The organism is Janthinobacterium sp. PSRC1-1 (assembly GCF_049897525.1).
GTDB classification, from domain to species: Bacteria; Pseudomonadota; Gammaproteobacteria; order Burkholderiales; family Burkholderiaceae_D; genus Janthinobacterium; species Janthinobacterium tructae.
This window is the reverse complement of sequence record NZ_JAFCWK010000009.1, coordinates 1-56,976: the sequence shown is the minus strand read 5'-3', so window position 1 is coordinate 56,976 and position 56,976 is coordinate 1. Positions and strand designations below refer to the sequence as shown.

Below are 56,976 nucleotides of genomic sequence, written 5' to 3'. Positions count from 1 at the left end.
GCTTGTACTTTTGCTCTTCATCCATCAGCGAGAACAGCGAGAACAAGGTCATCTGCGCCTGCACGGGCGTGGACAGGCCAGCCGTGTGATTCAGCGCCACCGTGCGGCTGTCGGCCACCAGGCGGTCGATGAATTTCAGCTGGCGCGGCTCCGTGGTGATCGAGTGATAGCGCGCATCGAGCTGCTTCTTGATGGTTTCCGGCAACTTGGCAATCTTGTCGTCGAGCACATTGTTTTCATGCGTGGCCACCACGCCCATGCGCCAGCCCGTCGCGCCGAAGTATTTCGAGAACGAATACACGAGGATGGTGTTGAACGGGCAAATGGCGAACAGCGAGACGAAATTATCGGCAAAGGTGCCATACACGTCATCGGTGAGGATGATCAGGTCCGGGCGCTTCTTGATGATCTTGGCGATATATTCCAGGGTCTCGTCATCGATCTTGACGGACGGCGGATTGCTGGGGTTGACGAGGAAGAAGGCTTTGACTTTCGGATCGAGCAGCTTGTCCAGCTCCTTCTTGGTGAATTGCCAATTGTTCGATTGCGGCGCATCGATGTGCACGGTGTTCAGCTTGTAGTCGTTCAGCTGGGGAATCTCGATGTACGGCGTGAAGATCGGCATGCCCAGCGCGATGGTGTCGCCTTCCTGGATGATGTGGTTCGATTTCAGGCTGGAGAACAGATACGTCATGGCCGCCGTGCCGCCTTCGACGGCGTACATATCGAAGTTGCCGATAAACGGATGGTCACCGATCATTTCGCGGTGGATATACTGGCCGACGATTTTCTCGGACAGGCGCAGCATGCGGTCCGGCACGGGATAGTTGCAACCCAGAATCGCTTCGCACATTTCATAAATGAAATCGCCCGCGCTCAGGCCCAGCTGGTCGCGCACATACGACACGGCCGCCTCGATGAAATGCGCGCCCGGATTGCCTTCGTGTTTGCGCACGAAAATTTCAAAGCGCGCCTCGATGCCCTCGCGCGTGGGAAAGCCGCCCACGTCATCCATGTACACATAGGAACGCTCCGCTTCCGTCATGGCGAACTGGCCGAACTGGAAGAAGCCGTGGCGTGGGGTGGTCGCCAGGAAATTCGGGTTGCCGCGGCCCGCATTGAGCATCAAACGGTTGCTTTGCTTGGCCGTCTGGATCAGCGCATCCTTCAATTCGAAGGGGCTCAACAGGGCGAGTTTGCTTGGGTTACTGAAATCCATTTTTGCTACTCCTTATCAGACTGATAATTTTTGGGGTTCTTGCACAGGTTCTTGCGCATACATGCAGACTCAGACGAAAGCCACAATCAGCGGCCCCAGCAAGGTCAGGAAAACGTTGGCCAAGGCATAGGTGATGGCAAACGGTACGGTGGGAATCGAGTTTTGCGCCGCGTTCAGCACTTCGCCGAACGCGGGATTGGCGCTGCGCGAGCCGGACAAGGCGCCCGCGAAGATGGCCACGTTGTCATAACGCAAGATGTAACGGCCGATCAGCATGGTCAAGATCATCGGCAGGATCGTCACCACCACGCCCACGCCAAACAGAGTCAGGCCGTGTTCGCGCACGGTTTGCACGGCTTGCAGGCCGGACGTGAGGCCGACGACGGCGACAAAACCGGCCAGGCCCAGGTCCTTCAGGATCTGCACGGCGCCGCTGGGCATGTAGCCAAAGGTCTGGCGCTTGGCGCGGAACCAGCCGAATACCAGGCCCGACAGCAGCACGCCGCCGCCACTGCCCAGTGTCAGCGGAATCGAGCCGATGCGCGCCACCAGCAAGCCCACCAGCAGGCCGACGACGAGGCCGGCGCCCATGTAGACGAAGTCCGTCTTGGCGCTCGGCACGATCATGTAGCCCACTTCAGCCGCCACGCGCTTGACGTCCTGCTCGGCGCCATAGATGGTCACCACGTCACCCGTCTGTACGATGGTTTCCGGTTGCATGGGCAAGATCTTGCCCATGCGGCTCAGTTGCACGACAAAGATGCCGTGACGCACGCCGGGCGCCGTCGCGCTGCGAATTTCGCCCACCGTCTTGTTGTGGTAAGCCTTGTTGGTCAGCACCATGTCGCGGCGCTGCATCACCAGTTCCATGCCTTCGACGGCCAGCAATTCCTTGCCCAGCTGGGAAGAGACGCTGAGCATGGCTTCGCGCCGGCCCACCAGCAGTACGATATCGTCGGCCGCCAGCACCAGATCCGGGCTGACGTCGATGATTTGGCCATTGCGTTTCACGCGCTCGATGGTGATGGCCGTGCTCGGATGGGCGCTTTCGATCTCCGCCACCGAGCGTCCGGCGCCGGGGCCCACGTCGTAGATGCGGCCGATCAAGTCGGGCGCGGCCGGCGTCTGGCCCGGTCCCAGCACCTGCACGCCCGCCTGCAGCGCCGTTTCCGCCTTGATCGCATCTTCGCGGATGGTGCGACCCATGAGTTTCGGCAAGATATTGACGCAGACGATGATGGCCCCAAACGAGCCGAACACGTACGTCACGGCATAGCCGACGGCCACGTTGCCCTGCAAGCGCGCCACCTCGTCGGCCGCCAGGCCCAGCTTGGTGATCGCGTCGCCGGCCGTGCCGATGATGGCCGACTGCGTCAAGCCGCCCGCCGCCACGCCGGCCGCCAGGCCCTTGTCCAGGCCAAAGACCTTGGCCATGATGACCACCGTCAGCAGCGCCGTCACGGCCAGCACCACGGCCAGGATGATTTCGCGCACCGACTGGCGTCCCAGGGAATTGAAGAACTGCGGTCCGCTTTCATAGCCGACCGCGTAAATGAACAGGGCGAACAGCACCGACTTGACGCCGGGATCGATGGCCACGCCTACCTGGCTGACGAGGACCGCCACCAGCAGTGAACCGGCGACCCCGCCCAGCTGGAACGAGCCGAACTTGATCTTGCCGATGTAGTAACCCACTGCCAGGGAGAGAAACAAGGCAATTTCGGGCGACTTCTTGAATAACTCATGCAACCATTCCATACGGACCGCCTTTCGTGTTGAAGGAATTCTTTACTGCCTGTGCCCTTGCGGGCGGCTTATGCGTGGACGGAGCCGGCCAGGGCCACGATGAGCGGCCCCAGCAGAGGCAGCACCACGTTCGAGATGGCATACGTGATCGTGTAGCCGAGCAAGGGCGTCGAGTTGCCGGCCGCGTTCTGCACGGCCGACAGGGCCGGCGTGCTGCACTGCTGGCCGGCGATGGCGCCCAGCAGAACGGGCGCTTCCAGCTTGAGGAAAAAGTGCCCGACGCACAGGGAAATCGACGCGGGGATGACGGCGATGAGCACGCCCATCAGCGGCAGCGACAGCCCGTACTGGCGGACCAGGTCGATCGCCTGCGGTCCCGAGGCCAGCCCCACGCAGGCGATGAAGGTGGCCAGGCCGATATCCTTCATCATGTCGAGCGCGCTCGAGGGGATGCCCTGCATGCCCGGCTTGCGCGCCTGGTACCAGCCGAACACGAGACCCGTCAGCAAGGCGCCGCCGCCCGTGCCCAGCGAAAACGGGATGCCGCCCAGCTTGGCGGTAAAGCCGCCGATATACACACCGAGCACGATGCCGATGCTGGCGTAGACGATATTGCTGCGGTCCCCGGTGGGCACGCGCTTGCCGATGGCGGCCAGCGCCGTGGTCAGCTCGCGCCCTTCCGCCGTGCCATACAGGCGCAGCACGTCGTCGCGCTGCAAGGCCAGGTCCGGCAGGGGCGGCATGCTGTGCTCGCCACGCACGACGGCCGCCACATGCACGCCGGAGGGCAAGGCCAGCTGGCGCAGGGGCTGGCCCACCAGCGCGGCTTGCTGCAGCACCACTTCGACGGCCGAGACGGCCATGTTCAAGCCTGTCGTGTCGGCAAATTCTTCGCCCAGGACGGCTTCGGCAGCCACCAGCGCGGGACGGTGGCCGATCACCAGCACTTCATCGTTGGCGCGCAGGCGCAATGCCGGTTCCAGGTCCAGCACCTTGCCGTGCCGGCGCACGCGCGTGATGCTGGCGCGGCCCGCGAAAATATGCTGCAAGGCATCGAGGCGGCGTCCCGCGCCACGACTGATGCGGTAGGCGCGGCCCACCATTTCCGGCGTGGCCTGCACCCCGTCGCCATCGGTCTGCGCGCCGCCCATCTTTTCCCACAGCTTGTCCGCTTCCTCGCGCAGGTTGACGCGCAACAACAGCGGGAAAATCTGGCTGGTGACGATGACGATGGCGATCAGGCCGAAGATATACGTGATGGAATACGCGGTGACCACGTTGGCTTGCAGCTCGGCGATGCGCGCCGCCGGCAGCGCCAGTTTGGAGATGGCGTCCGTGGCCGTGCCGACGACGGCCGATTCCGTCGCCGCGCCCGCCATCATGCCGGCCGCCGTGCCTTGGTCGAGGCCCAGGAAACGCGTGGCCAGCAGCACCAGCGCCAGCACCACCACCACTTCGATCAGGCAGAGTATTCCCAAGCGCAAGCCCTTGGCATTCAGGTTGGCAAAGAACTGGGGACCGCCCGCATAGCCAAGGGCAAAGATGAACAGCATGAAGAAGACATTCTTGACGCTGGCGTCCAGGGTGATGCCCAGCTGGCCGATCAGCAGCGCGGCGATCAGGGTACCGCACACGCCGCCCAACTGGATGGGACCGAAGCGTATCTGCCCTAGCGCATAGCCCAGGGCCAGGGCCAGGAACAAGGCCAATTCTGGCACCTGGTGCAATACCGACGTGATCGAATCGAGCATGAGCAAACCTTCGAAAAGTGACGGTTGGTTACCCGTTCTCGGGCTGGCAGGCGCTGGCGGATGAACGGGCGTACAGGGGCCCACGCAGCACCGGCCCTGAAGGCCCGTACCGGGGAAATGTTGTTACGAGGAATCATGTTCGGTGAAAATTTTACAAGTGTCAACAGGTGTTCTGTTGAACTCGCTTTGCGTTTCATCAAACATCGTGCGCACGATTGAGGCGGCTATTTGACATAGCTCAACAATACTAATAGTAATGTTTTTGGACGATACCAGAGTGCCTTGCGCGCCAGCGGCGTCTCCTGTGGCAAGCCTGGATGAAGCAGCGCCAGCGCATAGGTCCCTTCCGTGCAGCGTCCGCATCGGCGATATTGCAATAACAATAATATTGCGCTGCAGGGTACGCTTGTCGACGCCAACAGGGCGACGGTGTATCCAACAACAGCAGTTTCAAGCTGCCCACGCGCCGCTGGAATTAATCCAGATCAATAAAACCGCAAATAGAAAATAAATCTTGCGTGCGGCTCTGGACGGCATGCGCACCGCTCGCCTACGCTGTTTTTTTATCTGAAAAACAAGAGGAACCCATGCAGACAGCACGCTTGAATATTATCGGGATGGATCACGAAGGCTGCGCCGACAGGCTGACGGGCGCGCTCGAGGCCGTCACGGGTGTGGCCACCGTGTGCGTCTCGCTGGCGCGCCACGGCGCCACGGTGCAATTTGACGAACGGCTGGCCACGCAGGAGCGCCTGCTGGCCGCCGTCAACGATGCCGGCTTCATGGGCGAGGCCTCCGACGAGGAACAACTGCCATCCTGCAGCGGCGTCTGCGGCCACTGCCGCCATTGAACGCCGGCTGCGGCAATTCTTCGCTCCCCCTGCTCCGCTCAGCCTTCCCGCGCACCCCGGTCGCGCAGATGCGCCAGCACGCGGCGCGGTCCCAGCGCCTGCAAATCGAACGGCGGCAGCTCGATGGCGTCGAGCGTATTCTTGAACAGCAGGCCCAGTTCCGTATCGCCTTCCAGGCTCAAACGACGGCTGAAGAACAGCGTGTCAGGATCTTCCTGGCGTCGCGCCAGCAGCATCAGGTCATGCACGCTGGCAGCGATGCACAGGTCCGGCACGTCCACATAGCGCTCGGCCACGAACACCGTGCCCTGCCACTCGAAATCAAAGGCGATGCCCGCGTCGACCAGGCGCAGGCGCAGGCTGCGCCCCTCCAGGCTAAGCCGCACATCGTCGGGCAATTGCGGCGCCAGCAGGCGGTTCAGGCCTTGCACGAACAGCCAGGAGGCGGGATACGGCGGCAGCTTGGACAATAATTCGGCCAGCGGTTCGGGCAGCCGGTACGACATGGCGGGCTTGCTCATGGCGGGCTTGGCCGGGATGGGCAATCTTTCCAGTTGATCTTGCATGGTGCTTCCTTTCGATGCGTTCAATGAGCGGCGTGCTGTTCCATGCCGGGCTGGCCGTGCCAGTAGCCGTCGCAGGCGCCGGCCGGCTGGCAGGCCGCCAGCTGGGCCTGGGCGCCCACGCCGCTGACCTGGCCGCGGCGGGCGCGGTCGAAAATGGCGATGACTTGTTCCGTATGCAGGGCCTGCGGGCTGATGCGCGCCACCGCCACGCCCATGTCGCGCATGGCGTCGAGTTCGCGCACCAGGTTGTAGACCAGCGCCGACTGCGTCTGCGTGCCGTTCAGTACGAGGAAGGGCACCTCGTCGCGCGTGCGCAGCAGCAGGCCGTCCGGCTCTTCCAGGCAGCTGTAGCCGCAGTCGTCCTTCGGCAGGTTGCGGTTGCGCGCCGTGAAGCAGCGCGCGGAAAACGCCAGCGGCATGCGGCCGTAGGCGAACACTTCCGTCTCCAGCCCTTCCGGTTTCTGGCGCTGCATCTCGGCCAGCGCCGTCTGCCCCATTTCCAGCGGCATCACCCAGCGCCGCGCGCCCAGGCGCGCCAGCAGTTGCAGGCTGGGGCCATTGAACAGGTTCAGATGGGGACCGGCGACGAAGGACGTGCCCTTTTCCATGCAATGCACGGCGCCCATGTCGTTGGCTTCGACCGTATAGCGGCCATTGCCCGTGATGCGGCGCAGGGTCGCCAGTTCGGCGCCCGCCTCGATCAGCGCCTGCGTCGACAGCACCACCTCTTTGCCGGCAGCGGCCAGCAGGTCGGCGATATCGAGCCAGTCGGCCAGGCGCACTTCATGCCGGCGCGAGCACACGGTTTCGCCCAGATACACGATCTCGACGGCGCTGCCGGCGATCTGCTGGTAAAACTCGAAGACGGTGGCGCGCGGCCAGTAGTACAGCAAAGGGCCCAACGATAGTTTTAGCATGTTCTTCCTTTATTTCCAGGAGCGGTGGTAGGCACCGAGTGTGTGCTGCTGGCCTTCGGCCAGCTTGTCCATGGCCGCCATCCAGCCCGGCTTGACGGCGTAGCGCGGATTGCCTTCGCGGCAGGCGTCGATCGCTTCGCGCCACACGCGCGTCACCTGCGCCACGTAGGCGGGACTGCGCTGGCGCCCCTCGATTTTCACGGCGCGCACGCCCATGGCGATCAGTTGCGGCAGCAGCGCCAGCGTGTTCAGGCTGGCCGGTTCCTCGATCGCGTAATACTCTTCGTCATTGACTTCGAAACGGCCCTTGCACAGGGTGGGATAGCTGGCGTTTTCACCGGGCGCGTAGCGGTCGATCAGCACGCCGTTCAGGCGCGACTCCAGACCGTTCGGCGTTTCCAGCCAGCGCACGGATTTCGCCGGCGAGCATACGCCGTGGGTGTTCGGCGCCTCGCCCGTCGCATACGACGACAGCGCGCAGCGCCCTTCGACCATCACGCACAGGCTGCCGAAGCCGAACACTTCGATCTCGACTTCCGTCTTGCTGATCAATTGTTCCACCTGCGCCATCGACAGCACGCGCGGCAGCACGGCGCGGGCGATGCCGAAGTGTTCATGGTAAAAATTGATGGCTTCGTAGTTGGTGGCCGAGCCCTGCACGGACAGGTGCAGGCGCAGCTGCGGATGGTGCTGGGCCGCGTAGGCCATCAGGCCCGGATCGGCAACGATCATGGCGTCGATGCCCGCTTGCGCCGCGCGGTCGATGGCGCTGCGCCACACGGCCCAGTTGTGCGGCTGCGGATAGGTGTTCAGCGCCAGCAGCACCTTGCGTCCATATTGATGGGCGTAGCGCACGCCCTCGGCGATGGCCTTCTCGTCGAAATTGAGGCCGGCGAAATTGCGCGCATTGGTGGCGTCGCGAAAGCCCAGGTACACGGTGTCGGCGCCATTGTCGACGGCCGCTTTCAGGGCGGGCAGGCTGCCGGCGGGGCAGACCAGTTCCAGCGGTCCGGCCACGCGGGTGGCGGTGGTTGCTTCAAGCATCATGATGTTCACAGTCCTGTATCGGCTCAGGGTGCAGACTATAGCCCCGCCCATGCCGCCCAGTCCTTGACGCAGGTGAAGGAATGCATGCATGGCTGGCGCACCTTCAACTTGCTTGACCTGGCTGTAAAATGCCCCACTTTTCTTCCTCTTCGATTGCCAACCATGACCCGCAAACCGCTGCTGATTTTCCTTCTGACCCTGTTCCTCACCGCGCTGCAAGTGCAGTGGGCCGGGCCGGCCGATGGCTATGACGCGGGCACCATCTCCGTGCTGTCGCCCGAGGTGCTGGGCGCCTATCCGGGCGTGCTGCTGCTGTTCCTGCTGGCCGTGTTCGCGCGCCGCCAACTGCCGCTGCGGCGTCAGGCCGCCATCTGCACGGGCCTGCTGGCCATCTACTGGCTGCTGGCGAATTACGTCACGTTCGATGCGCGCGTGGCCAGCTGGAGCACCTATACGCCGCTGGAAATCTGGGCTCACGTGCTGCCCGCTTCCGTCGCCAGCATCGCCGCCTGCGGCGCCGCGTTCTTTTGCGCGAGCTGGCTGATCCTGCGCGAAACGCGCTGGAACAAAACCGGCTGAGGTGGTTTTTTCACCTGGATCAAGGATACGCGAATCGCTTGCACGCCACCTTTGACGGCACTACATTTAGTAGATAACCTTCATAAAAACACCGCATGTTGTGTTTATTGGAGGTTTCATGACGACGAATGCAGTTTCCCCCACGCGCGGCCAGGTCGATGTCGCCGCGTCCATCAATGAATACCTGGAGCGGCGCGACTGGCGCGTCAACGCCAACGCCAACCAGGGTTACTCGCTGGGTGGCCTGATCCTCAATGTGTCGGGCAAGGTCATCGCCAACTACTGGCTGGACCAGGTGTATCCGCCGGAAGTGGGCGCGGCGCACCGCGAAGCGGCGCTGCACATCCACGACCTCGACATGCTGGCCGGCTATTGCGCCGGCTGGTCGCTGCGCACCCTGCTGCATGAAGGCTTGAATGGCGTGCCGGGCAAGATCGAATCGGGCCCGCCGAAACACATGTCGAGCGCCATCGGCCAGATCGTCAATTTTCTCGGCACCCTGCAAAACGAATGGGCCGGCGCGCAGGCGTTCAGCTCCTTCGACACTTACATGGCGCCCTACATCCGCAAGGACGGCCTGCGCTACGAAGACGTGCGCCAGTACATGCAGGAGCTGATCTTCAACCTCAACGTGCCATCGCGCTGGGGCACGCAGACGCCGTTTACCAACCTGACCTTCGACTGGGTCTGCCCGGACGACCTGCGCGAGCAGATTCCCGTCATCGCCGGCCAGGAGATGGACTTCAGCTATGGCGAGTTGCAGGCCGAGATGGACATGATCAACCGCGCCTACATCGAGATCATGATGGCGGGCGACGCCAAGGGCCGCGTCTTCACCTTCCCCATCCCCACCTATAACATCACCGAGGATTTCGACTGGCATAGCGAGAATGCGGAACGCCTGTTCGAGATGACGGCCCGCTACGGCCTGCCCTACTTCCAGAATTTCATCAATTCGGAACTCAAGCCGAACATGATCCGCTCCATGTGCTGCCGCTTGCAGCTGGACTTGCGCGAACTGCTCAAACGCGGCAATGGCCTGTTCGGTTCCGCCGAGCAGACGGGTTCCCTGGGCGTGGTGACGATCAACTGCGCGCGCCTGGGCCACCTGTGGCGCGGCGACGAAGCGGCACTGATGGCCGACCTGGACCGCCTGCTGGAGCTGGGCAAGACCAGCCTGGAAATCAAGCGCCGCACCATCGAGGAACTGATGCAGCAAGGCCTGTTCCCCTACACGAAGCGCTACCTGGGCACCCTGCGCAACCACTTTTCCACGCTGGGCGTCAACGGCATCAACGAGATGATCCGCAATTTCAGCGGCGACGCCTGGGACATCACGTCCGCCGAGGGCCATGCGCTGGCGATACGCCTGCTCGACCACGTGCGCGCCCGCATGGTGGCATTCCAGGAAGAGACGGGCCACATGTACAACCTGGAAGCGACGCCGGCCGAGGGCACGACCTACCGCTTCGCCCGCGAAGACCGCAAACGCTATCCCGCCATCCTGCAGGCGGGAACAAGCGACAATCCGTATTACACGAACTCGTCGCAACTGCCCGTGGGCCATACGGACGACCCGTTCGAAGCGCTGGAATTGCAGGACGCGCTGCAGCGCAAGTACACGGGCGGCACCGTGCTGCACCTGTACATGACCGAAGCGCTGTCGGATGCGAATGCCTGCCGCGAACTGGTCAAACGCGCCCTGAGCCGCTTTTCGCTGCCCTACATCACGGTCACGCCCACGTTTTCCATCTGCCCGCGCCACGGCTACCTGGCCGGCAAACATGAATTTTGTCCCACCTGCGACGCCGAACTGATCGCCCGCAAGCAAGCCCACCCTGTTCCATCACTTGAGGAAACACCATGAACGCACGTCCCGACTTCACTCCCGCCATCACCCTGCTCGACAGCGAACGCCAGCGCTGCGAAATCTGGACGCGCGTGATGGGCTACCACCGCCCCGTCGCCTCGTTCAACATCGGCAAGCAGGGCGAATTCCACGAGCGCCAGTACTTTACGGAAGCGAGCGCCCGGGTTGGCCAGCCCGCCTGCCGTGGCTGAGTTGAAAGTGGGCGGCCTGACGCCCTTTTCCGCCACCGACTACCCGGGCAAGCTGGCGGCCGTGGTGTTCGTGCAGGGCTGCCCCTGGCGTTGCGGCTATTGCCACAATCCGCACCTGCAGGCGCGCACGCCGCAGGGCACCATGCCGTGGCAGGACGTCCTGACCTGGCTGCGCCGCCGCGTGGGCCTGGTCGACGCCGTCGTCTTCAGCGGCGGCGAGGCGTGCATGGACCCGGCGCTGGCGCGCGCCATGCAGGACGTCAGGGAACTGGGGTTCGGCGTCGGCCTGCACACGGCTTGCATCTATCCGCAGCGCCTGCAGGAAGTGCTGCCCCTGGTCGATTGGGTGGGCTTCGACATCAAGGCGCCGTTTGCCGACTATCGTCATGTGACCCGCGTGGCCGGCAGCGGCGACCCGGCGCGCGCCTGCCTGGACGCCATCCTCGCCAGCGGCGTGGCCTACGAATGCCGCACCACCACCCACCCGGACTTGCTGCCGGACGAACAGCTGCTGGCCCTGGCCACCACGCTGGCCGCCAAAGGCGTCGACAACTACGTGCTGCAGCAGTTCCGCGCCGAAGGCTGCGCGGATGCGGCGCTGGCCGGCCGCCCCCTGCACGGCTATCCGGCGGCGGGCACGCTGGCGCAAATCGGCGCCATGTTTCCCCGTTTTACATTCCGTAATCATGGCAATTGATCCTGCAGTCACATAATTGCTGAAAGATCCACAAAATTCCCCGTTCTGCAACGCTGAAATGTCTGGGGTACTGTAATGTATCGACTGTGCCACGCACCATGCGCAGCCCGTCAGATTCCTCACTCCGCATTACAGATAAGCGTCATCCATGAACGATTTCACCGCAGTCAGCCCAGGCACCCCTTCCACCCACGCCGACATCCTGTACGGCCCGCCGCGACCGGATCTGCTGCGCGAGGAAGTGCTGGCCGACCTGCTGGAAGCGACGGCGCGCCGCTGCCCGCAGCAGATCGCGCTGATCGATGGCGAACGCCGCATCAGCTACGCCGAACTCGATGCCCAGGCGGGCCTGGCGGCGTCGCGCCTGGTGGCGGCCGGCGTCAAGCCAGGCGACATCGTGGGCCTGTGGCTGCCGCGCGGCGCCGCTCTGCTGCTGATGCAGGCGGCGATTGCCAAGGCGGGCGCCGCCTGGCTGCCCGTCGATGAAGACACGCCAGTGGAACGCCTGCAGGTGTGCCTCGATGACGCCAACGGCTTTGGCGTCGTCAGCTGCGCGCAGTTCGCGCCGCGCCTGGCTGATGCCGGCATCGTGCGCCCCGTGTGGACGGCGGAAAGCCTGCTGGCCCCCGCCGCACCGGGCGAACTGCTGCCCGCGCGCAGCGCCGTGCTGCCCGCACACCCTGCGTATGTGATCTACACCTCCGGCTCGACGGGCAAACCCAAGGGCATCCTGATCAATCAACGCAGCATCTGCCACTTCCTGCGCAGCGAAAACGCCGTGCTGGAAGTGACGCAAGCCGATACCGTCTACCAGGGCTTTTCCGTCGCCTTCGACATGTCGTTCGAGGAAATCTGGATCGCCTACCTGGTGGGCGCCACCCTGTGGCTGGGACCGAAGGACATCTCGGGCGACCCGGAAGCCTTGCCGCGCGCGCTGGCAGCCAACCACGTCACCGTGCTGCATGCCGTGCCGACCCTGCTGGCCCTGTTCGCCGAGGACGTGCCGAGCCTGCGCCTGATCAACCTGGGCGGCGAGATGTGCCCCGAGTCCCTGGTCGAGCGCTGGTCGCGCCCGGGCCGCGCCATGTTCAACACCTATGGCCCCACGGAGGCGACCGTCTCGTGCAGCCTGGCGCGCCTGCGGCCCGGCGAAGCCGTCACCATCGGCACGCCGCTGCCCAACTATGGCTTGCTGGTGCTGCAGGTGGCCGAGCCGGGAGAAAACCGTCCGCTGGTTCTGCTGCCACGCGGCGAGACGGGGGAGCTGTGCATCATCGGCCCCGGCCTGGCCGAGGGCTACCTGGGCCGGCCCGACCTGACCGTGGAAAAATTCCTGCCCAATCCCTGGAGCACGGGGCCAGACGACGCACGCCTGTACCGCACGGGCGACCTGGCCCGCATCGATCCTGATGGCCAGGTGCTGTGCCTGGGCCGCGCCGACGACCAGGTGAAAATTCGCGGCTTTCGCGTGGAACTGGGCGAGATCGAAGCCGTGCTGGCGCAGCAGGCGGGCGTGGGCACGGTGGCCGTGTTGCTGCGCAAGGATGATGGCATCGACCAGCTGGTGGCCTACATCGTCGGCAGCGACGATGCCCCCGACGAGGCCCTGGCGGCGAAAACCCTGCGCGCGGCCCTGAACCTGCATTTGCCGCCCTACATGGTGCCGGGCCGCTTTGAACTGCTGCCGCTGATGCCGCGCCTGACGTCCGGCAAGATCGACCGGAAGGCGCTGAAGGCCATGCCGCTCTCGACGCCGCCGGCCGGCGAGGCGGGCGAATCGGACGTGCCGGAAACGCCGGCCGAAGCGGCCCTGTTCGCGGCGCTGGCGACACTGTTCCCGGGCCAGCCGATACGGCGCCAGTTGGACTTCTTCAGCGACCTCGGTGGCCACTCCTTCCTGGCCGCGCGCCTGGCGTCCACCCTGCGCGCCGACCCGGCCTATGCCCACATGACGGTACGCGACATTTATCACAATCGCCAGATCGGCAAGATCGCCGCCGTGCTGAACGAGGCGCCCGCGCTGTCCACGCCGGAAGCGGATTGGACGCCGCCATCGGCCATGAAGCGCTGGCTGTGCGGCGCGGCCCAGGCGGCGGCCGTGCCGGGCCTCGTCACCTTGCGCATGGCGCAGTGGATGGCGCCGTTTTTCACCTACCACTTCTTCACGGGCGACACGGGAGACACCGTGCCGCGCGCCATCGCCGCCTCGATAGTCGTGTTCTTGCTCGCCACCCTGGCCGAATTTGCCATCGCGATCGCCGGCAAGTGGCTGATCGCCGGGCGTATGAAGCCGGGCAGCTATCCGCTGTGGGGCGTCACGTACTACCGCTGGTGGCTGGCCGACCGCCTGGTCGAATCGGCGCCCGCGTATCTGCTCAGCGGCTCGTCGCTGAACAGCTGGTGGCTGCGCGCGCTGGGCGCGAAGGTGGGCAAGGAAGTGGTCATCGGCTCGATGACCCTGCGCGCGCCCGACCTGCTGTCCATCGGCGACAACGTCAGCGTCGGCAATGCCGTCAACTTTGAAAACGCCCGCGTGGAACGGGGCCGTCTGCTGCTGGGCCGGATCAGCGTCGGCGACGATGCCTGCATCAGCTCTTACGCGATTTTGGAAGGCAATACCAGCGTAGGCGCCTTCGGCCACCTGGAGGGACAATCGGCGCTGGCCGATGGCGTGAGCGTGCCGGCGGGCAGGGTCTGGACCGGTTCGCCCGCGCGCGACATCGGCCCCTACGACCGGGCCAGCCAGCCGCCGCGCCCCGCCGTCTCGCGCCTGCGCCTGACGGGCGAAACCCTGTTCTTCTGCTTCGGCATGGTCCTCATCGCCGTGCTGTTCTTCATGCCCGTCTTCCCCAGCTTCGTGCTGATCGACTGGTTCGACGAACGCGAAATGATGCCGTGGCTGCAGGGCCGCGACGTGACGACCCAGCTGGCCCGCTACTTCCTGCTGGCCTTCCCCGCCAGCGCCGTGCTGATCGTGCTGACCGCCCTGCTGTCGGCCGCCATCCGCTGGGGCGCGCTGCCCCGCCTGAAGCCGGGCAGCTCGCCCGTGCACAGCAATATCTATTGCGCCAAGTGGCTGGTCAGCCATATCCAGGAATCGAGCCTGAACGTGCTGCATGGCATTTACGCCACCGTCTACGCGCCGTACTGGTACCGCCTGCTGGGCGCCAAGGTGGGCAAAGGCGCCGAGATTTCCACGGCGCTGGGCGTGGTGCCCGACATGCTGACCCTGGGCGACGACACCTTCATCGCCGACGCCGTCATGCTGGGCGACGAGCAGATCGACGGCGGCTGGATGACCATGCGCCCCACCGTCATCTCGCACCGCAGCTTTGTCGGCAACGGCAGCTATATCCCGGACGGCACCGTGCTGCCAGAACACGTGCTGATCGGCGTGCACACGCATGCGCCGCGCAATGCGCAGATGCACAGCGGCGATACCTGGCTCGGTTCTCCCCCGATGCACCTGCCCGCGCGCGAACAGGTCAGCGGTTTTGCCGAGCACCTGACCTTCAAGCCATCCATCCTGCGCCGCCTGGGCCGCAGCCTGATCGAAGCCTTCCGCATCGTCGCGCCGCATGCGGTGGTGATCGCCGTCGGCTACACCCTGGTGCTGGACGTGATGCCGATCGCGGGCGCCGGGCGCTGGGGCGAAGTGGTGGGCGACCTGGCGATTGCCGGCATCGCCTACGGCATCGGCAACTTTTTGGTGGTGGTGCTGTTCAAGTGGCTGCTGCTGGGACGCTACCGCAAGCACGCGGCGCCCATGTGGACGCCGTTCGTGTGGATCTCCGAAGGCGTGACCAATCTGTATGAAGGGATCGCCGTGCCCAACTTCATGCGCTACCTGCGCGGCACGCCGTGGCTGCCGCTGGCCTTCCGCCTGTTCGGCTGCAAGATCGGCCGCGGCGTCTACATGGACACGACGGACATCACGGAATTCGACTGCGTGCATATCGGCGACTACAGCGAACTCAATGCGCTGACCTGCCCGCAGACGCATTTGTTCGAAGACCGCGTGATGAAGATCGACCACGTGGACATCGGCCGGCGCGTCTACATGGGCCCGCGCAGCTCCGTGCTGTACAGCGCCAAGGTGGGCGACAATGCGCGCCTGGGACCGTTGACCCTGGTGATGAAGGGTGAACATATCCCCGCCGGCAGCAACTGGGCCGGCTGCCCGGCGGCGCCTTTGCGTAGCTGATGGATTTTACCGTGCTGTGGGCGGGCGACGGCGTGCTGGTGATCGGCATCGTGCCGCCGCCGTCCCGTATGGCAGCGCGCACGCGCCTGCGCCAGGCCGTGCGCGAGGCGGCGGCGCAGTGGCTGAAGGTGGATATCGAATCGATTGCGGTGGAGTCGACGCCGGGCGATCCTCCCCGTTTGCTGCTGGCCGGCCGCGCGGCAGGTTTGTCATTGACCCACGATGAGGGCATCTCGCTGGCCGCCATCCATCTGCACGGCGCCGTCGGCATCGACGTGATGCGCGTACAGGACGTTCCCGACTGGGCGAATGTGGCGCGCGATTACCTGGGGCCGCAGGTGGCCGAGAAACTGGCCGCCTGCCCCGATGCACAGCGTCCGCTGCGGCTGGCGCAGGCGTGGACGGCGCGCGAGGCGGCGCTCAAGTACTCCGGCCTGCAACTGGCAGAGTGGAACGGGGCCGCGCCGACCTGCCGCTTGCAGGCTTTACCCTTGCCTGCCCCCTACGTGGCCAGCCTCGCCTATTAATCTTCCTTGTCATTTCCCGCCGCGCCGATCTGGACGAAAATCAGTTTTGCGATAATACTGACGAGCAGGCCCAGCACCCCGATCAATTCCAGCATGGTCTTTCCTTTGCAGTGACAGCAGAGCAATCCACTGTAGCCTGAACGCCGGGGCAAGGCCAATATCAAATCAGGTACTCTCCGATCTCGAAAAGGCATACGATTGATTTCCATCAGACAGTTCCGCTATTTTGTCGAAGTCGTCGATGCGGGCAGCTACTCGCGCGCGGCGGAAAAGCTGTATATCGCGCAGTCAGCCCTGAGCCGGCAGATCAAGGAGCTGGAAACCGAAGTACAGGCCTTGCTGCTGACGCGCGACGCGCGCCATATCGAACTGACGCCTGCCGGACAGGTCTTTTATGAACGGGCCAGGCGCATCCTCGACGACATCGATGAAACCGTGCGCCAGACGCGCCACGTGGGACAAGGCGCGCAAGGCATCATCCGCCTGCTGCATTCGAGCTCCGTCACCCTCACGCCCGCCATCGGCGCCGTGCTGAACCGCCTGCTGGCGCAGTTTCCCGGTGTTACGCTGGACGTGTCGAAAGGCTCGTCGGAAAACCAGGCGGCGGACATCGAGGAAGGCCGCGCCGACCTGGGCCTGGTGCGCCTGCCCACCCTGCGCAAGCATGCCAATATCGTCGTGCGCGAACTGTTTGCGGAAAAGCTGGTGGTGGCCGTGTCGTCGGCCTCGCCGCTGGCCGCGCTGCAGCGCACGACGATAGCCGCCCTGCGCGACGAAGCGTTCGTCTCGATTCCGCACAAGGACCGGGGCGGCCTCAGTTACCTGGTGGCGGGCCTGTGCCTGGCGCAGGGCTTCTTTCCGAAGGCGGCGCGCGCCCTGTCGCGCAAGACCTCGCAGCTGAACCTGATCGAGGCCAACATGGGCATCGCCATCGTCCCCGACAGCATGCGCCTGGTGGCGCCGCCCGGCGTGCGTTTCATTGCGCTGCCGGACGAGGAGTCGCATTGCGTCGTGGGCCTGATCTCGCCGCGCGCGGCGGGCGGCATGGTGGCCGCGTTTACAGAAGCGTTCGTGCGCGAGATGAACGCATTGGCAACGACGGATTAACCTTCCGCATACAGCGCCGCATCCACGTCGCGCACGGCCGCCATCAGCAGGGCCAGCTTCATGACATCGAGCTTGCCATCGGTGCGCACGCGCGAGCACAGGTCGATGCCGTAGGGCCGCACCTGGCGCAGCGCCTCCGTCACATTGTTGGCATCGAGGCCGCCAGCGAGGAAGACGGGGCGGGGACTGGCGCGCACGAAGCGCGCACTGACGGACCAGTCATGCGTGCGGCCCGTGCCGCCCAGTTCCGGGACCGGCGCGCCAGGGCGGCCGGAGTCAAGCAAAAAGGCATGCACATGGGGCGCGTAGGCGGGAATCAGCGCCAAAGCCTCGGGCCCTTCCACATGGATCACCTGCACGCGCCGCACATGCGGCAGCAGGCGCGCCAGTTCCTCGACTTCACGCGGGTCGATATGCCCGACAATCTGCACGGTGGACGGCTGCGTGGCGCGCACGTGTTCGGCGATGGCTTGCGCCGTCGTCTCGGACGTCAGCAGAAACGTGGCCACGGGTGGCGGCGTCCAGGCGGCGATCTGCGCGATGCACGCGTCGGGAATCGGACCGGGGCCGGACGGCATGGCGGCCACCAGGCCCAGCGCGTCGGCGCCGGCGGCAATGGCCAGTTGCGCTTCGTCGATGGAAGCGATGCAGCAGATCTTGATGCGGGTTCTCATGGCCTTGCGTGTTCAAATGAAATGATCAACATTACAACACAGGGCCGCGCGCGCGCCAAGACACGCGGTCAAGGCCGCGCACGATTGTGTGCCAGAATGGGGACATTTCTCACTTACCGACGATTCCATGGCCGACTACAAAAACCCCAGCTACGTGGCCCGCTCGATGCACCCGCGTTTCGATGAACTGACCTCGCCCGGCGAAGCCGTACCGTATTCGGGCATCTACCGCTGCGACGGCTGCGCGCACGAGATCGTGTCGACGGAAGGCCACATCATGCCGCCGCAAAACCACCACCAGCACAGCAGCGAGCAAGGTGCCATCCGCTGGCGCCTGATCGTCAGTCCGCGCTGATTGACAGGCGCCAGGCGGCGGACGATACTGGATTCATCCGGCATCGCCATTGGAATGTCACTGGAACACCAGCATGCGCATCGTCGATTTTGAAGTCCGCAAGGAGTGTCCGCCGCAGCTGTGCGACTGCGAACGCGAGCGCCTGCTCGACGATCCGCAGGCGGACCTGTCCATCCTGCGCCTGAACCTGACGGAAGAAAAGCGTTTGCTGGCGCACATCGAGGGCATCGCCACCTATGCACAGCTGCAAAAGCTGCAACTGCTGCTGAAGAGCAACCTGGGCGTGCAATTGCAGATCGCACCGGGCGGCGGCGAAGTGCGCACCGTGCGCGGCTTCCAGATCCGCCTGCTGGAACAACCGGGCCTGTGCCGCAAGACGCGCGCCGCCATCCCGGCCGCCGTGCGGCGCTGCCTGGCCGCGCATCCCGAGATCGCGTTTGCGATATTGAATGAAAACGATTTGCTCGGTGGGGTGTGAGCCGGGTAGCCGGGTAGGTCGGATTAGCGGAGCGTAATCCGACACCATTGTTGGCCTCGCAATGTCGGATTACGCGGTTCCCGCTAATCCGACCTACGCCGCTGACCCCGGTTTTACGCTGCGTGTATCTCGATCACTTTCCTGCCCTTGGCCTCACGCGCGCGCAACTGCCCGCAGCCGCCCTCCACGTCCTGCCCGGCCGAATCGCGCAATTTAGTCAGCACGCCGCGCGCGTGCAGGGCGGCGGCGATGGCGCGCGCCTTTTCCCAGCTGGGACGCTTGAACGGCAAGTCGTCGATGGTGTTATACGGGATCATGTTCAGCACCGCGTACTTGCCCTGCAAGAGCGCCACGATGCCATCCATCTCGTCCTCGCCATCGTTGACGCCTTCCATCAGGGTCCATTGGTACTGCACCGGGTAGCCGGTCAGGCGCGCATACGACTCGCCGAACGCCACCAGCTCGCGCGGAGAGAGCCTGGGCGCGCGCGGCAGCAGCTGTTCGCGCAGCGCCGGCTTGGTCGTGTGCAGGGACAGCGCCAGCGCCGGCTTGACCCTTCCTTGCGGCAGGCGCTCGAACGCGCGCGGGTCACCCACCGTGGAAAACACCAGGTTCTTGTGGCCGATATTGCCCTCGGTGCCCAGCAGCTCGATCGCTTCCATCACATTGTTCAGGTTATGCGCCGGTTCGCCCATGCCCATGAAGACGACTTTTTTCACGGGGCGCATGGTGCGCGCCAGTACCACCTGCGCCACGATCTCGCCGCTGGTCACTTGCCGGATCAAGCCGTCGCGGCCCGTCATGCAGAACTGGCAGCCGACGGCGCAACCGACCTGGCTCGACACGCACAGGCCGTCGCGCGGCAGCAGCACGCTTTCCACCGTCTGGCCGTCATGCAGTCCCACCAGCAGGCGCGCGGAACCGTCCGCGCCCGGATGGGTGCTGAGCAGTTTCAGCATGCCCTGCAATTCGAGGTCCAGCGCGGGCAAGGCCGCGCGCACGGGCAGCGGCAAGAAATCCTCGGCGCGGCGCCGGCCTTGGTCGTGCGGCTGCCCCTGGATCCAGTCGCGCAGCACGCGCTGTTCGTGCAGGGGCTTGGCACCCAAGGCGCGCAGGCGCTGGCGGAGATGATCGATTTGCATGGATTCTGAATAAAAAAACGGCGCGCTGGAATAAAGCCAGCGCGCCGTGTTACAGGTAAAAGCGTTACACCTTCTTGACGAACTCGGTTTTGAGGCTCATGGAACCGAAACCGTCGATCTTGCAGTCGATATCATGGTCGCTGTCGACCAGGCGGATGTTCTTGACCTTGGTGCCCATCTTGACGACACCGCCGCCGCCCTTCAATTTCAAGTCCTTGATGACGCTGACCGTGTCGCCGTCCTGCAGGATATTGCCGGCCGAATCGCGGTACACCTTGGCGCCCTCTTCCGCCGCTTCGCCAGCCGTGGCCGACCATTCATGCGCGCATTCAGGGCAGATCAACTGGCTGCCGTCTTCATACGTGAATTCGGATTTGCATTGCGGGCATGGTGGTAATGTGCTCATTTTTTTCTCTGTCTGGTGAACAGCGCGTGCTGTAAAAGCCGACATTATACTGCCTACGCCCCGCATCAGCTTGCTTTTTTCACCATCATTATCAAGGGCGGCGCACAATCTCGATGGTGCTGTGGACAATCTCCTCGTGGATGCCGATGCGCGCGCGCAGCTCGGCGCCTGTCAGCGCGGGGTCGCGGCTGACCACGGACAAGGCGCACGAATACAGCTGCTTGCCGACTCGCCACACGTGCAGGTCGACGATGCGCGGCGTGTCGCCGGCGCTTTCCACCTCCACGGCTTCGCGGATTTCATCCACCACGGGGTGGTCCATCTCGCGGTCCAGCAAGACCTTGCCCGTCTCGTGCATCAGCTTTTTCGCCCACAGCGCCACCAGCACGGCGCCGACGATGCCCATCACGGGGTCGAGCCAGCGCCAGCCATAAGCCCACGCGCCGCCCAGCGCAACGATGGCCAGCACGGACGTGGCGGCGTCGGCCAGCACGTGCAGGTACGCGGCCTTCATGTTCAGGTCTTCGCCATGGCCGTGGTGAGCATGATGGTCGTGATGCTCGTGGCCATGGTGGTGATCATGGTCGTGGTGGCCGCCGAGGATCAGCGCGCACACCAGGTTGACAGCCAAGCCGAAGGCTGCCACCGCCATCGCCTGCGGATAGTGGATGGGCTGCGGCGAGAACAGGCGCTCGAGCGAGGCCACCACCATCAGCACGGCCACGCCCAGCAGCAGGATGGCGCTGGTGTAGCCGGCCAGCACTTCGATCTTCCACGTGCCGAAGGCGAAGCGGGGGTCGCGCGCATAGCGGCGCGCGGCCGCATACGCAAACGCGGCCAGGCCGATGGCCAGCGCGTGCGAACTCATATGCCAGCCGTCGGCCAGCAGGGCCATGGAGTTGTACCACCAGCCGGCGACGATTTCCAGCACCATGGTGGCCAGGGTGATCCACATGACGATGCGCGCGCGGCGTTCCGCCTTGTCGCTGGAGCCGCCAAAGACGTGTTCGTGCTGCCAGGCGGAGAGGTCTTCATCGCGGGTTTGCATGTGCATGACGATCTCCTTATTTCAGATAGGTGCGCAGGATGCCCGCGATGTCGTCGGCGCCCCTGGCCCGCTCCTCGGCCGAAATGTCGGGACTGGCCACGTGCTCGCGCAAGTGTTCTTCGATCACTTCGGCCATCAGGCCATTGACGGCGCCGCGCACGGCGGCGATCAGCTGCAGCACTTCGCCGCAGTCGCGGCCCTCTTCCAGTCCCCGCTCCAGGCCTTCCACCTGGCCGCGGATGCGCTTCACGCGATTGAGCAGCCTGGTCTTGTTGTGCGCCGTGTGTCCCATGCTTCCACCTCGATAAATACTATAGGGGGGTATGCTATCAGAGAGAGCCGGGCGGCGCGATCTTTTGCAGCTTGCTGGCCAGCGAGGCATCGGACAATTCACCCAGGTGGGTGTCGATCAATCTCCCCTGCGCGTCGAAGAACAGCGTGGTGGGCAGAGCCGAGGAACCGGCCGCCTTGCCCAGCGCCGCCGCGCTGTCGAGCACCACATTGCGCAGGGTGACGCCGCTGCTGTCCAGGAAAGCGCTGGCCGCCGCCGCATCCTCGCGCTGGTTCGCATACACGAAGACGATATCAGCGCGCGCCTGCTGCGCGGCGGCCAGCACGGGCATTTCGCGCCGGCATGGCGGGCACCAGCTGGCCCACAGGTTGACCACCATCGGCTTGCCGCCGGCCAGCGCCGCCAGGGTCGTTGGCGCGCCGGCTAGCGCCTGCAGGGCCACGGCCGGCAAGGCCGCCGGCTTGTCATACGCCAGCCCCATCCCTGCGCTCAACACACCCCAGGCCAGCGCGCCCGACGCGACGCTGATGGCCAGGGGCCGGCGCATGGCCGCCATGGCGGGACGCCGGCAGCGCCACGCGGCGATGGCCAGCGCGGCGGCGATGCCGGCCGGCGCCAAAAACCCTCCGTCGCGGATATTCAAAATGGACCAGGGCGCCGCCAGATACTGTTCATGCCAGCGCAAGACGAACGCCACGCGCGCCGCCAGCAGGCCGGCGATCAGCAGGTCGGAAACGAGGGGGCCGGCGTCGGGCAGTTGGCGGTAGCGCCGCAGCCACCATGCCACGCCGTAGGCGACGCACAGGGAAAGGAACAGCAGGACCAGGCCCGTGGGCAAAGCCAGGGGGCCGATTTGCAGGGACAGCATGGGCGCTCTCTATCACGTCGAAGGGACGGCCATTGTGCCCCAAGCGGATTAAGCGTGCGTTAATCCGGCGTCAAGAAGCGCCCAGCGCTTCCTTGCGCACAAAATGCATGGCTTGCGGCTGGTCCACCAGCACGCACTGCTTGCCCGTGCGCCTGCAGTGGTCATGCACGCGCCAGTAGGCATCGTGGCTGACGCATCCCGTCTGGCAAATCACCAGGTCGGCCGCCACCAGACCCGCTTCCAGCGCCGCCACGTCGTCGGCGCCGTCGTCGCCACCCGCGTGGTGCAGGAAGCGCCCGCCAGCCTGCTCGACGGCCTGCTGCGCCATCAGCGCGCCGTCCGCCGCCTGACCCGCATCCTGGGTCAGATAGCTGCCCACATACAGCACGGCTTTTTCACGCACGTCGGCCTGCAAGCCTGGCGCGGGCAGCCACTGCAGGCGCAGCAACTCGCGCATCAAGTCCTGCACGCGCTCGCCGAGCCACTCGACCTTGCGCGCCAGCCGGGCGCGCGTCGGCAAGCCCGGCACGCTGGCCGCCAGATCGGCCAGGTCGTCGCGCGCCAGCGCCAGCTGCGTATCGCGGAGCACGACCTGCGCCCGCGCGCGCATCAATTCCGACTCCAGCTGCGCGATGCGCGCCGCCTGCGCGGCCAGCTGCGCACTGCAACGCGCCTGCGCCCGCCCATATTCGCCCATCAGCACGCGATGCTCATGCGCGATCGCGTCCTCGTTGCCATGCCTACTACCCATCATGCCCTCCTTCACCACCCGTGGCGCCCTGGCGCCAGCCCATGCTACCCCCATTGCTCGCATTATAAATGAGAATCATTATTATTTGCGCATGCACATGCGCGCAGCAGGGGTATGCGGTGGCCGCCAGCGTCACGCAGTCGGCGGGCAAGACAGCAGGCGCCGCCAGACGTCATCCTGCACTGCGCGCACATGCCGCAAGCCGTCGGGGCCACGATAGATGTCCAGCGTATTCAACGCGCCAGCTGCCCTGCGTCAAACCACTCAAGATATTCGCGGCGGCGTTGACGCCGGCACCTGCGCGCCTGCGTGCAACTGGCGCCAGAACGGCGCAGCGGGCCAGCGCTGCTCCCAGCCGTAATACTGCTGGCGCTGCGCCAGGTACTGCGCATGGCGCAGCGCCACCGTGTGCGCCACCGCGCCCAGGGTCGCATGGCCGGCGATGGCGCCAGCGGCCGCCATGCCATTGGCGAGCGCCTTGACGATGCCTTGCGAGGTGACGGGATCGAAGGCCGAAGCGGCGTCGCCGATGGCCAGCCAGCCGTCGCCATGCAGATGGTCGAGGCAGTAGGACGGCGCGGGGAAACTCTGCACGCCGCCGGCCAGCGGCACCGCGCCGCGGGCCAGCGTGGCCGTATTGGGCGCGGCCGCCAGCCATGCCAGCCAGTGGTCCGACTGCTGCAAGCGCCGCGCCTTGACGGTGGCAGCATCGCTGTAGAACGCCAGCAGCAAGGTGGCGTCGGGCAGATGGGCGCCATACCACCAGCCATGTTCGACCGCTTCCAGGTGCGTCAGGCCGGAGCGGGTGCCCTCTGGCGCGGCGAAGCGCATGGCCAGGCATACCAGCGGCAGCGTTTCGACCTTGCGGCTGCCGCGCTGGCGCGCGAAGACGGCGCGCGTGCCGCTGGCGTCGACCACCAGATCGGCATGAATGCGGACCGGGTGCGGATGCGCAGGATCGCCCAGCCTCAATTCCAGGGCAAAGCCGCCGCCTTGCGCCGGGGCCGACGCGGCCAGGCTGGCGCGCTCCAGCACTTCCGTCCCGCGCAAGCGCGCCTGGCGCGCCAGGAAGCGATTGAAGCGGGAACGCTCCAGATGCCAGCCGTGGCCCAGCGGATGCATCAGCGCGTCGTTGTAGCCGCGCTTGTCGCTGCCCCACCAGGAACAGCTGCCATGGCAAGGCGCGTGCGCCTCGGCGAAGAACTCCTGCGCGATGCCCAGCGCCTGGAACAGGCGGTTGGCTTCGGGCGGAATGCTCTCGCCGATGCGAAACGGCGTGTAGTCGCCCGCCTCGATGACGAGCACGTCGTGCACGCCATGCCGGGCCAGCGCCAGCGCGCAGGCGCAGCCGGCCGGGCCGCCGCCGATGATGGCGACCCGGTAGCGTTGCCGCGATGGCGCGTCAGGATGCTCTGCGGCCGCCGGCATCAGCGTTTCGGTTTCGGTTTCGGCCGGTACACCTTGTCGATGGCCGTGTTGCGCCAATACTCGACCAGATTGCTTTCATCGCTGTCGAACAGGCTCTCGACTTCCAGGTAGTAATCGTGGCAGATGTTCTGGTTGCCCTGCGCCTGCGCGATGGCCGTGCTTTGCACTACCACCCCGATACGCTGCCAGTTCAGCAGGAACTGCGCGCGATCCTGATAGCGCCCCACATGCATGGCCGGCCGGTCGATTTGTGCATCGGCGGGCGTGGTCGACGGCACGTCATCGGCCCGCGTGCCCTTGCCCCGCACGGAAAAGCGCGGCGTCGGCAAATCCGTGCCGCTGGCAACGACGTCGTCGTAGGTGTAGACGGCCACGGGCCGCTGCGCCGGCCAGGACGAGTACAGCAAGGTATTGATGCCATTGCCAGGGGTTGCCGTGGCCGCGTCGATCGCGTCCTGATTGTTCAGCAGCTGGCGCTCGGGCGGCGCTTCCGGCAAATGCGTGGCGCACGAGTTGTAATCCGTATGCCACGGCAGGGCCATGAACTTGGACAGGTCGCCCGGCTGCACCGCCTCGCCGCGCAGCGGCGTGTAGCCGCCCGTCAGAAAAGGCGCATTCTTGTGCGCCTTGCGGTAATCGAGGCGCTCACGGTTGATGCGGAACGGTCCGCCGCTGTCGTGGCGCTGCCATGCCTGCTGATACAGCCCGGGGTCGCGCACGATAAAACTCATTTCGATACCGGGACTGTAACGGCCGCCCAGGCAGTTGAACAGCACCGTGCGGTCCAGCGCCTCGCCGGGACCCGGCACGGCATCGCTGCCGGCCGGCGCATAGTGCTCGTGCGCCCACTGCTTCATGAAGAAATACTGCGCGCGCGTCAGCGTCAGCAGGCCGCTGCCCGCGTCACCGAGCGACAAGGGCATTTGCGGCGTCGCCGCCGGCAGGTCGGGCTGGTCCGGATCGCGGATGAAGTTCATGATGCGGTAGCCCTTCAAGCCGTCGGCCGTCATCTTGCCCAGCCGGTCATGCTCCTTGATCGCGCGCGGCGGCAGGCTGGTGGTCCACTTCTGCAGCGCGGCGGCGCGCAGGATCGGCTGCACATCGGTGCTGAAATCGCACTGGTAGCCGGCCTGGTAGCTGCCCTGCGCATAAATGGCGGGACGCAGCGCCATCTTTTCCAGCCAGGTGCAATACAGGTCGTCCCACAGCGACACCACGCTGGCCGTTTGCGGCGCATACGACGGGTCGCTGGAGATCACCCAGGCGCTGCCTTCGACGGCGCGGCTGCTGCCGTCGGCGAAGACCAGGCTGGCCGTGACGGGACCATCGGCCACGTCGTCGAACCAGTGATCGTTGTTGACATTGTCGCCCAGGCTGGCACTGGCCGAATAATGGCCTTGCGCGTCGAAGCCGCACGCCTTGCCATAGCCGCCCAGCACCAGCAGGCGGCCATTGTTTTCCGTCGTGATGGCGCCCAGCGACGCGATGATGGCGCCAGGGCCATGGCCATCCGCGCCAGGCGGCCCGCCGCGCGGAAACGACACGGGATAGTCGGGCAAGGCGCATACGGCGCCGCTGTCGGCATCCACGCAGGACGGCTCGGTGGCGGCGTCACACTGCACCAGCGCCTGGCGCGATGCCAGTACCGTGCGCGGCCCCGCGTCGATGACCAGCAGTGTGCGGCGCTGCAGCTCGTCGCCGATGAAGTTCTGGTTGCGCAGGTCCGGCGCGCGGCCATGCTCAAAGGGCGCGATGCCGTCGCCGCCCAGCCAGCTATTCGCCTTCTTGTTGGCCAGGTGCACGGTCCACACGATGTCCCGGACACGCTTGCCATCGACCATGCTGCCGATGGCCACTTCGACGGGCGTACCCTGCTTGCCGAGCGGGTACGTTTCAGTGCCCGCCGCGTCATCGAACGCATATTGAAAAATCCGGAAACGGGCCGCCTGCCGCTTGAGTTTCCCGCTGCCGTCGCGCAGTTCGGTACTGAGGATGGTCGTGTCTTCCGTGCCCGGGCGGATCGGCAAGCCTCCCGTGCAGGTCTTGCCGGGCAACTCCATGCCCGCCATGCTTTCCGGGCCGAGATAATATTCTTCGCTGTTGCCGACACGGGCGATGCCGATGGCCGGATGGATTCTTAACGCGGTGTATGCCATGCTGAACTCCTGGTAATCGAAGATGTCCGTGCCGCCAGGCACGCGAGGCTGCCGGACTTACGGCTGCATGCCGTCCCGGACCCACTGGTCGAACATGTCGATGCCTTCCTGCGGCATCGGCCCGTCGGGCGGCATGGGATGGGGCGCGGAGCGCACATACTCGCCCGGCTTGCCGTCCGGTTGCGGCAGGCGGTGCTCGGCGCTTACCCGCCACGTGCCGCTCGCACCGTCATAGTCGTAGCCATGCAGGGCCACCTGGATCTGGTAGTGAAAATCCTTGACGCTCGCATACTCGTTCAGGCGCAGCAGGCGCACGCCCGAGGACGAGGGGTTGTTCAGCTTGACCTTGTTCATGTCGGCGACATATTTGGAAAACAGGCCTTGCACATCGCGCTTGAAGCTTGTGGGCGCACTCATCATTTCACTCCTTCATAGCTGGGCTGTGGAGGCTGCCGGCGATCGACGATGGCGACCGACGGTGTGGAGAAATCGCTTTGCCGGATCAGGCCGCGCCCCTTGTCATTGGTGGTAATGGCCGTCGTGATGCGCCAGGTCTGGCCGCGCTTCTTGGGCACCAGGCTGTCGACGATGCCGGTGATATCGACGTCGATGGCGTAAGCCTTGTGCGCATGCGTGCCGGACAAGGCCCAATGACTGGTGCTGGTGATCAGGTAACGGTCGCGAAACTGCTTGTCGCCGAGCCGCACGGCCACGTTCGCAGGGTGCATATACACATCGGCCTGGAAACTGTAGTCTTCCATGGCATGGGCGCGCTCCAGGTGCAGGTTGGCGCGCTTGTCCCTGGCGACCGGCGCCCTGGCAATCGTATAGCTGCCGCTCAGGACGATGTCGGGCCGGGCCACCGTGCCATCGCTGGCCTCATCGCTCAAGAGGGCGGCGAACAGGCTTTTCTGGTTGTCGCCAAAGGCGAAACCGGCTTGCTGACGCTGGTCGATCAGCGCTTGCAAGTCCTTTTTCCGCACGAACTCGCCGCCATAGGTGGGCTGGAAGCCATACCCTTGCCTGATGGTGTCGAAGTAAATCCCGGCCTGCCCCATGTTCGCCGTATAGCTGCCCGAATCGCCGCGCTGGGGATCGCCATCGCCCGCATTCCAGCCGACGGGCCTGGCCAGGCCGGCATCCTGTTCGCTGCGCAGGAAGGTGCTGCGGCCACTGCCCCGGATGCCGCTGTCGCCATGCTCGTCCAGCCATTTTTCAAAGCTGTAATCGAGAAAATTATGGAAGGCGTAAAACAGCGGGTCCAGCCCTGCCGTGATGTTGTCGCCCATGTTGCCGCCCATGTAAAAGGCGTGCATGTGATTGTGGATGCGCGTTTCCAGGTTGCCACCACCGCCGCTGCCATACTCGTCGCCGCCGAAATCGTTCCAGTCCATGTAATAGATCTGGTAGCCCAGCAGGTTCGGCGAGGCCGTGGCCATGGAACTGTCGAGGCTACCCTTGATGCGGGTCGAGTCATACAGCGGCGAATCGACGTCCTCGAAGGCTTTCGGATAGCGCACGCCGCTGGGCTTGCGGGTGAAATTCCAGTACGGCAGCGCGACATTGCGCGTGCTCGGGCCCCGCTCGCCGTTCGGGTCGGCGGCCTGCAAGGCTTGCTCATAGAAATACAGCTGCGCCCGGTGCCATTGCAGGAAGGTATTTTTCTGGTGTTCGCACTCGCCCGGGAATTCCAGATGGGAATTTTCCTGCGTCGGCGGCTGGTCGAGGAAATAGGCGACATCGCAGCTGTTGCGCGACGGGTCGCTCAGCAGCCACTTCAAGCCCTCGCCAGGCAAGGACGCCTGGCGCTCATTGAACACATCGACGGAAGGACAGTTGTGCACCCAGGCTTGCCACAAAAAGCCGCGCCGATCATACACGTTTTCCTGGCTCTTGCGTTTCATCTCGCTCACCGCATGCTTGAATGCATCAAGCTCGGCAGGAGTGAGCTCATCGATGTTCTTGCGGTAGCGTACGACGCGCGCGCCGCCCTGCTCCGCCTGGGCCAGCAAGGCGGGGCTGCAACGGGCGACAGCCAGCGCGCCCGTGTCGGTGCCGGCCTGGACGCCGGCGCACGCCAGGCCAGCCAGCAGGGAAAAGGTCAAGGTTTTCATGCGTAACATGGGCAGATGCTCCAGAGACAGGTTAGGAGGGGCGCAAGCGCGGCAGTCGCGCTTGCGCCAGGAACGCTCAGTGGCCGTGTCCGCCCAAGTCGCCACCGCCCTTGCCATCCGGCAGCACTACCTTGACGTTTTGCATCATGCCCTGGTCTTCATGTTCGAGGATGTGGCAATGCAGCACGTATTCGCCGATGTAGCGCTGATAACGCGTGGCAATCTCGATCTTGTGGCCCTGCATCACCAGCAAGGTGTCTTTCCACGTGCCGATCAGATCCTTGTATTGCGCATCGACCGTGCCGCCGTCGGTGCGGGTGATGCCGATGATCTGGAAGGGGTTGACGTGGATATGGAAGGGATGGTTGCCATTCTTCGAAGCGAGCTCCCACATCTGCTCGGTACCCAGCACCAGCGTGTGGTCGACGCGGTGCGGGTCATACACGTACTTCATCTCGGGTGTCGGTGAGTCTTCAGGCTTGCCTTCCACCATGAAACGGGTCTTGCCGTCCACCGTGGCAATATTGAAGGTCGCATACTCTTTCGTCTTGCCGCGCATCGCATCTTTTGCCGCCTCGCTGAAACTGGCATGCGGGACGAACTTGCCGAGCTTGAGGCCATCGTCCAGGTCGCCAAGGATGGTGCTCTTCACGCTATCGGGCAACCGGGCGCCGGGCAAGCTCCTGACGGCATTGCGCAACTCGGCCAGCAGGAAATCGCGCGGCGACTCGCCCGCCCTGGCGCGGGCCGATGCCTTGGCGTTGGTCTTGGCGGCGATCACGCCGATCAGGCGCGTGTTGTTGACGTCATGCATGGTCGTCATGTTGTTGACGTTGGTTTCCGCATACACGCAATAGGCGCCCGCTTTCGGCAGCGAAAACAGGATATCGCTGCGGTAGCCCGGTTGCAGGTAGTTGAGCGTCTTGGGGATGATACGGTCGTGCGTCAAGCCGTCGCTGGCCACCTCGAACTGCGTGACGTCCTCGCCATCGCACAAGGCCATCACGTCCTTGTCCTGGTTGGCCACGCCGAGCGCCTGGAACAGCTTTTGCGGATCATTCGCGCGGCGGATGCGCAGCACCACGGACGCCTGGAAACCCGTGTCGATCAGGCGCCAGCGGTACAGGCGCTGCGTCTTCATCTTCAGCACCGGCTGTACCTTGCCGTTGACCGAGGTATAGCGGCCCGACTTCAGCCAGGCATTCGGATCTTCGACCTGATCGAAATCCTCGAGCACGCCCACCGCATCCTTGTCGCACGGCCTCGTCGGCGCCAGGCTGTTGCTGGGGCAGTCATACGGGATTTGCTGCAGCAGCATCACTTCGCCCGCGCTGCCGCCGCCATCATCGGGCTGGAATTGTTTCAGCATCACATCGAGGTCGCCATTCGCCGTCGCCGTCGGATAACGCTCGCCTTCGACCACCAGCGCCCCGGCCATGCCGCTGGCGACCTGCATCGCCGTCGCGCCATGCTGGTGCGGGTGATACCAGAACGTGCCGGCCGGATGATCGATGGGAATATTGTATTCATACTCGAAATCCACGCCAGGCTTGATCGATATCAGCACATTGTCGCTATTGCCCGCAGGCGACACCCACAGGCCGTGCGAATGCAGATTGGTGTCGTTGAAGCAGCCGCGCGGGCGCGGCGCATTGATATCGGTGGTCGCGCACTGCTCGGCCGGCAGCGGCTTCAAGCGATTATGCAGCTTGAAGCGCACGGTCTGCCCCGGCGCCATCACCACCGTGGGCGCCATGAAGGTGGCCGCATGCTCGTCGCGCCCATCGAGCGCCAGGCCGTCCGTCTGCTGGTACGAGCGCAGGCGCACCTTGTCATGCTTGCCCGTGGTCGGGTTATAGATGCTGCCGCTGGCATAGCGGATGTACAGGTCATACGACTTTTCAAACTCGTCGCGCCTGCTCGCCGCGCGGCTGGCGGGCCTGGCGCGCGCCTTCAGTGTCGGCGGCTCCTGCAGCAGCCGCAGCTCGAGTTTGGGCACGGCCTTCAGATTCAGGTCGAGATTCAGATTGACGTTGGTTTCCGCGGCGAACGCGGCACTGCAGGCGAACGGCATGGCGGCCAGGCACAGCAGCGCGTGCCTGCGGGCAAGACGAGAGGACATGACAACTCCTTGATTGGACTCGGCAATGGAAGCATGGCGGGGCATGCGTATTTTTTTATTGGTAACATTGCTATTATCCATAATGACAAAGAGTCAATACTCACACTAAGTCACTTGTTGTTTTTATTGCTGAGGGGGCACTGATTGTGGGCTGATGCGATGGGAGCGCTTGCCGCTAGTGCCTGAGATGAGGGGATGGCGTTGGCCGCTGCGCGGTGGTTGGAGGACTCAGAAATAAAAAGAAACGTCGAAGCGATTTTTAAAAATTGCCGACAAAGAGAGGAAGTATGACAAAAGTATTAAAAAATAAAGAAAAATACTTCGCACTATCGCCTGATCTTGCTGTGCTTCGTCCCTATCACATTTTTAACGAAGCAAAATTGACAACAATATGATTACACAAAGAGTTCTAACGTGCGAACCGCTTCTTGCTTTGACTCAACCTCGATTGGACGCACGTTATGTTGGCTCGCGAACCACTTGAATCTGTCATTTGCGTCGTTCGATATCCTGCGGAGCTCACCAGCCACGTCCAGAATCGGTTGCCTATTAATAATTAAGATTGCCTCAGTCTTGGAATCTATGAACTTCTGGGCAGTAATCAGTTCAAGAATTTTGCTTTCTGCTTCCCGCTCCATGTATCGCGCTTGCCCAATTGTCGCAGGCAGACTGGTGAACTGCACGAGCCACTTTTCGTAGGCATAGTCCAAAACGACGCGTCGAGTTCCTTCTGGCGAGAAGGCTCTGAAAAAACGCTTGCGCCGCTCTTTAATATCGATAGAAAATTCGGCTTGAACGGACCTCAGAAAAGCCAAAGTTGTCGCCGACGATCTACGACTGTTGGCATCCATATCGAGTAAATCATCAACATCTCCCAATGCTGATACCATCTGTACGGCACCCGACAAAACTTGCTCTTCGGAAAATGCTTTGATCAAGCGAGGTTTGCCGATCGTAAATCCACCAAACGGCGCGTCAAGCTCCTCCAGCGTGAGGCCTGCAGCGAGCCGCAAAGTCATGAAATCAGCTACATGACTCAAAATTCCATGCGCTGAGCTGCCGCGAGCAATGCCAAGCATTGCCTTCAAGCGCTTGAGGGGAAGAATGATATGTGCAGTTGGCGCCAAGTCCGACATCCCAGGCTCAGGCTCAATCGCAACAAGCGCAGTTATACGTTCCTCACTCCCAGTCATCGGCTCCCAATAGACTGGAGAAAACCTCGCTGAGATTCTCGGCACATCAAAGTTTAGTCCGTATTCGATGTCCATAAATTTTCAGCGCTAGGTTGTTCAATGCGAGCTTGAATATGCTGCGCAAGTGCTGGCAAGCGTAGTTCAATTGCCGTCAAGAGTATAGCAGTGGTGGCAAAAATTTCTTGTATTTTCATATCTCCATGAAGCCATTTTCTTGACTCCGCAGACAATATGGACAGCTCCGCTTTGTGTCGTGAAAATTCGTTCGCTTGATCTGAGATGCCGTGATTACCGCGATGCCGATCAACCATTTGTGCCGCAAGAATATTGCATTTCGCATTAAAATTAACTAGTGCAGAACGCAAGTCGATGTCATCTGGATTTTTGCTAAAAAGGCCAACCGACATAAGTGCTCGATCATGATCAAATAGCCACCAGTTCGCCCCATCGAAGAGTGCATTTTGGTAATGCCGATCCTCATTTGCTACTAGTTCATCCCAAGCCGCACCACTGGGGCCAGCTTCGCTGGCACAAAGCTTACTCCAAACGAACTCTTCTGCTGCTGGATTGTTAGACGTTGCTTGAGCGAAGTAGGAATCAGGATTCTTGTATTCGCTCCCAATAAGCAAGATATGCTCACCTTTGATCGAGATCGGCAAAGTCGGTAAAAATTTACGAGGAGCAACTACCAATGCAGGCGCCGGAACTGGGAGCTTCAGACACTGCGCAGCCAAAGCACACGCAAGTTCTATGCTAAGAGAAAGATGACCATCAAGCCATTTAATGATCATCGGTTGTGCTCTCGGCATTGATGGCGTTGCTACTTGCGCACGCCAAACTGGATGGGTATGCGCCCCCTCAAGCTTGCTTGCTTCCGATATCAATGCATACACCTGCACTTGCTCCCCAACCTTAGATTGGCGTTTTGCATTTTTTTTCATTTTATGTCTTCAATTGCTCAGTTTGAGCGCATGCGACCTTTGCACGTCGTAATCGCCTCACCAAGCATCCATGACGCAAGAATCCGCGACGTTTCTTAAAACTGTACGCGGCATCACCGCATTAGCGTTTACGCCTATTTGAGCGCACATGATTATATGGAAATTATCAAAAATAAATCTATCCAAATGTTGCAAAATTCCGTTAATTAAACCACAACCTAGCCATATCACTTAACTTTATTGAATTTAGATATCTGATACACAACTAGACATTCAACACATACAGGTCACATTCAGGAAAAATCTGACAAACACAATGCCACCACAATGTATGAGGAAGCATTGCATCTATTCAACCTCGGGCAAAGAGTGAAAAACTCAATGGAGAGAACGTTAAGCACTGAGTGGGGATTGGTGATGTGGAGGGGGCGCTTGCCGCCAGTGCCTGAGATGAGGGGACGGCGTTGGCCGCTGCGCGGCCAACGTGCCGCGCGCAGCGCGGTGATTGGGCGATTCGGAGCGCCTTGCGCGAGTACGCGCAAGGCTTCGAATCCCACACGCAAAGCGCGCAGGCGCTTTGCTCGTCTCCGCAAGGCGGAAATGAAAAAACCCGCCGAAGCGGGTTTTTAGAAATACTGGCGGAGACAGTGTCCGTAGAACACCCCTATGAAATGCGACTCACTTTTGAGCGCTACCCCCCTGCCTACCCCCCTAGAACGACTGGGGTGGAAAGGTTGTTAGTCAATGGCAAAGTGAATCGCCAGGAGTCTGCCAGACAACCGCGAACTGAATCGCCACGACAATCGTAGACACTCCTGAGCCATAATCATGGGCACAAGGAGAAGGTATGAGCGGAAAGCGGTACACGGAGGAATTCAAAATTGCTGCGGTCAAGCAAGTAGCGCAGCGCGAGTACCCGGTTAGCGAAGTCGCAGAGCGGCTTGGCGTGAGCATCCATAGCCTTTACGCCTGGGTGAAACGCTATGGCGTTCCGGAGGAAGAGCGCAAGACAGTTGATGTCCAGACCGACGACGTGCGGCGCCTGAAAGCCGAGCTCAAGCGCGTCACTGAGGAGCGCGACATTTTGAAAAAGGCCGCGGTGTACTTTGCCAAGACGTCCGCGTAAAGTACACCTTAATTGTTGCGTTACAGGACCAATTCCCGGTGCGTGTTTGCGGGCGACCAGCGAGACGGTCATGCCCGGTTCGTATGTCTCACGCACCAGCGCCGCCTTCTCATCGGCTGACCAGCGCCTGCGGCGCTCCTGGCTAATCGTTACAACCTCGATTGTTTGCTTGTTCCTAGTCATATGCACAGTCCTATTCCTATCCGTAAGAATAGCGCATAGGCTGCGTCCGGTGAATCAGGGGGCTATTTCAGCAGATCGAGAAATTTCTCACGTCGTCATTTGCAATCGATTTTGACGTCGTTCTGCCCGACAAATTTTCCCTTGCGAGAAGTGATAACACAGACATTGGTGGCATCCGGTAATTGACGAGCGAGTGTCACTTGGTCAGCCTCGCCGTAGGTGCACGCCAACCATTTCCCATTAGGGAATTTTCCATCGATTTTGTAGGTGGATTCTGTTCCCTTCTTGCCATGTCGTTCCGTATCGCTTATGAGCTCGCCGAGCATTTCGGGTGGACCGCTCATCGGAGCGGCTCCGTGCAAATACAGCGGCGCGCTTACAAAGGTTTGCCAGCCTGCCGGGGTATCCCTCAGCTGTACCGACTTCTCTGAAATCGACGTGGGGCACTCCAGGACTGGAGGCGAAGCGAATACAGGTGGCGCCACCGCGAGCATAAGGGCTAGCGCGCAGCTGGCCGCCGATGCTACGCGGCGGACCAAATCTGGGTTTCTCTGTTGGTTCATGGGCATTACTCGATAACGAAAAAAGCATCGGCGTTGTTACTCGGATGGTTGAAATTGCCTTTTTTATCTTTGCCCAAAGACTGCAAGAGGCGCACTGAGATTTTTGTTTTTCCGGCCGCCTTCCATTGGTCTGCGACATAAATACCGTTGACGCCTTGGCGTATGTACAGGGCAGCGTGATTACCATGCCGATGGTTAGGATACCTGCCGTTGACGAAGGTCGCGATGGCCGTTCCGGCGCGCAACGTCGCGTTGCCTACAACGGCTTCACCTTGTCGCCAATGTGGTGTTGTGGGTGCTCCGGCATACTCTTGAACGAGCGCGACACATTGGTGGCTGCCTATCACGGGCTGACCTTTGAGCAACGACGCATTAGGATAAACGTAAGACATTCCGCCCTCCTGAGAATTGGGAATGTCTTGAATTTACGGCAATGAGAACTCAGCTCTTTGAACATAAACAAAAATTAGCGCTCTCAGGTGGAGGCCTTTGACCGACATCAAGCACATGCACTGAAAACCGCTTACGTCTATCAGCAGACCTGATGTCTTGAGGGTACCCCCCCCCCCCCCCCATTTCTAGAGCGCGCTAAAAGAACACGTTGAGCACGAAGTGCGAATAAGCAGGTGTGAAGTTAGCTAACCGGCCCGCCGGTTAGCTAACTTCACCTATCCTGCCCCGCTTCGCGCAGCGACTGAACCACTAAAATCGTCGGACGCAACGTCGACCAAACCCCTTTTTTGGCACGGTTGAAAGCAAATAAGGCCTTATAAGGCCTTATTTGTGCCATATCTGCTTTCAACCGTGGCATTTCAGGCTTTAACCGTGTCAGATTTGTGGTTCAACCGTGGCAGATTTGTGGTTTAACCGTGCAAGTTCCGCACGACATGAGGGCGATTAAATACCATAAAGAATCCTGTGCTGAACAACTGCGTGCCTGGCTCAAACGCCACCATCAGCGAAGCGCGGCCAGGAGCTCGTCGCATTTCTGGCCTTCAGCGACGATACCCGCAGCAACAATCAACTGGTGACGCCAGGACGGCGATCCGGTCTGCGCCAGTGCCGCCGTGCTGGTACCGATCCTGCCTCGCCCTTGAAGAGAAACACGTCCCAAGTGACTCCTTCCTCCACGCCAGAGTACCTTGGCGCGCCAACGCTCAACGAGGCGCGCTTCAGCGGCCTGCCTGAAGTGTCGGCAAGCAGCGGAAAATGGCGTAGCAGGATCTAAGCAAGCGCCAAGGAAGACACCTTCCTGGCCTCCGTAAGACTCCAGGGCCGCTTGCAGGCCTGGTTCAGGAACGCGTGCCAGCACGGGATGCGGACAGTGGCTGCAAGGCGCCTGAACACGCATGCCAGTCCTCAGCCCGCGCAAGGATACTCCATGGGGCATGCCATCACACGACAGACGGTGCGGGATTGGTGCAAAAGTCAGACCATGCCTGCATCAGCACGATACGCTTGTCGAACAAGTCGCCGCGCCGGTAGGCCGCTTCCACCCTGTCCGGCAAGCGGTGCGCCAGCGCATGCTCGCATACCTCACGTGAAAAGGCATTGGCCGCCGCCTCGGCGCACCAGTCACGGAAGGAAGAACGGAAACCGTGCACGGTGATGTCGTCAAACTGCATGCGGCGCAAGACTGCCGTCAAACTCATGTCCGACAACTGCGTGCCATGCTTGCGACCTGAAAAGATGATGTCCCCCTGACGCGGCAGTGCGCGCAGCAGCGCAAGCGCCCCACCAGAGAGCGGCACGCGATGCTCCTTGCCTGCCTTCATGCGCTGCGCTGGAATCGTCCACAGCGCCGCCTCCAGGTCAATCTCCGGCCAACGCGCACCCCTGACCTCTCCTGAGCGCGCAGCCGTCAGGATGGCAAACGCCAGCGCCCTGGCAGCAATCCCTTCCTGACCCGATAAGGCGGCCATGAATCTGCCGATCTCTTGCCACGGCAGGGCCGGTCGGTTTTTCACTGGAGAAACCTTGTTCGGATTGGCCAGCAGATTTTCCAGATGGCCTTTCCAGCGCGCCGGATTTTCTCCCTGACGAAAGCCGCTGACCGTTGCCCAGTCGAGTATGCATTCGATTCTGCCGCGTATGCGCGTTGCCGTCTCCGTCTTTGACAACCAGATTGCATCGAGCACCTTGACGACCAGGTCGGTCTCGATCGCCGCGACAGGCAGCGGCCCCACCAATGGGAACACATAGGCGGCCAGGGTGTTTTCCCACTGCGCCACATGTTTGGCATTTCTCCAGCCATGCCGGTGCGCCGCGATATACGACGCCGCACACTGTTCAAAGGTCATTTGACGCGCACGCGCCAGCATCCCGGCCTGTTTTTCCTGGCGGCGCATTGCCAGCGGATCGCGCCCTTCGCTCAGCAGCAAACGGCATTGCCGCGCCTTTTTGCGCGCCTCGACCAGATCGACTGCCAGACAAGACCCCAGCCCCATTTCGTGACGCCTGCCAGCTACGCTATAACGAAACAGCCAGCTCCTGGCGCCAGCGCCGGATACTTGCAGCACCAGGCCGCCGCCATCTCCGTAATACCCTGGCTCCCTGGCGCGACCGACGGCCAGCGCCGACAGCTTGTTCATCCTGATTGTCATGACACCACTCCCGCATTGCGAGAACCCGTACTAATTTTAGCGCGCGATCAAGCGCGTGCTGGCAACGACACTTGATCCCGCGCAAGGCCAGTTGCGGCAACAGCCGGGACATAACAGGATCGGTGACGTACGCTTGAAGGCAGCGCACACAGCCATTGCTACCCCCCAGCCTACCCCCCAGCAGATGCAGGATTGACGCGGCAGGCGGCGGACGCTGGCGGATGGATTTACGTGGTTTCTCCTATGAGGAGCGGAAATGAAAAAACCCGCCGAAGCGGGTTTTTAGAAATACTGGCGGAGACGGTGGGATTCGAACCCACGATACAGGTATAAGCCGTATGCATCCTTAGCAGGGATGTGCCTTCGGCCACTCGGCCACGTCTCCTAGCTGATTACTCAACTATGTCTCTGTAGCTAACTGCGCTGCAGCGACGAACGTCATAATATCGATTGCCCCCCCTTTGGTCAAGGGCGTGGGGCAATATTTTTAGATATTTAAGCTTTTTCCAGCTCGAACGCTTTATGCAGCGCGCGCACGGCCAGTTCCATGTACTTTTCATCGATCAGCACGGAGATCTTGATTTCGGAAGTGGAGATCATCATGATGTTGATGCCCTCTTCCGACAGGGTACGGAACATTTGCGATGCCACGCCAACATGGCTGCGCATGCCCACGCCGACGACGGACAGTTTCGACACTTTCGCGTCGCCCGTGATGCTGGCCGCGCCCAGCGATTCGCGGTTCGCTTCCAGCACGGCCAGCGCGCGCGTGTATTCGCCGCGCGAGACGGTGAAGGTGAAGTCCGTTTTACCGTCGACCGACTGATTCTGTATGATCATGTCGACTTCGATGTTCGCGTCCGCCACCGGTCCCAGGATGTGGTACGCCACGCCTGGGCGGTCGGGCACGCCGAGCACGGTGATTTTGGCTTCATCGCGGTTGAAGGCGATGCCGGAGATGACTGCTTGTTCCATGTTTGTATCTTCCTCAAACGAAATCAGGGTGCCTGAATTGGCTTCTATTTCCAGCGGCAACATCGGGTCGGTCAGCGACGACAGCACGCGCGTGGGCACGCGGTAGTTGCCGGCAAATTCCACCGAGCGCGTTTGCAGCACTTTGGAACCCAGCGAAGCCAGTTCCAGCATTTCTTCAAAGGTGATGGTCTTCAGGCGGCGCGCCTCGGAGACCACGCGCGGGTCGGTCGTGTAGACGCCGTCGACGTCCGTGAAGATCAGGCACTCGGCCGCCTTCATGGCGGCGGCGATCGCCACGGCCGAGGTGTCCGAACCGCCGCGGCCCAGGGTCGCGATATTGTCGTGTTCGTCGACGCCCTGGAAACCGGTAATGATGACAATCTTGCCCGCATCGAGGTCGCGTTTGACTTTTTCGTCATCGATCGACTGGATGCGTGCCTTGGTAAAGGCGGAATCGGTCTTGATCGCGACTTGCCAGCCAGCATAGGATACGGCTTGTTTGCCGATCGCCAGCAGTGCCATCGACAATAGGCCGACGGACACCTGTTCGCCTGTCGAGGCGATCATGTCAAGTTCACGGGGATCGGGTTGATCCATGATTTCCTTGGCCAGTCCAATCAGGCGGTTCGTTTCGCCCGACATGGCCGATGGCACCACCACGATTTGATGCCCAGCGTCGTGCCACTTGGCAACGCGCTTGGCGACATTCTTGATACGGTCAGTCGAGCCCATCGACGTACCGCCATATTTGTGGACGATTAAAGCCATAAGAGTGAAGTTTCCGCTCAAGAAGAATAAAAAAGGAGGGCTTTACTCTACATGCCGCAATGCAAAATAACAAGCTAAAAAGCGCATTAGCTCATACCGATTGCGCATATGGAAATAACCAATCCATGCAGTCCAGCCGGCTTGAACAGCCACTTGCCGGCCACCCCGAGAGTGGCCGTGGCGGCGGCCCTTACGCTCAGCAGGAGAGCCAGCGCAAGGCGACGCGGGGACGGTCCAGCAGACTCAGGCAATGGCAATCGAGGCCGATACCGGCCGCATACAGCAATTGTTGCGCCGCACAGACAAGTGGCAGGCGTTCGCGCTCCCAGGCGGGCACGTCGAACGCCTGATAATGGTATTTCAAGCTCTTGGTGGGACGGTTCAAGGCCAGCTTCAGGCGCTCGCCGCCCTGGCGGAAGTCGATCGTCAAGGTTTGAGATTGCAACCAGGCAATATCGATGCCCTGGCCGCCCGCTTCCACCGCATCGAAATGCAGCACGCCGCCATACGCGGGAAAGGCCAGGCTGGCCTCGCCTTTCCATGCGAACTCCTGGCCGGCTTTTTCCAGGCCGGGAATGCCCGCGTCGTCACGCTCGCGCATCCCGGCCAGGTCATTGAGCTTCGGCGTCAGATATAAACGGTCGCGGTGGCGCCGCACATGGCATTCGGGATGCGTGACCAGCAGTTGCGCATCGGGCCGCGCCTCGAGCAATTGCGCCAGCATTTCCGCCAGCCACGCCGTCGACGGCATGCGCAAGCCGCGCGTGCCGAACCAATGGCGCAGCAGGTTGTAGCAGCGGTCCGCGCTCAGCGCGCGCAACTTGGCCAGCTCGATGCACTCGCCATCGAGACAAGCGGCCAGATCCTGTGTCGCCAGTTCCGTCAGCAGGCGCTGCGCCGATTGCGCGTGCTGGGCGCTGCGGGCGAAGCGCTCCTGGAAGCCGGGAAACGCCTGCGCCAGCACAGGCATCACCTGGTGCCGCAGAGCATTGCGGGCAAAGCGGGGATCGTCGTTCGACTCGTCGTGGATGTGTGCGATCGCATGTTGCGCCACATACGCTTCGAGCTGTTTGCGCGACACCGACAGCAGCGGACGCGCCATCACCAGGTCCGGGTTGCCCAGCAGCTCGGGCGCGCTGTTGGCGCCATCCATGCCGGACAGGCCCGCCGTGCCCGAGCCGCGCAGCAATTGCAGCAGCACCGTCTCGGCCTGGTCGTCCTGGTGGTGGGCTGTGAGCAGCAGGCGCACGCCTTGCGCCGCGCACAGCTCGCCCAGAGCCGCGTAGCGGCGCTTGCGGGCCGCCTCTTCCGTGCCCGTCTTGGCATTTTTTTCCAGGGTGACACGGCGTGCCTCGAAGGCGATGCCCAGGCCGGCGCACAACTGCGCGCAGTGGGCCAGCCAGGCATCCGCATTCGGGCTCAGGCCGTGGTGCACGTGAAACGCGTGCAAGGTCACGCCGTGCTCCTGCGCCCAGGCATGCGCCAGGTGCAGCAGGGCCGCGGAATCGAGGCCGCCGCTCAGGGCGATGCCGACGGGACTGCCGGCTGGCGGCACGCAGGTTTCCAGCGCGCGGGCGAAGATGTCGGCGACGGTGGCGGTTTGTTGCTTTTTCAATCAGGACTCCGGGAATGCAAAGAGGGACAGGCTGCTAAACGGATGGTGTCGTTTAGCGGACTGTCCCTGGTGTGTTCTACTGTCTTGTCGGCTTACGTCATGTCGGCTTACGCTGCGCTAAGCCGACCTACGCCGACCTGCACTGACCGGCGATGGCTTACTCGCTCGGCGTGGTTTCCTTGAACTTGCCGTAGCTCAGCAGTTTCTCGTGGCGCGCGGCCAGCAGGTCCTTGGTTTTCATGCCGTGGAACTGGCGCAGGGTGTCGGCCAGTGCGCGTTTCAGCAAGGTCGCCATCTGCTTCGGATCGCGGTGGGCGCCGCCCAGCGGTTCGTTGATGATCTTGTCGATCAGGCCCATGGCTTTCAGGCGGTGCGCCGTCAAGCCCAGCGCTTCGGCCGCGTCGGAAGCGCGCTCGGCGCTCTTCCACAGGATCGAGGCGCAGCCTTCCGGCGAAATCACGGCGTAGGTCGAGTACTGCAGCATCAGCACGGCATCGCCCACGGCAATCGCCAGCGCGCCGCCGGAACCGCCTTCACCGATGATGGTGGCGATCAGCGGCACTTTCAGTTCGGCCATCACGTACAGGTTGTGGCCGATCGCTTCCGACTGGCCGCGCTCTTCCGCGTCGATGCCGGGGAAGGCGCCTGGCGTGTCAACGAAGGTGAAGATGGGCAAGTTGAATTTTTCAGCCACTTTCATCAGGCGCATGGCCTTGCGGTAGCCTTCCGGCTTCGGCATGCCGAAATTGCGCAGGGCGCGCTCTTTCGTGTCGCGGCCCTTCTGGTGGCCGATGACCATGCACGGCTGGCCGTTGAAGCGGGCCAGGCCGCCGACGACGGACAGATCGTCCGCGTAGCTGCGGTCGCCATGCAATTCATGGAAATCGGTAAAGATTTCATTCACGTAATCCATGGTGTAGGGGCGCTGCGGGTGGCGCGCGATCTGCGCCACTTGCCACGGCGTCAGCTTGGCGTAGATATCCTTGGTCAGCTGCTGGCTCTTCTTGGCCAGGCGGTCGATCTCTTCCGAGATGTCGACGGCCGAATCGTCTTGCACGAAGCGCAACTCTTCGATCTTGGAATCGAGTTCCGCGATCGGCTGTTCAAAATTGAGGAAAGTCGTTTTAGTCATTGTACCTCCAGGTTTTACCGGCCACGGCGCCAGGGCGCGCGGCGTCATCTATGTTTATTTTACCGTACCGGCTGCTGCGCCGGGGGCTGCATCGGGTGCGGCAGGGGCGGCTGCAGGGTCGAGACTACGCCACAAATACCACGTCGCCACGGTGCGCCACGGTTCCCAATTGGCGGAAACCTCGCGCGCATCGCTGCGGGAAACTGGTTCACCGGAGAAATAATTGACGCTGATGCCCTGGATCAAACCGGGGTCGTCGAGCGGCAAGACATTCGGCCGTAGCAGATTAAATATCAAAAACATCTCGGCTGTCCAGCGGCCGATGCCGCGGATCTGCACCAGTTCGGCGATGACGGCTTCGTCATCCATCTGGTCCCACTGGCTCGCGTGCACGCGCTTGGCCTTGAAATGGTCGGCCAGGTCGAGGATGTATTCAGTCTTGCGTTTGGACAAGCCGCAGGCCGACAGTTGCTCGGCGCCCGCCTTCAGCACTTGCGAGGGCGTGCATTTCGGGCAAGCGGCCAGCAGCTTTTTCCAGGCGGCATCCGCCGCCTTGGGCGTGATCTGCTGCCCCACCAGCGAACGGGCCAGGGTGGTAAACGGGTCGCTATGGCCGACCAGGTGCAGGTCGCCAAATTGCGGGATGAGCTTTTTCATGATGCGGTCGCGCTTCATCAGCTCGATCTTCGCCTCTTCCCAGTAGTGCGGCACCTGGATCACTTGCGCCAAGTCCGTCACCTTGGGGGCTTCCCCGTTTTCCCTGGACGTTGGCATCATGCGCGGCGCCAGTTGGTCGAGCCGTCAGGCTTGTCTTCAAGAATAATGCCCGCCGCCAACAGTTCGGCGCGGATCTTGTCGGACTGCGCAAAGTCGCGCGCCTTTTTCGCCGCACTGCGCGCCGCGATGGCCGCTTCGATGCCGGCCGCCTCGTCCTGCCCACCGGCGGCGGCGCCGACGGTCGCTTGCAGGAATTGCTGCGGCGTGCGTTCCAGCAAGCCAAATACGCCTGCCAGGCCCTTCAATTGACGCGCCAGCGCCGGCGACTTGCTCTTGTTGACTTCCGTCGCCAGGTCGAACAGGGCGGCCACGGCCAGCGGCGTGTTGAAATCGTCATCCATGGCGTCGGCCACGCGCACGGCATGCGCTTCGCTCCAGTCGATGGCGCCCTCTTCCACCGCCACGTCGGCCAGCGCCGTGTAAAGGCGCGTCAGGGACAGGCGCGCATCATCGAGGTGCACGTCCGAGTAATTCAGGGGGCTGCGGTAGTGCGCGCGCAGGATGAAGAAGCGGATCACTTCGGCATCGAACTTTTGCAGCACTTCGCGGATGGTGAAGAAGTTGCCGAGCGACTTGGACATTTTTTCATTGTCCAGGCGCACGAAACCATTATGTATCCAGTAATTCACGCTGGTATGGCCGAACGCGCCTTCGGATTGGGCGATCTCGTTTTCGTGGTGCGGGAATTGCAAGTCCGCGCCGCCGCCATGGATGTCGAACTGTTCACCGAGCAAGGCGCAGGACATGGCCGAACACTCGATATGCCAGCCCGGGCGGCCGCGGCCCCACTTCGAATCCCATTTGACTTCTTCCGGCTCGGACTCTTTCGACGACTTCCACAGCACGAAGTCGAGCGGATCGCGCTTGCCCGTGTTCACGTCGACGCGCTCGCCCGCGCGCAGGTCGTCGAGCGACTTGCCCGACAGCTTGCCGTAGTGGGGGAAGTTGCGCACAGCGTAATTGACGTCGCCGTCAAGACCCTGGTAGGCCAGGTCCTTCGCTTCGAGCTGTTCGATCAGGCGCAGCATCTGCGGCACGTACTCGGTGGCGCGCGGCGTGTGGTCGGGCGTCAAAATGCCCAGCGCGGCCGTGTCTTCATCCATGTACTGCGTGAAACGCGTCGTCAGCTGGGAAATCGTCTCGCCGTTTTCCACGGCGCGGCGAATGATCTTGTCGTCGATATCCGTAATGTTGCGCACGTAGGTGACGTCGAAACCGGAGGCTTTCAGCCAGCGGTAGATGACGTCGAACGCCATCATCATGCGCGCATGGCCGATATGGCAATAATCGTAGATGGTCATGCCGCAGACGTACATGCGTACCTTGCCAGCTTCCATCGGGACGAATACCTGCTTCTCGCGAGCCAGGGTGTTGTAAATCTTTAGATTGCTCATCGTACTTTGCAAGTGGAGCGGCCACCAGCCTGGCAAAACGACAGACAGGCGCGGACACCGGGGGTGCCGCGCCACTGAACTGCCGTGTGCGCCAAGACTGGTCGAGCCGCTATAGTGTTGTTCTTGTTTGTTAGAATTAGGGCGTTAGCGGTCAAGTATAACATTGATAAAAACCATACTGGCCCGATATGGATCAGGTTTTTACGATGTTCAACCGAAACTCACTTCTTTTAGCACTAAAGCAAGTTTAGAGAAAAATAACGATCAAGGACACCTTCATGCAAGAAATCAAATCGAAACGCCTGTCTTTCCTGGCGCGCTTTTGCACCCTGTTTGCCGGCCTCACCCTGGGCAGCGCCGTCGTGGCAGCCGCCCCCGCAAGCCCTTCGGCTGCCCTCGACCCCACGCCGCACGTGGCGCTGAAAACCAGCATTGGTGAGATCGTGCTGGAACTGGACCAGGAAAAAGCGCCGCAAAGCGTGGCCAATTTCTTGCAGTATGTCAACAGCGGTTACTACAAGGGCACGGTATTTCACCGCGTCATCGACGGCTTCATGATACAGGGCGGCGGCTTCGACAAGAACATGAAGCAAAAAGCCACCAAGGCGCCGATCAAAAATGAGGCGCAAAACGGCTTGCAGAACGTCACCTACAGCATCGCCATGGCGCGCACGGGCGACCCGCATTCGGCCACCGCGCAGTTCTTCATCAACGTGAACAATAACGGCGCGCTCGACTACCCTGGCCGCGACGGCTTCGGCTACACGGTGTTCGGCAAAGTCATCAAAGGCATGGACGTGGTCGACAAGATCAAGGCCGTGCCCGTGGCGGACAAGGGACCGCACCAGAACGTGCCCGTCACGCCTGTCGTGATCGAATCGGTGACTTTACTCAAATCCGCGCCCGCAAAACTGTAAAATAGCGTTTTTGCGGCCCTGAAGCACGGGGGCCGTCGAATCATTCTTCATCTAATTTATTAAGGATCATCATGACCTCCGTCATCATCACCACCAATCTGGGCAAGATCACCGCTGAACTGGACGCCGAAAAAGCGCCGAAAACGGTTGCCAACTTCCTCGCCTACATGCAAGCCGGCCACTACGACAACACGATTTTCCACCGCGTCATCGACGGCTTCATGATCCAGGGCGGCGGTTTCGAGCCAGGCATGAAACAAAAGCCTGCCGACACCACCGTGGAAAACGAAGCCAAGAACGGCTTGAAAAACGATACCTACACCCTGGCCATGGCCCGCACGTCGGACCCGCACTCGGCATCGGCCCAGTTCTTCATCAACATCAAGAACAACAGCTTCCTCGACTACCCAGGCCAGGACGGCTGGGGCTACGCCGTGTTCGGTAAAGTCACCGAAGGCAAGGAAGTCGTCGACGCCATCCGCGCCGTGAAAACCTCGCGCGCCGGCATGTTCGCCGATGTGCCAGTGACCGACGTCATCATCGAGAAGGTAGAAGCCGCGTAATCAGGCTTTGGCATCATGAATAACAGGCATTGCAGCGTTTTCGCCTCTCCATGCACTTCACTTTTTGGGAGCGTTGAACGATGACAATGCCTGCCGCACTCTTTATTTCCGACCTGCATCTGCAGAGCTCGCACCCGCGCACCAGCGCGGCGTTTCTTTCTTTCCTGGAACACCATGCGCAATATGCGCAAGCACTGTATCTATTAGGCGACCTGTTCGAATACTGGGCCGGCGACGATGACCTGGAAGACCCGTTCAATGCGCGCATGACGGCCGCCATCCGCGCCGTCAGCGATGCTGGCGTGCACGTGTACTGGATCGCCGGCAACCGCGATTTCCTCGTCGGCTCCGGCTTTGCCGCCGCCGCCGGCGCCACCCTGCTCAGCGAACCGCATGTGGCCACCATTGCCGGCCGGCGTATCGTCTTGCTGCATGGCGACGCCGAATGCACGAAAGACGTGCAATACATGGAATTCCGCGCCATGGTGCGCCAGCCCGCCTGGCAAAAACAGTTCCTGTCCATGCCGCTGGCGCAGCGCAAGGCCATCATCGACGGTTTGCGCAAGAGCAGCCGCGCGCACAATGGCGAAAAATCCATGGACATCATGGATGTCACCCCCGCTGCGGTGGCGCAAGTGTTTGCCGAACAGGCCAGCACCGTCATGATCCACGGCCATACGCACCGCCCTGCCGTGCATAAAGTTGACGACACCTTGCGCTATGTCCTGCCAGACTGGGAATGCGACGTGACGGCGCCGGAACAGCCACGCGGCGGCTGGATCGCCATCGATGCACGCGGCAACATCACGCGCCACGACCTGAACGGCGACGTCATCGACTAGGCTTGCGCCGACCGCCGCACGGGCGTTTGTCCGATAGCCGCGCCCGCCTGGCCTTGCTGTAATGGCGCCATGCACACTATTTACATCGGCACGGCCGGCTGGAGCCTGTCCAGCGCCGCCGCCAGCCGCTTCCCCCTCGATGGCAGCCATCTGCAGCGCTATGCCCGCGTCTTGCCCTGCGTGGAAATCAACAGCTCCTTCTACCGCCCGCACCAGCCCTGCACGTATGCGCGCTGGGCCGCCAGCGTGCCCGAGCACTTCCGCTTCAGCGTAAAATTGCCGCGCAGCATCACACACGAACGGCGTTTGCGCGACTGTGCGGCCGAACTGGAGCGTTTTGCGGGAGAAGTCATGCAACTGGGGAATAAGCTGGGCTGCGTGCTGGTGCAGCTGCCGCCCAGCCTGCGCTTTGATGGGGACGTGGCCGCCGCCTTTTTCCATGCGCTGCGCCAGCGCTTCGACGGCATGCTCGCTTGCGAAGCGCGCCACGCCAGCTGGTTCGCGGCGGACGCGACCGAGCTATTAACGATGCTGCGCATCACGCGCGTGCGCGCCGATCCGCCCGCCGGCCAGCCGGGGCCGCATGTGCCGACCACGGATATCGCCTACTTCCGCCTGCACGGCAGCCCGACCATCTATTACTCGGACTACCCGGCCGACTATCTGGCAAGCCTGGCCAGCGCCCTGCGCGCACAGGTGCAGGCCGGCAGCTGGTGCATCTTCGACAACACGGCGGCCGGGGCCGCCCTGTTCAATGCGCTGGACTTGCAGGCGCGGCTGGCCAAAAAATAGGTGTTGAATTTTTTATCCTTAGTGTTATAGTTAACTACAACACCGATCAACTACATCACGGAGCTTCGATGCCTACAGCATTTTTCACGCGCCGCCCCGCCCCGCCCTTGTCGGAGCGCATTCCATGAGCGCGGCATGGAACGACAACAGCCCCATCTACCGCCAGCTCAAGGCACGGGTGGTGGGCATGATGCTCGATGGCGTGCTGCAGTCCGGCGACGCCTTGCCGTCGGTGCGCCAGGTGGCGGCCGATTATCAATTGAATCCCATCACGGTTTCGCGCGCTTATCAGGAACTGGTCGACGATGCCCTGGTGGAAAAACGCAGAGGACTTGGTATGTATGTCTTGGATGGCGCCCGCGATAAATTGCTGGCCAGTGAACGCGAGCGCTTCATGCGCGAAGAATGGCCGGCGATGCTCGAACGCATCACGCAACTGGGCCTGGACCTCGATCAACTGCTGCAAGCGAGCCGCGACAGTGGCGCACAGGGAGAGAACGCATGAATGCATTGAACAACGATAGCGTCATCAGCGCACGCGGCTTGCGCAAGCAATATGGCAAGCAGGTGGCCATCGATGGCATCAGCTTTGATATCGCGCCAGGGCGCATCGTCGGCTTGATCGGGCCGAACGGCTCCGGCAAGACCACCACCCTGAAAGCCATCCTGGGCCTGACGGGCTTCGAAGGCGAGCTGTCCGTGCTGGGACGCGACCCGCGCGTGCAGCGCGACGCGCTGATGGAGGACGTGTGTTTCATCGCCGATGTGGCCATCCTGCCCGGCTGGCTGCGCGTGCGCGACGCCATCGATTTTGTCGCCGGCGTGCATCCGCGCTTCGACCGCTGCAAGGCCGAGCGCTACCTGGCCCACACCAAGCTGGCGCCGAAGATGCGGGTCAAGAGCATGTCAAAAGGCATGATCGTGCAATTGCACCTGGCGCTGGTGATGGCCATCGACGCCAGGCTGCTGGTCCTCGATGAACCCACCCTGGGCCTGGACATCCTGTACCGCAAACAGTTTTACCAGAACCTGCTGGAAGACTATTTCGACGAAAACAAGACCATCATCATCACCACGCACCAGATCGAAGAAGTCGAGCACATCCTCAGCGACCTGATGTTCATTCGCGACGGCAAGATCGTGCTGGCCTCGTCGATGGAAGAAGTGGGTGAACGCTACATTGAAGTGATGGTGGGGCCGCAGCACGTGAATCCGGCGCGCGCGCTGCAGCCGATCAGCGAACGCAGCGTATTTGGCAAGTCCGTAATGCTGTTCGATGGCGTCGCCCGCAGCCAGCTGGCCACCCTGGGAGAATTGCACACGCCGAGCCTGGCGGACCTGTTTGTCGCGACCATGAAAGGATCGTACCCATGAGCATCACCCCTGTGAACAAAATGAAATGGCTGATCCGGCGCGAATTGTGGGAGCACAAGGGCATGCTGCTGTGGACGCCCGCCATCATCGGCATCGTCATGACGGCGCTGGCCGCCCTGATGACGGCAGGCGCCGTCGCCAAGCTCAAGATGCGCACGGCGCTGATCATCAACGGCGAAGACATGTCCTGGAGCGCCGTCTTCAACACCCGGACCTTGAGCCCGCGCCGGACGGAAATCATCGACACCATCGCCAACAACTATACCTACGTGGCCGCGCCGCTGTTCCTGGCCCTGGGCTTCCTGGTATTTTTCTATTGCCTGAGCGCCCTGTATGACGACCGCCGCGACCGCAGCCTGCTGTTCTGGAAGTCGCTGCCCGTCTCCGACGCCCAAACGGTGCTGTCGAAGCTGGCCATCGCCATCGTCGTCACGCCGCTGATCGTGGTCGCCGCGGCCTGCCTTACCTCGCTGGCGCTGATCCTGATACTGAGCGGCGTGCTGGCGCTCAACGGCATCTATGTCTTTACGGAACTGCTGGCCGCGCCGGGCCTGTATCTCGGCCCGCTGCGCCTGTTCGGCCTGATTCCCGTCTATGCCCTGTGGGCCTTGCCCACCGTGGGCTGGTTGCTGATGGTATCGAGCTGGGCACGCTCGAAGGTCTTGTTCTGGGCCCTCGGCGTGCCACTGCTGCTGCTGGTCCTGACCGTCTGGGTCGGCAAGCTGAGCATGACGGAAGCCGATATCGGCTGGATACAAATGAACGTGATCGCGCGCGCCCTGCTGGGCACGATTCCAGGCAGCTGGTACCTCTTCGAGCCGGGACTGCTGCCACACATCAACACCATGGCAGCAGGCTCGCAGATGACGCGCATCGACATCTTCGCCAACTCCTGGTCCAGCCTGGCCATGCCAGCGGCCTGGCTGGGAGCGGCGGCAGGTGTGGCGCTGATTTACGCCGCCATCCGCCTGCGCGGCTGGCGCGAAGAAGGCTGAGCTGGGTGGCGCCCTGCACGCGTATGCCGGCGCGGCATACGCGCAGCTGGCCGGCTGAAATCAGGCCCGCGTCAGCTGACCGATCACGCTGGCCACCTTGGCGGTGATCATGTCGACGGCGGGGCCATTCGCACCATGCGGCAAAATGACATCGGCGTTGCGCTTGGTCGGTTCGATGAACTGCTTGTGCATCGGGCGCACGGTTTCCAGATACTGCTCGATGACGCTTTCCACCGAGCGGCCGCGTTCCGTGATATCGCGTTGCATGCGGCGGATGAAGCGCACGTCGGAGGCGGTATCGACAAAGATCTTCAGCGACATCATGTTGCGCAAGTCTTCGTCATACAAGGCAAACAGGCCTTCGATGACGATCACCGGCGCCGGTTTGACGGGAATGGTCCGGCTGGAGCGGTTGTGCAGCGTGAAGTCGTACTCGGGCATCTCGATGGCGACACCATTGCGCAAGGCCTGGATGTGCTGCACCAGCAACGGCCACTCGAACGCCTGCGGATGGTCGTAATTCTGCTGGCGCCGCACTTCAGGGGTGAGGTGCGTCTGGTCGCAGTAGTAATCGTCCTGCATCACGACCGAGACCATGTCGGCGCCAAATGACGCCAGCACCTGTTGGGATACGGTGGACTTGCCACTGCCGCTGCCGCCAGCGACACCAATAACAAACGGTTGGAAGGAAATAGTATTCATGCCGAATGATACCGGAAACATGAGCGGACTGACAGGGAGCGGCTGATCCAACATGATGTTCCGCAGGCCGGGTGCGCGGCGGCGCGCCGCGTCATCCGGGCCGCGCCATCATTCGAACTGCTTGCGGAACGCCTCGAACTGCGCCGCCAGGCCATCGAAGTCGCTGCGCAATTGCAGCACTTCCTGTTCCAGCTGGGCCACCCTGCTGCCCTGCTGCGGCGCGCTGACGGCGCCGGCAAAACCGGCCGCCGTCTCGAACTGCGCCAGCGCTTCTTCGCCGCCCAGCAAATGGCCGTAGCGCGGCTCCTTGGCGCCGGGCGCAACGGCCAGCTTGGCCACCAGCGGCGGGTATTTGTCGATCAGGAACTGCAGGCCCGATTCCACTTCCGCCACCGACTTGAATTCATGCACGCGGCCGCTGCGGCTGCGGATCTCGCCCGCCGTCTGCAAGCCGCGCAGCATCAGGATCGTCAGGATGGCCAGTTTATCCTGTTCCAGCGACCACTTGATGCGCATGCGGTGTTCATACTTGGCCACCCTGGCACCGGCCTGCGTGATGCCGTTGACGAATTTGCGCTGCATCAAACGCTGCAGCACGTCGTACACGGTTTCCTCGGACAGGGCCATGACGGGGTCGCGGCTGGAGAGCTGGTTGCAGCCGTTCGTCAGGGCATTCAGGGACAGCGGATAGCTGTCCGGCGTCAGCGCTTCCTTTTCGGCCAGCACGGCCAGCACGCGGATCTCGAAGGGGTCGAGCAGATTCGGATTGTCACTGCCCTTTTCTGCTGTGTTTTCAGCTATGTTTACGTCTGTAGTCATGCCTGTATCCTTAATCAACCAGCTTGTTCATTTGCTCAGAATCAAATTTATCACACTCAGGCACAGCCTGGCAGCAGATGCCCGCCGCCTTCAGGGTGGCGAGGATGGTTTCGATGCGCTGTTCCTGCGCCACGGCATGCGTGATCAAGCCCTGCAGCGCTTTCGACAGCGGATCGTCGCCGTTCGGCGTGACGCCATACGCGGCGAACAGGTGCGCCGTGCTGCCCTCGCGCAAGGCGCTGACATCCTTTTGCACGATGTGCGCGGGGTTGCCGACCGCCGTGGCGCCGGACGGCACGGGTTTCAATAGCACCGCGTTCGAACCCACCTTGGCGTACTCGCCCACGGTGAAACTGCCCAGCACCTGGGCGCCGGCGCCGACGATGACGCCGCGCTCCAGCGTCGGATGGCGTTTGCTGCCGCTGTGCAGCGAGGTGCCGCCCAAAGTGACGCCCTGGTAGATGGTGCAGTCGTCACCGACGACGGCCGTCTCGCCGATCACCACGCCGAAGCCATGGTCGATGAAGACGCGCCGGCCGATGACGGCGCCCGGATGGATCTCGATGCCCGTGATGATGCGGGCGATATAGGAAATGAAGCGCCCCACCCACTTCATGTGCCGCGTCCAGCACCAGTGCGCCCAGCCATGCATGACGATGGCGTGCAAGCCCGGATAACAGGTCAGCACCTCCCAGCCATTGCGGGCGGCCGGGTCACGTTCGATGATGCTGTTGATGTCTTCGCGCAGGTGGTGGAACATAAGACGGATTTCTGAATAGATAAGAGACAAGACGCAAATGGTAGCGTATTCGGCGGCACGCTGCCGGAGAGGCGGATAAACAACCGCCGCCTCAAGGGCGGCGGCTGATTTTTTGGAAGCGCAACAAAACATTCAAGGCAAGGCAATGCCGCCCTGGACGTTTTTTAGCCTTCTTTCGCGATGCGCTGGCGGCGCGCTTCGTACAGACACACGCCCGATGCCACCGACACGTTCAGACTCTCGACGGAGCCGAACATCGGGATGCTGACGAGGATGTCGCAGGTGTCGCGCGTCAAACGGCGCATGCCTTCGCCTTCGGAACCCATGACGAGGGCCGTCGGGCCCGTGAAATCGGCTTCGTACAAGCCTTTTTCGCCATCGTCGGTGGTGCCGATCAGCCAGATGCCACGCTCTTTCAATTCACGCATGGTGCGCGCCAGATTCGTCACGGTGATGTACGGGACGGTTTCGGCGGCGCCGCTGGCGACCTTGGCGGCCGTGGTATTCAAACCCACGGCACGGTCCTTCGGCACGATGACGGCATGTGCGCCGACGCCGTCGGCCACGCGCAGGCAGGCGCCCAGGTTGTGCGGGTCAGTGATGCCGTCGAGTATCAACAGCAGCGGCGGGCCATCGATGGCGTCCAGCAGCTCATCGAGATTGCGCGCCAGCGACAGCTGCGACGCAAAGGCGATCACGCCCTGGTGGCGGCGCGTGCCGACGATTTTGTCGAGACGCGACGAATCGACGGGCATGACGCGCACGTTGGCCGCCTTGGCGGCGGCGATCATGTCTTTCATGCGGCCGTCGACGCGGCTGGCATCGACGAAAATTTCTTCCACGGACGACGCTTCATGACGCAGGCGCGAGGTGACGGCGTGGAAGCCGAAAATCATTTTATTCTTCATGTGTTATCGCTTCTTTTAACGCTTGCTTTTGCTTGTTTTTGATACAGTTTTTGCTGCACGTGGTGCCGCTGCGGCAGGTGCCGCAGCAGGTTTCTTGCTGCGCTTCGGCGCGGCGGCCTTGGGGGCTGCCGCCTTGGGGGCTTCCTTCAAGGCTGTCTTGGCTGCAGGCTTGGCTTGCGCCTTGGCGCCGTTGGAACGGCCGCCGGAACCATTGCCGGGTTTGCCACCGTTGTTGACGCTGGCTTTGATCTCATGGCGCTGCTCGGTCGCAGGACCGGGCTTGACCATGGATTTCTTTTCGCCCTTGCGCTTGCCGCCGCCGTTCGGCTTGGCTGGCGCTTCTTCGCCCGCCAGTTCCGCATCGGTGACCAGGCGCAGGTCGATCTTGCGCGTTTCCAGGTCGACTCTTGCCACTTGCACCGTCAGGCGGTCCGTCAATTGATAACGTTTGCCCGTGCGTTCGCCGCGCAATTCATGGCGCGCATCGTCGTACTGGAAGTAATCGGTACCCAGCTCGGTGACGTGCACCAGGCCTTCGACGAACAGCGTGTCGAGCTGCACGAACACGCCAAACGTCGTCACGCCGGTGATGGTGCCGGTGAACTCTTCGCCCAATTTATCCTGCATGAAGTAGCACTTGAGCCAGGCTTCCACGTCGCGCGACGCTTCGTCGGCGCGGCGCTCGTTGGCCGAGCAATGCACGCCCAACGCGTCCCAGATCGTCAGGTCCGTCTTCTTCGGCTTGCCGTCGGCCTTGTCCTTCGCCTGCTGCTTGCGCGTGGCGTTCGACACGTTGGTGTTCAACACGACTTTATCGGACAGCTTCGGCTCGTATTTCTTGCCTTGCAAAATAGCCTTGATGGCGCGGTGCGTCAGCAAGTCGGGATAGCGGCGGATCGGGCTGGTGAAGTGGGCATACGCCTCGTAGGCCAGGCCGAAGTGGCCGATATTGTCCGGGCTGTAGACGGCTTGCTGCATCGAGCGCAGCAGCATCGTTTGCAGCAGGGCCGCGTCGGGACGCTGCTTGATCTGCTGCATCAGGGTCTGGTAATCGGATGCCGATGGCGTGTCGCCGCCCGTCAGGTTCAGGCCAACCTGTTTCAGGAAGGTGCGCACTTGCGTGAGCTTTTCCTTGGTCGGGCTGGCGTGAATGCGGTAGGTGCCCGGATGCTTATTGCGCAGCAACAAATCGGCCGCGCAGACGTTGGCCGCCAGCATGCATTCTTCGATGATCTTGTGCGCTTCGTTGCGCGTGCGGGGGATGATCTTTTCGATCTTGCCGGCGCTATTGCAGACGATATACGTTTCCGTCGTTTCGAAATCGATGGCGCCCCGCTCCGTGCGCGCTTTCAGCAAGGCGCGGTAGACGGCTTCCAGGTTCTGCAGGTGCGGCAGGATGTCCGCGCGGCGTGCCGCTTCCGGTCCCTTGGTGTTGCCCAGCACGGCAGCGACTTCGTCATACGTGAGGCGCGCGGCCGAATGGATCACGGCCGGGTAGAACTGGTACGCCTTCAACTCGCCCTTGTCGCTGACGACGGCGTCGCAGACGAGGGTCAGACGGTCGACGGCCGGATTCAGCGAGCACAGGCCATTCGAGAGTTTTTCCGGCAGCATCGGGATCACGCGGCGCGGGAAATAGACGGACGTGCTGCGCTCGAGCGCGTCGATATCGAGCGCGTCGTTCGGCTTCACGTAATGGCTGACGTCGGCAATCGCCACGATCAGGCGGAAGCAGTTGGCGCGGCCCACCTTGACGGGTTCGCAATACACGGCATCGTCGAAATCGCGCGCGTCTTCGCCGTCGATGGTGACGAGCGGCACGTCGCGCAGGTCGACACGCTCTTTCAGATCGGCGTCGCGCACTTCGAACGGCAGTTTTTCAGCTTGCTTGAGGGCGGCGGCGGAGAAAATGTGCGGCACGTTGAATTTACGCACAGCAATTTCAATTTCCATGCCCGGGTCATCCAGGGCGCCCAGCACTTCGACGATCTTGCCGACCGGCTGCTTGAAGCGCATCGGTTGCTCGGTCAGCTCGACGCTGACGATCTGGCCGGCCTTCGCCTTGCCCACCGAACCGGTGACTAAAATGTCCTGGCCGATGCGCTGGTCTTCGGGCGCCACAACCCAGGTGCCGTTTTCCTGGATCAGACGGCCAATCACGTGGCTATTGGCGCGGTAAGTGACTTCGACGATCGTGCCTTCCGGGCGGCCGCGGCGGTCGGTGCCGACGATGCGGGCCATGACCTTGTCGCCATGCAGTACTTTCTGCATTTCTTTCTCAGGCAGGAACAGGTCGGCGCTGGCGTCGTCGGGAATGACGAAGCCGAAGCCATCGCGGTGGCTGGTGACGCGACCGGCGACAAGCGCGCTCTGGTCGGCCAGGCTGAAAACACCGCTGGCGTCAGACTTGAGCTGGCCGTCGCGTTCCATCGCCTTCAGGCGACGGACCAGGACATCCATGGAATCGGCATGCACTTGCAGCGTTTTCCCCAGAGACTGCGGGTCGAGAGGCGCGTTGACGCTGCGGAATATGCCGAGAATGTCCTCCCGGCTGGGGATGGTGTGGGTATTTTGGCTCAAAAGTATTTCTATAGTTGTTATTGACAGTGATCAAACGGAGAACAAAGACCGATGACATCACCGTCAATATTGACACGGTGATGTTCGATAGTGTACCGGAGGACGCCTTGGTTTGCCTAACGACAGCGTAGCGGAAACCGAACAAGTGCCCCGCCGATGAAAAAAAGGAGAAAAGCTGCGCAATGCATTTGACTTCGGCACATATTGCTCTATAATCCTGGTCTCTTGCAGCGACAAACCTTCACGGGGATGCAGTTGCAGGAAAGCGGTACAGGGTTGATGTGCAGTATGGAGCGAAAGCTCATCTGGCGCAAAACTCTTCAAGCCGCTATAATAGCAGAATTGTTGCTAAGTTATTTTGCAACAAGTAATACAGCAGCATCAGTGCCCACGTGGCGGAATTGGTAGACGCGCATGGTTCAGGTCCATGTGCCTTCGGGTGTAGGGGTTCGAGTCCCTTCGTGGGCACCATTACCTAATTCGCAAAAAGGCCGCAAACTTTCACGAGTTTGCGGCTTTTTTCATTTCCGCAGCGAAAAGCCCGCCCCTCCCGGCAAGCAAGTCACCCGACATGCCCGCGGACAGAAACCTGCCAGAAAACGCTGAAAAAATAGGCAGATTTGATCTTTTTTCATAGAGAGCAGCCCTTTTCAGGGGAAAAAACATGTTTCTTGAAGAAAAGTGCAAAATGTTGATTGACCGAATGCGCGCCAGCCCTTATGATTTTGTCCTCGCTGCAGAACACGCAGCGACAAGCAGCAAGCAGTAACAATGCCCACGTGGCGGAATTGGTAGACGCGCATGGTTCAGGTCCATGTGCCTTCGGGTGTAGGGGTTCGAGTCCCTTCGTGGGCACCACCAGCAACAAGTTGTTGATTGTTGTGATCCGCAGTACAGTAGCAAGATAGTAGTAACAAGCAGCACAATGCCCACGTGGCGGAATTGGTAGACGCGCATGGTTCAGGTCCATGTGCCTTCGGGTGTAGGGGTTCGAGTCCCTTCGTGGGCACCACCAGCAACGAGCTGTTTTCGTTGTAGTCCGCAGTACAGTAGTGAGATATAGCAATAGTAGTAGCAGCATCAGTGCCCACGTGGCGGAATTGGTAGACGCGCATGGTTCAGGTCCATGTGCCTTCGGGTGTAGGGGTTCGAGTCCCTTCGTGGGCACCATTACCTAATTCGCAAAAAAGCCGCAAACTTTCACGAGTTTGCGGCTTTTTTCATTCCAGTGACCCATCCTGGAATAAGTTGACACTTTTTCGATGCAGAGAAGGAGTGTCAAATGGAACAAGGGTTTAGGCGCAGCCAGCGCGATTACAGTCTGGCTTTTAAATTGAGCGTTGTCGAG

The 56,976-nt window shown here is 62.1% G+C and carries 50 protein-coding genes, 5 tRNA genes and 2 pseudogenes (1 of these 57 only partly in view); 22 read left to right on the top strand and 35 right to left on the bottom strand.

Features of this window, described 5'->3' with window-relative positions:
* The 3 genes from ACP7DW_RS19605 to aspT (ACP7DW_RS19595) all read right to left on the bottom strand — a co-directional run.
* Window positions 1-1,219 carry the 5' portion of a bifunctional aspartate transaminase/aspartate 4-decarboxylase gene (locus ACP7DW_RS19605; RefSeq protein ID WP_426056253.1) on the bottom strand. Its footprint begins 386 nt before the window's first position, so 1,219 of the gene's 1,605 nt are visible here — the first part of the coding sequence; its start codon is at window positions 1,217-1,219; its stop codon lies off the left edge, out of view.
* Window positions 1,220-1,288: 69 nt separating this feature from the next.
* On the bottom strand, window positions 1,289-2,977 hold the full coding sequence (aspT, locus tag ACP7DW_RS19600; RefSeq protein WP_426056252.1) for an aspartate-alanine antiporter: 1,689 nt from the start codon (window positions 2,975-2,977) through the stop codon (window positions 1,289-1,291).
* 56 nt (window positions 2,978-3,033) lie between these two features.
* The gene (aspT, locus tag ACP7DW_RS19595) at window positions 3,034-4,716 is read right to left on the bottom strand and encodes an aspartate-alanine antiporter (RefSeq protein WP_426056251.1); all 1,683 of its coding nucleotides are present in this window, start codon (window positions 4,714-4,716) and stop codon (window positions 3,034-3,036) included.
* 587 nt (window positions 4,717-5,303) lie between these two features.
* Here aspT (ACP7DW_RS19595) and ACP7DW_RS19590 point away from each other — a divergent pair.
* Entirely contained in the window at window positions 5,304-5,567 is a 264-nt protein-coding gene (locus ACP7DW_RS19590; protein ID WP_298407816.1) for a heavy-metal-associated domain-containing protein, read from the top strand.
* A gap of 38 nt (window positions 5,568-5,605) precedes the next feature.
* On the opposite strand, the gene ubiT is transcribed toward ACP7DW_RS19590, so the two are convergent.
* Genes ubiT through ubiU form a run of 3 tightly spaced genes read right to left on the bottom strand, consistent with a single transcriptional unit; the run spans window position 5,606 to window position 8,097 of the window.
* A complete protein-coding gene (gene ubiT / locus ACP7DW_RS19585; protein ID WP_298407818.1) occupies window positions 5,606-6,133 on the bottom strand; it encodes a ubiquinone anaerobic biosynthesis accessory factor UbiT in 528 nt (175 codons plus the stop codon).
* A 20-nt stretch (window positions 6,134-6,153) separates the two neighbouring features.
* The gene (gene ubiV / locus ACP7DW_RS19580) at window positions 6,154-7,050 is read right to left on the bottom strand and encodes a ubiquinone anaerobic biosynthesis protein UbiV (RefSeq protein ID WP_426056250.1); all 897 of its coding nucleotides are present in this window, start codon (window positions 7,048-7,050) and stop codon (window positions 6,154-6,156) included.
* 9 nt (window positions 7,051-7,059) lie between these two features.
* Window positions 7,060-8,097: a ubiquinone anaerobic biosynthesis protein UbiU gene (gene ubiU / locus ACP7DW_RS19575; protein ID WP_426056247.1), complete on the bottom strand. Its 1,038-nt coding sequence runs from the start codon at window positions 8,095-8,097 to the stop codon at window positions 7,060-7,062.
* 162 nt (window positions 8,098-8,259) lie between these two features.
* Here ubiU and ACP7DW_RS19570 point away from each other — a divergent pair, with 162 nt between their 5' ends.
* From ACP7DW_RS19570 to ACP7DW_RS19540, 7 genes are all read left to right on the top strand, one after another.
* Window positions 8,260-8,676 (top strand): hypothetical protein, encoded by a 417-nt coding sequence (locus tag ACP7DW_RS19570; protein WP_426056246.1) that lies wholly within the window; start codon window positions 8,260-8,262, stop codon window positions 8,674-8,676.
* Between the two features lie 118 nt (window positions 8,677-8,794).
* Complete coding sequence (locus ACP7DW_RS19565; RefSeq protein WP_426056245.1) at window positions 8,795-10,543, top strand: ribonucleoside triphosphate reductase; 1,749 nt, start codon at window positions 8,795-8,797, stop codon at window positions 10,541-10,543.
* A complete protein-coding gene (nrdD, locus tag ACP7DW_RS19560) occupies window positions 10,540-10,737 on the top strand; it encodes an anaerobic ribonucleoside-triphosphate reductase (RefSeq protein ID WP_071078116.1) in 198 nt (65 codons plus the stop codon). Before ACP7DW_RS19565 ends, nrdD begins: the two co-directional genes overlap by 4 nt.
* Entirely contained in the window at window positions 10,730-11,434 is a 705-nt protein-coding gene (locus ACP7DW_RS19555; protein WP_426056244.1) for an anaerobic ribonucleoside-triphosphate reductase activating protein, read from the top strand. Before nrdD ends, ACP7DW_RS19555 begins: the two co-directional genes overlap by 8 nt.
* Before the next feature lie 148 nt (window positions 11,435-11,582).
* Entirely contained in the window at window positions 11,583-15,638 is a 4,056-nt protein-coding gene (locus ACP7DW_RS19550) for a Pls/PosA family non-ribosomal peptide synthetase (protein WP_426056243.1), read from the top strand.
* Window positions 15,638-16,165, top strand: a complete 528-nt coding sequence (locus tag ACP7DW_RS19545; protein ID WP_426056242.1) for a 4'-phosphopantetheinyl transferase family protein — start codon at window positions 15,638-15,640, stop codon at window positions 16,163-16,165. Before ACP7DW_RS19550 ends, ACP7DW_RS19545 begins: the two co-directional genes overlap by 1 nt.
* 198 nt (window positions 16,166-16,363) lie before the next feature.
* Window positions 16,364-17,272, top strand: a complete 909-nt coding sequence (locus tag ACP7DW_RS19540; RefSeq protein ID WP_426056241.1) for a LysR family transcriptional regulator — start codon at window positions 16,364-16,366, stop codon at window positions 17,270-17,272.
* On the opposite strand, the gene ACP7DW_RS19535 is transcribed toward ACP7DW_RS19540, so the two are convergent.
* A complete protein-coding gene (locus ACP7DW_RS19535) occupies window positions 17,269-17,946 on the bottom strand; it encodes a phosphoribosylanthranilate isomerase (protein WP_289949147.1) in 678 nt (225 codons plus the stop codon). The genes ACP7DW_RS19540 and ACP7DW_RS19535 overlap by 4 nt on opposite strands.
* Window positions 17,947-18,073: 127 nt before the next feature.
* Between ACP7DW_RS19535 and ACP7DW_RS19530 the strand changes: the two genes are divergently transcribed.
* Both ACP7DW_RS19530 and ACP7DW_RS19525 read left to right on the top strand, forming a co-directional pair.
* The gene (locus ACP7DW_RS19530; RefSeq protein WP_071078121.1) at window positions 18,074-18,301 is read left to right on the top strand and encodes a hypothetical protein; all 228 of its coding nucleotides are present in this window, start codon (window positions 18,074-18,076) and stop codon (window positions 18,299-18,301) included.
* 73 nt (window positions 18,302-18,374) lie between these two features.
* Window positions 18,375-18,779, top strand: coding sequence for a hypothetical protein (locus ACP7DW_RS19525; RefSeq protein WP_298407835.1), 405 nt, complete (start codon window positions 18,375-18,377; stop codon window positions 18,777-18,779).
* Window positions 18,780-18,892: 113 nt separating this feature from the next.
* Here the strand turns inward: ACP7DW_RS19525 and ACP7DW_RS19520 are convergent, their stop codons facing one another.
* The 13 genes from ACP7DW_RS19520 to ACP7DW_RS19460 form a co-directional block, all read right to left on the bottom strand.
* The gene (locus ACP7DW_RS19520) at window positions 18,893-19,921 is read right to left on the bottom strand and encodes an RNA methyltransferase (RefSeq protein WP_426056240.1); all 1,029 of its coding nucleotides are present in this window, start codon (window positions 19,919-19,921) and stop codon (window positions 18,893-18,895) included.
* 64 nt (window positions 19,922-19,985) lie between these two features.
* Window positions 19,986-20,327: a zinc ribbon domain-containing protein YjdM gene (locus tag ACP7DW_RS19515; protein ID WP_096234803.1), complete on the bottom strand. Its 342-nt coding sequence runs from the start codon at window positions 20,325-20,327 to the stop codon at window positions 19,986-19,988.
* A gap of 91 nt (window positions 20,328-20,418) precedes the next feature.
* Window positions 20,419-21,381: a CDF family Co(II)/Ni(II) efflux transporter DmeF gene (gene dmeF, locus ACP7DW_RS19510; protein WP_426056239.1), complete on the bottom strand. Its 963-nt coding sequence runs from the start codon at window positions 21,379-21,381 to the stop codon at window positions 20,419-20,421.
* 10 nt (window positions 21,382-21,391) lie between these two features.
* Complete coding sequence (locus ACP7DW_RS19505; RefSeq protein ID WP_071078126.1) at window positions 21,392-21,667, bottom strand: metal/formaldehyde-sensitive transcriptional repressor; 276 nt, start codon at window positions 21,665-21,667, stop codon at window positions 21,392-21,394.
* 37 nt (window positions 21,668-21,704) lie between these two features.
* The gene (locus tag ACP7DW_RS19500; RefSeq protein ID WP_426056238.1) at window positions 21,705-22,535 is read right to left on the bottom strand and encodes a redoxin family protein; all 831 of its coding nucleotides are present in this window, start codon (window positions 22,533-22,535) and stop codon (window positions 21,705-21,707) included.
* 70 nt (window positions 22,536-22,605) lie between these two features.
* Complete coding sequence (locus ACP7DW_RS19495) at window positions 22,606-23,145, bottom strand: DUF2325 domain-containing protein (protein ID WP_426056394.1); 540 nt, start codon at window positions 23,143-23,145, stop codon at window positions 22,606-22,608.
* 405 nt (window positions 23,146-23,550) lie between these two features.
* Entirely contained in the window at window positions 23,551-24,714 is a 1,164-nt protein-coding gene (locus ACP7DW_RS19490; protein WP_426056237.1) for an FAD-dependent oxidoreductase, read from the bottom strand.
* Window positions 24,714-26,870 (bottom strand): LodA/GoxA family CTQ-dependent oxidase, encoded by a 2,157-nt coding sequence (locus tag ACP7DW_RS19485; RefSeq protein WP_426056236.1) that lies wholly within the window; start codon window positions 26,868-26,870, stop codon window positions 24,714-24,716. The genes ACP7DW_RS19490 and ACP7DW_RS19485 overlap by 1 nt, the downstream gene beginning before the upstream one ends.
* Window positions 26,871-26,927: 57 nt before the next feature.
* Window positions 26,928-27,287 carry a hypothetical protein gene (locus ACP7DW_RS19480; protein WP_426056235.1) on the bottom strand — a complete coding sequence of 120 codons (360 nt, stop codon included), beginning with the start codon at window positions 27,285-27,287 and terminating at the stop codon, window positions 26,928-26,930.
* Window positions 27,287-28,993, bottom strand: coding sequence for a tyrosinase family protein (locus ACP7DW_RS19475; protein ID WP_426056234.1), 1,707 nt, complete (start codon window positions 28,991-28,993; stop codon window positions 27,287-27,289). Before ACP7DW_RS19475 ends, ACP7DW_RS19480 begins: the two co-directional genes overlap by 1 nt.
* 67 nt (window positions 28,994-29,060) lie before the next feature.
* Window positions 29,061-31,106, bottom strand: coding sequence for a multicopper oxidase family protein (locus ACP7DW_RS19470; protein WP_426056233.1), 2,046 nt, complete (start codon window positions 31,104-31,106; stop codon window positions 29,061-29,063).
* 395 nt (window positions 31,107-31,501) lie between these two features.
* Window positions 31,502-32,374: a hypothetical protein gene (locus ACP7DW_RS19465; RefSeq protein ID WP_426056232.1), complete on the bottom strand. Its 873-nt coding sequence runs from the start codon at window positions 32,372-32,374 to the stop codon at window positions 31,502-31,504.
* The gene (locus ACP7DW_RS19460; RefSeq protein ID WP_426056231.1) at window positions 32,353-33,240 is read right to left on the bottom strand and encodes a hypothetical protein; all 888 of its coding nucleotides are present in this window, start codon (window positions 33,238-33,240) and stop codon (window positions 32,353-32,355) included. The genes ACP7DW_RS19465 and ACP7DW_RS19460 overlap by 22 nt, the downstream gene beginning before the upstream one ends.
* Window positions 33,241-34,087: 847 nt before the next feature.
* Between ACP7DW_RS19460 and ACP7DW_RS19455 the strand changes: the two are divergent.
* Window positions 34,088-34,410 (top strand): annotated as a pseudogene (locus tag ACP7DW_RS19455) (transposase); the annotation flags it as partial.
* Here the strand turns inward: ACP7DW_RS19455 and ACP7DW_RS19450 are convergent.
* The 10 genes and pseudogenes from ACP7DW_RS19450 to cysS form a co-directional block, all read right to left on the bottom strand.
* Window positions 34,411-34,549 (bottom strand): annotated as a pseudogene (locus tag ACP7DW_RS19450) (transposase); the annotation flags it as partial. It abuts the pseudogene before it with no gap.
* Window positions 34,550-34,644: 95 nt separating this feature from the next.
* Window positions 34,645-35,112 (bottom strand): STY0301 family protein, encoded by a 468-nt coding sequence (locus ACP7DW_RS19445; protein ID WP_319017233.1) that lies wholly within the window; start codon window positions 35,110-35,112, stop codon window positions 34,645-34,647.
* 5 nt (window positions 35,113-35,117) lie between these two features.
* The gene (locus tag ACP7DW_RS19440; protein ID WP_426056230.1) at window positions 35,118-35,504 is read right to left on the bottom strand and encodes a BPSL0067 family protein; all 387 of its coding nucleotides are present in this window, start codon (window positions 35,502-35,504) and stop codon (window positions 35,118-35,120) included.
* Between the two features lie 1,002 nt (window positions 35,505-36,506).
* Window positions 36,507-37,703 carry a tyrosine-type recombinase/integrase gene (locus ACP7DW_RS19435; RefSeq protein ID WP_426056229.1) on the bottom strand — a complete coding sequence of 399 codons (1,197 nt, stop codon included), beginning with the start codon at window positions 37,701-37,703 and terminating at the stop codon, window positions 36,507-36,509.
* A 304-nt stretch (window positions 37,704-38,007) separates the two neighbouring features.
* Window positions 38,008-38,100: transfer RNA gene (locus ACP7DW_RS19430), tRNA-Ser, on the bottom strand.
* A 110-nt stretch (window positions 38,101-38,210) separates the two neighbouring features.
* Entirely contained in the window at window positions 38,211-39,458 is a 1,248-nt protein-coding gene (locus ACP7DW_RS19425) for an aspartate kinase (RefSeq protein WP_035817435.1), read from the bottom strand.
* Window positions 39,459-39,654: 196 nt separating this feature from the next.
* Window positions 39,655-41,073 carry a tRNA lysidine(34) synthetase TilS gene (gene tilS / locus ACP7DW_RS19420; protein ID WP_426056228.1) on the bottom strand — a complete coding sequence of 473 codons (1,419 nt, stop codon included), beginning with the start codon at window positions 41,071-41,073 and terminating at the stop codon, window positions 39,655-39,657.
* 157 nt (window positions 41,074-41,230) lie between these two features.
* Window positions 41,231-42,205: an acetyl-CoA carboxylase carboxyltransferase subunit alpha gene (locus ACP7DW_RS19415; protein WP_010396889.1), complete on the bottom strand. Its 975-nt coding sequence runs from the start codon at window positions 42,203-42,205 to the stop codon at window positions 41,231-41,233.
* A 54-nt stretch (window positions 42,206-42,259) separates the two neighbouring features.
* Window positions 42,260-42,979 (bottom strand): DNA-3-methyladenine glycosylase family protein, encoded by a 720-nt coding sequence (locus ACP7DW_RS19410; RefSeq protein ID WP_289953354.1) that lies wholly within the window; start codon window positions 42,977-42,979, stop codon window positions 42,260-42,262.
* A complete protein-coding gene (gene cysS, locus ACP7DW_RS19405; RefSeq protein WP_426056227.1) occupies window positions 42,979-44,376 on the bottom strand; it encodes a cysteine--tRNA ligase in 1,398 nt (465 codons plus the stop codon). The genes ACP7DW_RS19410 and cysS overlap by 1 nt, the downstream gene beginning before the upstream one ends.
* 278 nt (window positions 44,377-44,654) lie before the next feature.
* On the opposite strand from cysS, the gene ACP7DW_RS19400 reads away from it, so the two are divergent.
* The 7 genes from ACP7DW_RS19400 (at window position 44,655) to ACP7DW_RS19370 (ending at window position 49,859) form a co-directional block, all read left to right on the top strand.
* The gene (locus ACP7DW_RS19400; RefSeq protein WP_426056226.1) at window positions 44,655-45,293 is read left to right on the top strand and encodes a peptidylprolyl isomerase; all 639 of its coding nucleotides are present in this window, start codon (window positions 44,655-44,657) and stop codon (window positions 45,291-45,293) included.
* A 71-nt stretch (window positions 45,294-45,364) separates the two neighbouring features.
* Window positions 45,365-45,856: a peptidylprolyl isomerase gene (locus ACP7DW_RS19395; protein WP_035817428.1), complete on the top strand. Its 492-nt coding sequence runs from the start codon at window positions 45,365-45,367 to the stop codon at window positions 45,854-45,856.
* Window positions 45,857-45,942: 86 nt separating this feature from the next.
* Window positions 45,943-46,698, top strand: a complete 756-nt coding sequence (locus tag ACP7DW_RS19390; RefSeq protein ID WP_426056225.1) for a UDP-2,3-diacylglucosamine diphosphatase — start codon at window positions 45,943-45,945, stop codon at window positions 46,696-46,698.
* Between the two features lie 69 nt (window positions 46,699-46,767).
* On the top strand, window positions 46,768-47,490 hold the full coding sequence (locus ACP7DW_RS19385) for a DUF72 domain-containing protein (protein WP_426056224.1): 723 nt from the start codon (window positions 46,768-46,770) through the stop codon (window positions 47,488-47,490).
* Between the two features lie 124 nt (window positions 47,491-47,614).
* Complete coding sequence (locus tag ACP7DW_RS19380) at window positions 47,615-47,995, top strand: GntR family transcriptional regulator (RefSeq protein ID WP_426056223.1); 381 nt, start codon at window positions 47,615-47,617, stop codon at window positions 47,993-47,995.
* Window positions 47,992-48,864 carry an ABC transporter ATP-binding protein gene (locus ACP7DW_RS19375; RefSeq protein ID WP_426056222.1) on the top strand — a complete coding sequence of 291 codons (873 nt, stop codon included), beginning with the start codon at window positions 47,992-47,994 and terminating at the stop codon, window positions 48,862-48,864. The genes ACP7DW_RS19380 and ACP7DW_RS19375 overlap by 4 nt, the downstream gene beginning before the upstream one ends.
* On the top strand, window positions 48,861-49,859 hold the full coding sequence (locus ACP7DW_RS19370) for a hypothetical protein (RefSeq protein WP_426056221.1): 999 nt from the start codon (window positions 48,861-48,863) through the stop codon (window positions 49,857-49,859). The genes ACP7DW_RS19375 and ACP7DW_RS19370 overlap by 4 nt, the downstream gene beginning before the upstream one ends.
* Before the next feature lie 60 nt (window positions 49,860-49,919).
* On the opposite strand, the gene udk is transcribed toward ACP7DW_RS19370, so the two are convergent.
* From udk to rnr, 5 genes are all read right to left on the bottom strand, one after another.
* Window positions 49,920-50,561, bottom strand: coding sequence for a uridine kinase (gene udk, locus ACP7DW_RS19365; RefSeq protein WP_141168552.1), 642 nt, complete (start codon window positions 50,559-50,561; stop codon window positions 49,920-49,922).
* Window positions 50,562-50,669: 108 nt separating this feature from the next.
* Window positions 50,670-51,380, bottom strand: coding sequence for a YceH family protein (locus tag ACP7DW_RS19360; protein WP_426056220.1), 711 nt, complete (start codon window positions 51,378-51,380; stop codon window positions 50,670-50,672).
* 10 nt (window positions 51,381-51,390) lie between these two features.
* On the bottom strand, window positions 51,391-52,140 hold the full coding sequence (gene cysE, locus ACP7DW_RS19355) for a serine O-acetyltransferase (protein ID WP_289953350.1): 750 nt from the start codon (window positions 52,138-52,140) through the stop codon (window positions 51,391-51,393).
* A gap of 164 nt (window positions 52,141-52,304) precedes the next feature.
* Window positions 52,305-53,048: a 23S rRNA (guanosine(2251)-2'-O)-methyltransferase RlmB gene (gene rlmB, locus ACP7DW_RS19350; RefSeq protein WP_141168549.1), complete on the bottom strand. Its 744-nt coding sequence runs from the start codon at window positions 53,046-53,048 to the stop codon at window positions 52,305-52,307.
* Window positions 53,049-53,063: 15 nt separating this feature from the next.
* Window positions 53,064-55,628, bottom strand: coding sequence for a ribonuclease R (gene rnr, locus ACP7DW_RS19345; protein WP_426056219.1), 2,565 nt, complete (start codon window positions 55,626-55,628; stop codon window positions 53,064-53,066).
* A gap of 386 nt (window positions 55,629-56,014) precedes the next feature.
* Between rnr and ACP7DW_RS19340 the strand changes: the two genes are divergently transcribed.
* From ACP7DW_RS19340 to ACP7DW_RS19325, 4 genes are all read left to right on the top strand, one after another.
* Window positions 56,015-56,099: transfer RNA gene (locus ACP7DW_RS19340), tRNA-Leu, on the top strand.
* A gap of 302 nt (window positions 56,100-56,401) precedes the next feature.
* Window positions 56,402-56,486, top strand: a tRNA-Leu gene (locus tag ACP7DW_RS19335).
* Window positions 56,487-56,555: 69 nt separating this feature from the next.
* A tRNA-Leu gene (locus tag ACP7DW_RS19330) sits at window positions 56,556-56,640 on the top strand.
* A gap of 73 nt (window positions 56,641-56,713) precedes the next feature.
* Window positions 56,714-56,798 (top strand) — tRNA-Leu (locus ACP7DW_RS19325).
* Window positions 56,799-56,976 lie beyond the last annotated feature (178 nt).

Coding starts and splice junctions, on each gene's coding strand:
- ACP7DW_RS19375 (WP_426056222.1), top strand. CDS start 47,992: ATGAATGCATTGAACAACGATAGCGTCATCAGCGCACGCGGCTTGCGC.
- ACP7DW_RS19395 (WP_035817428.1), top strand. CDS start 45,365: ATGACCTCCGTCATCATCACCACCAATCTGGGCAAGATCACCGCTGAA.
- ACP7DW_RS19530 (WP_071078121.1), top strand. CDS start 18,074: ATGGCCGACTACAAAAACCCCAGCTACGTGGCCCGCTCGATGCACCCG.
- nrdD (WP_071078116.1), top strand. CDS start 10,540: ATGAACGCACGTCCCGACTTCACTCCCGCCATCACCCTGCTCGACAGC.
- ACP7DW_RS19545 (WP_426056242.1), top strand. CDS start 15,638: ATGGATTTTACCGTGCTGTGGGCGGGCGACGGCGTGCTGGTGATCGGC.
- ACP7DW_RS19475 (WP_426056234.1), bottom strand. CDS start 28,993: ATGTTACGCATGAAAACCTTGACCTTTTCCCTGCTGGCTGGCCTGGCG.
- ACP7DW_RS19590 (WP_298407816.1), top strand. CDS start 5,304: ATGCAGACAGCACGCTTGAATATTATCGGGATGGATCACGAAGGCTGC.
- ACP7DW_RS19485 (WP_426056236.1), bottom strand. CDS start 26,870: ATGGCATACACCGCGTTAAGAATCCATCCGGCCATCGGCATCGCCCGT.
- ACP7DW_RS19410 (WP_289953354.1), bottom strand. CDS start 42,979: ATGCCAACGTCCAGGGAAAACGGGGAAGCCCCCAAGGTGACGGACTTG.
- ACP7DW_RS19515 (WP_096234803.1), bottom strand. CDS start 20,327: ATGAGCACATTACCACCATGCCCGCAATGCAAATCCGAATTCACGTAT.
- rlmB (WP_141168549.1), bottom strand. CDS start 53,048: ATGAAGAATAAAATGATTTTCGGCTTCCACGCCGTCACCTCGCGCCTG.
- ACP7DW_RS19385 (WP_426056224.1), top strand. CDS start 46,768: ATGCACACTATTTACATCGGCACGGCCGGCTGGAGCCTGTCCAGCGCC.
- ACP7DW_RS19550 (WP_426056243.1), top strand. CDS start 11,583: ATGAACGATTTCACCGCAGTCAGCCCAGGCACCCCTTCCACCCACGCC.
- cysS (WP_426056227.1), bottom strand. CDS start 44,376: ATGAGCAATCTAAAGATTTACAACACCCTGGCTCGCGAGAAGCAGGTA.
- ACP7DW_RS19360 (WP_426056220.1), bottom strand. CDS start 51,380: ATGACTACAGACGTAAACATAGCTGAAAACACAGCAGAAAAGGGCAGT.
- dmeF (WP_426056239.1), bottom strand. CDS start 21,381: ATGCACATGCAAACCCGCGATGAAGACCTCTCCGCCTGGCAGCACGAA.
- ACP7DW_RS19380 (WP_426056223.1), top strand. CDS start 47,615: ATGAGCGCGGCATGGAACGACAACAGCCCCATCTACCGCCAGCTCAAG.
- ACP7DW_RS19415 (WP_010396889.1), bottom strand. CDS start 42,205: ATGACTAAAACGACTTTCCTCAATTTTGAACAGCCGATCGCGGAACTC.
- ubiV (WP_426056250.1), bottom strand. CDS start 7,050: ATGCTAAAACTATCGTTGGGCCCTTTGCTGTACTACTGGCCGCGCGCC.
- ACP7DW_RS19480 (WP_426056235.1), bottom strand. CDS start 27,287: ATGAGTGCGCCCACAAGCTTCAAGCGCGATGTGCAAGGCCTGTTTTCC.
- ubiU (WP_426056247.1), bottom strand. CDS start 8,097: ATGATGCTTGAAGCAACCACCGCCACCCGCGTGGCCGGACCGCTGGAA.
- udk (WP_141168552.1), bottom strand. CDS start 50,561: ATGAATACTATTTCCTTCCAACCGTTTGTTATTGGTGTCGCTGGCGGC.
- ACP7DW_RS19520 (WP_426056240.1), bottom strand. CDS start 19,921: ATGCAAATCGATCATCTCCGCCAGCGCCTGCGCGCCTTGGGTGCCAAG.
- ACP7DW_RS19445 (WP_319017233.1), bottom strand. CDS start 35,112: ATGAACCAACAGAGAAACCCAGATTTGGTCCGCCGCGTAGCATCGGCG.
- ACP7DW_RS19370 (WP_426056221.1), top strand. CDS start 48,861: ATGAGCATCACCCCTGTGAACAAAATGAAATGGCTGATCCGGCGCGAA.
- aspT (WP_426056251.1), bottom strand. CDS start 4,716: ATGCTCGATTCGATCACGTCGGTATTGCACCAGGTGCCAGAATTGGCC.
- ACP7DW_RS19435 (WP_426056229.1), bottom strand. CDS start 37,703: ATGAACAAGCTGTCGGCGCTGGCCGTCGGTCGCGCCAGGGAGCCAGGG.
- ubiT (WP_298407818.1), bottom strand. CDS start 6,133: ATGCAAGATCAACTGGAAAGATTGCCCATCCCGGCCAAGCCCGCCATG.
- ACP7DW_RS19525 (WP_298407835.1), top strand. CDS start 18,375: ATGCGCATCGTCGATTTTGAAGTCCGCAAGGAGTGTCCGCCGCAGCTG.
- ACP7DW_RS19400 (WP_426056226.1), top strand. CDS start 44,655: ATGCAAGAAATCAAATCGAAACGCCTGTCTTTCCTGGCGCGCTTTTGC.
- aspT (WP_426056252.1), bottom strand. CDS start 2,977: ATGGAATGGTTGCATGAGTTATTCAAGAAGTCGCCCGAAATTGCCTTG.
- ACP7DW_RS19565 (WP_426056245.1), top strand. CDS start 8,795: ATGACGACGAATGCAGTTTCCCCCACGCGCGGCCAGGTCGATGTCGCC.
- ACP7DW_RS19490 (WP_426056237.1), bottom strand. CDS start 24,714: ATGCCGGCGGCCGCAGAGCATCCTGACGCGCCATCGCGGCAACGCTAC.
- ACP7DW_RS19465 (WP_426056232.1), bottom strand. CDS start 32,374: ATGGACATCGAATACGGACTAAACTTTGATGTGCCGAGAATCTCAGCG.
- ACP7DW_RS19535 (WP_289949147.1), bottom strand. CDS start 17,946: ATGAGAACCCGCATCAAGATCTGCTGCATCGCTTCCATCGACGAAGCG.
- cysE (WP_289953350.1), bottom strand. CDS start 52,140: ATGTTCCACCACCTGCGCGAAGACATCAACAGCATCATCGAACGTGAC.
- ACP7DW_RS19495 (WP_426056394.1), bottom strand. CDS start 23,145: ATGCGCGCGCGGGCGCAGGTCGTGCTCCGCGATACGCAGCTGGCGCTG.
- ACP7DW_RS19500 (WP_426056238.1), bottom strand. CDS start 22,535: ATGCTGTCCCTGCAAATCGGCCCCCTGGCTTTGCCCACGGGCCTGGTC.
- ACP7DW_RS19460 (WP_426056231.1), bottom strand. CDS start 33,240: ATGAAAAAAAATGCAAAACGCCAATCTAAGGTTGGGGAGCAAGTGCAG.
- ACP7DW_RS19390 (WP_426056225.1), top strand. CDS start 45,943: ATGCCTGCCGCACTCTTTATTTCCGACCTGCATCTGCAGAGCTCGCAC.
- ACP7DW_RS19425 (WP_035817435.1), bottom strand. CDS start 39,458: ATGGCTTTAATCGTCCACAAATATGGCGGTACGTCGATGGGCTCGACT.
- ACP7DW_RS19440 (WP_426056230.1), bottom strand. CDS start 35,504: ATGTCTTACGTTTATCCTAATGCGTCGTTGCTCAAAGGTCAGCCCGTG.
- ACP7DW_RS19470 (WP_426056233.1), bottom strand. CDS start 31,106: ATGTCCTCTCGTCTTGCCCGCAGGCACGCGCTGCTGTGCCTGGCCGCC.
- ACP7DW_RS19505 (WP_071078126.1), bottom strand. CDS start 21,667: ATGGGACACACGGCGCACAACAAGACCAGGCTGCTCAATCGCGTGAAG.
- ACP7DW_RS19570 (WP_426056246.1), top strand. CDS start 8,260: ATGACCCGCAAACCGCTGCTGATTTTCCTTCTGACCCTGTTCCTCACC.